General features: G+C 67.8%; 55 protein-coding genes and 2 tRNA genes. 30 read left to right on the forward strand and 27 right to left on the reverse strand.

Features of this window, described 5'->3' with window-relative positions:
* Window positions 1–78: 78 nt before the first annotated feature.
* Both rsgA and AP428_RS02665 read right to left on the reverse strand, forming a co-directional pair.
* Window positions 79–1,020, reverse strand: coding sequence for a ribosome small subunit-dependent GTPase A (gene rsgA / locus AP428_RS02660; protein WP_006476543.1), 942 nt, complete (start codon window positions 1,018–1,020; stop codon window positions 79–81).
* The gene (locus tag AP428_RS02665) at window positions 1,017–2,276 is read right to left on the reverse strand and encodes a M48 family metallopeptidase (protein WP_012328131.1); all 1,260 of its coding nucleotides are present in this window, start codon (window positions 2,274–2,276) and stop codon (window positions 1,017–1,019) included. The genes rsgA and AP428_RS02665 overlap by 4 nt, the downstream gene beginning before the upstream one ends.
* 126 nt (window positions 2,277–2,402) lie before the next feature.
* On the opposite strand from AP428_RS02665, the gene orn reads away from it, so the two are divergent.
* A complete protein-coding gene (gene orn, locus AP428_RS02670; RefSeq protein ID WP_006476541.1) occupies window positions 2,403–3,023 on the forward strand; it encodes an oligoribonuclease in 621 nt (206 codons plus the stop codon).
* 34 nt (window positions 3,024–3,057) lie between these two features.
* Here orn and mog read toward each other — a convergent pair whose 3' ends face one another.
* Both mog and yjgA read right to left on the reverse strand, forming a co-directional pair.
* Window positions 3,058–3,666, reverse strand: a complete 609-nt coding sequence (gene mog / locus AP428_RS02675; RefSeq protein WP_077177999.1) for a molybdopterin adenylyltransferase — start codon at window positions 3,664–3,666, stop codon at window positions 3,058–3,060.
* The gene (yjgA, locus tag AP428_RS02680) at window positions 3,650–4,252 is read right to left on the reverse strand and encodes a ribosome biogenesis factor YjgA (protein WP_272929891.1); all 603 of its coding nucleotides are present in this window, start codon (window positions 4,250–4,252) and stop codon (window positions 3,650–3,652) included. The genes mog and yjgA overlap by 17 nt, the downstream gene beginning before the upstream one ends.
* 127 nt (window positions 4,253–4,379) lie before the next feature.
* On the opposite strand from yjgA, the gene pmbA reads away from it, so the two are divergent.
* Window positions 4,380–5,750, forward strand: a complete 1,371-nt coding sequence (gene pmbA / locus AP428_RS02685) for a metalloprotease PmbA (protein ID WP_006476538.1) — start codon at window positions 4,380–4,382, stop codon at window positions 5,748–5,750.
* Window positions 5,751–5,835: 85 nt separating this feature from the next.
* On the opposite strand, the gene AP428_RS02690 is transcribed toward pmbA, so the two are convergent.
* Window positions 5,836–6,336, reverse strand: coding sequence for a dihydrofolate reductase (locus AP428_RS02690; RefSeq protein ID WP_054927523.1), 501 nt, complete (start codon window positions 6,334–6,336; stop codon window positions 5,836–5,838).
* Between the two features lie 295 nt (window positions 6,337–6,631).
* Window positions 6,632–6,925, reverse strand: a complete 294-nt coding sequence (locus AP428_RS02695; RefSeq protein WP_226292155.1) for a hypothetical protein — start codon at window positions 6,923–6,925, stop codon at window positions 6,632–6,634.
* Between the two features lie 531 nt (window positions 6,926–7,456).
* Between AP428_RS02695 and AP428_RS02700 the strand changes: the two genes are divergently transcribed.
* Together AP428_RS02700 and AP428_RS02705 are read left to right on the forward strand one after the other, a co-directional pair.
* Window positions 7,457–8,854: a sigma-54 dependent transcriptional regulator gene (locus AP428_RS02700; protein ID WP_011544909.1), complete on the forward strand. Its 1,398-nt coding sequence runs from the start codon at window positions 7,457–7,459 to the stop codon at window positions 8,852–8,854.
* A 42-nt stretch (window positions 8,855–8,896) separates the two neighbouring features.
* Complete coding sequence (locus tag AP428_RS02705) at window positions 8,897–9,868, forward strand: thymidylate synthase (RefSeq protein ID WP_006476535.1); 972 nt, start codon at window positions 8,897–8,899, stop codon at window positions 9,866–9,868.
* 98 nt (window positions 9,869–9,966) lie between these two features.
* Here AP428_RS02705 and AP428_RS02710 read toward each other — a convergent pair whose 3' ends face one another.
* Window positions 9,967–12,516, reverse strand: a complete 2,550-nt coding sequence (locus AP428_RS02710; protein ID WP_054927537.1) for a DUF6600 domain-containing protein — start codon at window positions 12,514–12,516, stop codon at window positions 9,967–9,969.
* 162 nt (window positions 12,517–12,678) lie between these two features.
* Window positions 12,679–13,386, reverse strand: coding sequence for a helix-turn-helix transcriptional regulator (locus AP428_RS02715; protein WP_011544910.1), 708 nt, complete (start codon window positions 13,384–13,386; stop codon window positions 12,679–12,681).
* Window positions 13,387–13,575: 189 nt separating this feature from the next.
* On the opposite strand from AP428_RS02715, the gene AP428_RS37090 reads away from it, so the two are divergent.
* Both AP428_RS37090 and AP428_RS02720 read left to right on the forward strand, forming a co-directional pair.
* Complete coding sequence (locus AP428_RS37090) at window positions 13,576–13,716, forward strand: hypothetical protein (protein ID WP_171984262.1); 141 nt, start codon at window positions 13,576–13,578, stop codon at window positions 13,714–13,716.
* A gap of 129 nt (window positions 13,717–13,845) precedes the next feature.
* Window positions 13,846–14,358, forward strand: coding sequence for an acyl-CoA thioesterase (locus tag AP428_RS02720; protein ID WP_011544912.1), 513 nt, complete (start codon window positions 13,846–13,848; stop codon window positions 14,356–14,358).
* Between the two features lie 46 nt (window positions 14,359–14,404).
* On the opposite strand, the gene fumC is transcribed toward AP428_RS02720, so the two are convergent.
* From fumC to AP428_RS02735, 3 genes are all read right to left on the reverse strand, one after another.
* Complete coding sequence (gene fumC / locus AP428_RS02725) at window positions 14,405–15,799, reverse strand: class II fumarate hydratase (RefSeq protein ID WP_011544913.1); 1,395 nt, start codon at window positions 15,797–15,799, stop codon at window positions 14,405–14,407.
* 194 nt (window positions 15,800–15,993) lie between these two features.
* Window positions 15,994–17,382 carry a multidrug efflux MATE transporter NorM gene (norM, locus tag AP428_RS02730; RefSeq protein WP_011544914.1) on the reverse strand — a complete coding sequence of 463 codons (1,389 nt, stop codon included), beginning with the start codon at window positions 17,380–17,382 and terminating at the stop codon, window positions 15,994–15,996.
* Between the two features lie 138 nt (window positions 17,383–17,520).
* A complete protein-coding gene (locus AP428_RS02735) occupies window positions 17,521–17,739 on the reverse strand; it encodes an RNA-binding S4 domain-containing protein (RefSeq protein WP_006486208.1) in 219 nt (72 codons plus the stop codon).
* A 267-nt stretch (window positions 17,740–18,006) separates the two neighbouring features.
* Here AP428_RS02735 and AP428_RS02740 point away from each other — a divergent pair, with 267 nt between their 5' ends.
* A complete protein-coding gene (locus AP428_RS02740; protein WP_011544915.1) occupies window positions 18,007–18,408 on the forward strand; it encodes a hypothetical protein in 402 nt (133 codons plus the stop codon).
* Window positions 18,409–18,539: 131 nt separating this feature from the next.
* Here the strand turns inward: AP428_RS02740 and AP428_RS02745 are convergent, their stop codons facing one another.
* The 8 genes from AP428_RS02745 to fdxA form a co-directional block, all read right to left on the reverse strand.
* Window positions 18,540–19,322, reverse strand: a complete 783-nt coding sequence (locus AP428_RS02745) for a DUF4088 family protein (protein ID WP_006476530.1) — start codon at window positions 19,320–19,322, stop codon at window positions 18,540–18,542.
* 160 nt (window positions 19,323–19,482) lie between these two features.
* The gene (locus AP428_RS02750) at window positions 19,483–19,821 is read right to left on the reverse strand and encodes an AzlD domain-containing protein (protein WP_006476529.1); all 339 of its coding nucleotides are present in this window, start codon (window positions 19,819–19,821) and stop codon (window positions 19,483–19,485) included.
* The gene (locus AP428_RS02755) at window positions 19,818–20,585 is read right to left on the reverse strand and encodes an AzlC family ABC transporter permease (RefSeq protein ID WP_011694222.1); all 768 of its coding nucleotides are present in this window, start codon (window positions 20,583–20,585) and stop codon (window positions 19,818–19,820) included. Before AP428_RS02755 ends, AP428_RS02750 begins: the two co-directional genes overlap by 4 nt.
* Before the next feature lie 127 nt (window positions 20,586–20,712).
* A complete protein-coding gene (locus AP428_RS02760; RefSeq protein WP_054927524.1) occupies window positions 20,713–21,606 on the reverse strand; it encodes an AraC family transcriptional regulator in 894 nt (297 codons plus the stop codon).
* A gap of 59 nt (window positions 21,607–21,665) precedes the next feature.
* A complete protein-coding gene (locus tag AP428_RS02765; RefSeq protein WP_054927525.1) occupies window positions 21,666–22,151 on the reverse strand; it encodes a CreA family protein in 486 nt (161 codons plus the stop codon).
* Window positions 22,152–22,278: 127 nt separating this feature from the next.
* Window positions 22,279–22,354: transfer RNA gene (locus AP428_RS02770), tRNA-Asn, on the reverse strand.
* Window positions 22,355–22,426: 72 nt separating this feature from the next.
* A tRNA-Asn gene (locus tag AP428_RS02775) sits at window positions 22,427–22,502 on the reverse strand.
* Between the two features lie 102 nt (window positions 22,503–22,604).
* A complete protein-coding gene (gene fdxA, locus AP428_RS02780) occupies window positions 22,605–22,928 on the reverse strand; it encodes a ferredoxin FdxA (RefSeq protein WP_011544919.1) in 324 nt (107 codons plus the stop codon).
* 301 nt (window positions 22,929–23,229) lie between these two features.
* Between fdxA and pncB the strand changes: the two genes are divergently transcribed.
* From pncB to rmuC, 5 genes are all read left to right on the forward strand, one after another.
* Entirely contained in the window at window positions 23,230–24,429 is a 1,200-nt protein-coding gene (gene pncB, locus AP428_RS02785) for a nicotinate phosphoribosyltransferase (protein ID WP_027805402.1), read from the forward strand.
* An 87-nt stretch (window positions 24,430–24,516) separates the two neighbouring features.
* Window positions 24,517–25,179 (forward strand): lactate utilization protein C, encoded by a 663-nt coding sequence (locus tag AP428_RS02790; protein ID WP_011544921.1) that lies wholly within the window; start codon window positions 24,517–24,519, stop codon window positions 25,177–25,179.
* 43 nt (window positions 25,180–25,222) lie between these two features.
* Window positions 25,223–26,653 (forward strand): sodium:proton antiporter, encoded by a 1,431-nt coding sequence (locus AP428_RS02795; RefSeq protein ID WP_054927526.1) that lies wholly within the window; start codon window positions 25,223–25,225, stop codon window positions 26,651–26,653.
* Window positions 26,654–26,734: 81 nt separating this feature from the next.
* Window positions 26,735–27,724: a D-glycerate dehydrogenase gene (locus AP428_RS02800; RefSeq protein ID WP_011544923.1), complete on the forward strand. Its 990-nt coding sequence runs from the start codon at window positions 26,735–26,737 to the stop codon at window positions 27,722–27,724.
* On the forward strand, window positions 27,721–29,196 hold the full coding sequence (rmuC, locus tag AP428_RS02805) for a DNA recombination protein RmuC (protein ID WP_054927527.1): 1,476 nt from the start codon (window positions 27,721–27,723) through the stop codon (window positions 29,194–29,196). The genes AP428_RS02800 and rmuC overlap by 4 nt, the downstream gene beginning before the upstream one ends.
* 91 nt (window positions 29,197–29,287) lie before the next feature.
* Here rmuC and AP428_RS02810 read toward each other — a convergent pair whose 3' ends face one another.
* The 6 genes from AP428_RS02810 to AP428_RS02835 form a co-directional block, all read right to left on the reverse strand.
* Complete coding sequence (locus AP428_RS02810; RefSeq protein WP_054927528.1) at window positions 29,288–29,755, reverse strand: GNAT family N-acetyltransferase; 468 nt, start codon at window positions 29,753–29,755, stop codon at window positions 29,288–29,290.
* Window positions 29,752–30,027, reverse strand: a complete 276-nt coding sequence (locus AP428_RS02815) for a hypothetical protein (RefSeq protein WP_006476519.1) — start codon at window positions 30,025–30,027, stop codon at window positions 29,752–29,754. The genes AP428_RS02810 and AP428_RS02815 overlap by 4 nt, the downstream gene beginning before the upstream one ends.
* A gap of 37 nt (window positions 30,028–30,064) precedes the next feature.
* Window positions 30,065–31,363 (reverse strand): gephyrin-like molybdotransferase Glp, encoded by a 1,299-nt coding sequence (glp, locus tag AP428_RS02820; protein ID WP_054927529.1) that lies wholly within the window; start codon window positions 31,361–31,363, stop codon window positions 30,065–30,067.
* A 111-nt stretch (window positions 31,364–31,474) separates the two neighbouring features.
* On the reverse strand, window positions 31,475–32,092 hold the full coding sequence (mobA, locus tag AP428_RS02825; protein ID WP_011544927.1) for a molybdenum cofactor guanylyltransferase MobA: 618 nt from the start codon (window positions 32,090–32,092) through the stop codon (window positions 31,475–31,477).
* Between the two features lie 29 nt (window positions 32,093–32,121).
* Window positions 32,122–33,234 carry a GTP 3',8-cyclase MoaA gene (gene moaA / locus AP428_RS02830; protein ID WP_027805407.1) on the reverse strand — a complete coding sequence of 371 codons (1,113 nt, stop codon included), beginning with the start codon at window positions 33,232–33,234 and terminating at the stop codon, window positions 32,122–32,124.
* A gap of 131 nt (window positions 33,235–33,365) precedes the next feature.
* Complete coding sequence (locus tag AP428_RS02835; RefSeq protein WP_054927530.1) at window positions 33,366–36,560, reverse strand: Rne/Rng family ribonuclease; 3,195 nt, start codon at window positions 36,558–36,560, stop codon at window positions 33,366–33,368.
* 720 nt (window positions 36,561–37,280) lie between these two features.
* On the opposite strand from AP428_RS02835, the gene AP428_RS02840 reads away from it, so the two are divergent.
* From AP428_RS02840 to AP428_RS02855, 4 genes are read left to right on the forward strand one after another with little or no spacing between them, the layout of a single operon-like run.
* The gene (locus AP428_RS02840; RefSeq protein WP_011544930.1) at window positions 37,281–38,285 is read left to right on the forward strand and encodes an RluA family pseudouridine synthase; all 1,005 of its coding nucleotides are present in this window, start codon (window positions 37,281–37,283) and stop codon (window positions 38,283–38,285) included.
* A 5-nt stretch (window positions 38,286–38,290) separates the two neighbouring features.
* Window positions 38,291–38,950 carry an HAD-IA family hydrolase gene (locus tag AP428_RS02845; RefSeq protein WP_006493743.1) on the forward strand — a complete coding sequence of 220 codons (660 nt, stop codon included), beginning with the start codon at window positions 38,291–38,293 and terminating at the stop codon, window positions 38,948–38,950.
* Window positions 38,947–39,348, forward strand: coding sequence for a Rieske 2Fe-2S domain-containing protein (locus tag AP428_RS02850; RefSeq protein WP_011544931.1), 402 nt, complete (start codon window positions 38,947–38,949; stop codon window positions 39,346–39,348). Before AP428_RS02845 ends, AP428_RS02850 begins: the two co-directional genes overlap by 4 nt.
* 12 nt (window positions 39,349–39,360) lie before the next feature.
* Complete coding sequence (locus AP428_RS02855) at window positions 39,361–40,353, forward strand: S49 family peptidase (protein WP_006476511.1); 993 nt, start codon at window positions 39,361–39,363, stop codon at window positions 40,351–40,353.
* A gap of 100 nt (window positions 40,354–40,453) precedes the next feature.
* Here AP428_RS02855 and AP428_RS02860 read toward each other — a convergent pair whose 3' ends face one another.
* Together AP428_RS02860 and AP428_RS02865 are read right to left on the reverse strand one after the other, a co-directional pair.
* Window positions 40,454–41,176 (reverse strand): SAM-dependent methyltransferase, encoded by a 723-nt coding sequence (locus tag AP428_RS02860; protein WP_011544932.1) that lies wholly within the window; start codon window positions 41,174–41,176, stop codon window positions 40,454–40,456.
* Window positions 41,173–41,805, reverse strand: coding sequence for a Maf-like protein (locus tag AP428_RS02865; RefSeq protein WP_012328148.1), 633 nt, complete (start codon window positions 41,803–41,805; stop codon window positions 41,173–41,175). The genes AP428_RS02860 and AP428_RS02865 overlap by 4 nt, the downstream gene beginning before the upstream one ends.
* A gap of 230 nt (window positions 41,806–42,035) precedes the next feature.
* On the opposite strand from AP428_RS02865, the gene AP428_RS02870 reads away from it, so the two are divergent.
* From AP428_RS02870 to AP428_RS02935, 14 genes are all read left to right on the forward strand, one after another.
* Window positions 42,036–42,671, forward strand: a complete 636-nt coding sequence (locus AP428_RS02870; RefSeq protein WP_054927531.1) for a DUF177 domain-containing protein — start codon at window positions 42,036–42,038, stop codon at window positions 42,669–42,671.
* 98 nt (window positions 42,672–42,769) lie between these two features.
* Window positions 42,770–42,949 (forward strand): 50S ribosomal protein L32, encoded by a 180-nt coding sequence (gene rpmF, locus AP428_RS02875; RefSeq protein ID WP_006051932.1) that lies wholly within the window; start codon window positions 42,770–42,772, stop codon window positions 42,947–42,949.
* Window positions 42,950–43,078: 129 nt separating this feature from the next.
* Complete coding sequence (plsX, locus tag AP428_RS02880; RefSeq protein WP_006476507.1) at window positions 43,079–44,185, forward strand: phosphate acyltransferase PlsX; 1,107 nt, start codon at window positions 43,079–43,081, stop codon at window positions 44,183–44,185.
* A complete protein-coding gene (locus AP428_RS02885) occupies window positions 44,186–45,175 on the forward strand; it encodes a beta-ketoacyl-ACP synthase III (protein WP_006476506.1) in 990 nt (329 codons plus the stop codon).
* A gap of 82 nt (window positions 45,176–45,257) precedes the next feature.
* Entirely contained in the window at window positions 45,258–46,190 is a 933-nt protein-coding gene (gene fabD, locus AP428_RS02890) for an ACP S-malonyltransferase (protein ID WP_054927532.1), read from the forward strand.
* A gap of 36 nt (window positions 46,191–46,226) precedes the next feature.
* Window positions 46,227–46,976, forward strand: a complete 750-nt coding sequence (gene fabG, locus AP428_RS02895) for a 3-oxoacyl-ACP reductase FabG (protein ID WP_006476504.1) — start codon at window positions 46,227–46,229, stop codon at window positions 46,974–46,976.
* A gap of 144 nt (window positions 46,977–47,120) precedes the next feature.
* A complete protein-coding gene (gene acpP, locus AP428_RS02900; RefSeq protein ID WP_004197638.1) occupies window positions 47,121–47,360 on the forward strand; it encodes an acyl carrier protein in 240 nt (79 codons plus the stop codon).
* A 164-nt stretch (window positions 47,361–47,524) separates the two neighbouring features.
* Window positions 47,525–48,757, forward strand: coding sequence for a beta-ketoacyl-ACP synthase II (gene fabF, locus AP428_RS02905; protein WP_011544937.1), 1,233 nt, complete (start codon window positions 47,525–47,527; stop codon window positions 48,755–48,757).
* Window positions 48,758–48,768: 11 nt separating this feature from the next.
* Window positions 48,769–49,233 (forward strand): hypothetical protein, encoded by a 465-nt coding sequence (locus AP428_RS02910; RefSeq protein ID WP_054927533.1) that lies wholly within the window; start codon window positions 48,769–48,771, stop codon window positions 49,231–49,233.
* A gap of 91 nt (window positions 49,234–49,324) precedes the next feature.
* The gene (gene rpoE / locus AP428_RS02915) at window positions 49,325–49,924 is read left to right on the forward strand and encodes an RNA polymerase sigma factor RpoE (protein ID WP_006490873.1); all 600 of its coding nucleotides are present in this window, start codon (window positions 49,325–49,327) and stop codon (window positions 49,922–49,924) included.
* 86 nt (window positions 49,925–50,010) lie between these two features.
* A complete protein-coding gene (locus tag AP428_RS02920; protein WP_054927534.1) occupies window positions 50,011–50,628 on the forward strand; it encodes a sigma-E factor negative regulatory protein in 618 nt (205 codons plus the stop codon).
* Between the two features lie 5 nt (window positions 50,629–50,633).
* Window positions 50,634–51,686: a MucB/RseB C-terminal domain-containing protein gene (locus AP428_RS02925; RefSeq protein WP_011544940.1), complete on the forward strand. Its 1,053-nt coding sequence runs from the start codon at window positions 50,634–50,636 to the stop codon at window positions 51,684–51,686.
* A gap of 16 nt (window positions 51,687–51,702) precedes the next feature.
* A complete protein-coding gene (locus AP428_RS02930; RefSeq protein WP_054927535.1) occupies window positions 51,703–53,193 on the forward strand; it encodes a DegQ family serine endoprotease in 1,491 nt (496 codons plus the stop codon).
* Window positions 53,194–53,200: 7 nt separating this feature from the next.
* The gene (locus AP428_RS02935) at window positions 53,201–53,437 is read left to right on the forward strand and encodes a glutaredoxin family protein (RefSeq protein ID WP_006476497.1); all 237 of its coding nucleotides are present in this window, start codon (window positions 53,201–53,203) and stop codon (window positions 53,435–53,437) included.
* The last annotated feature ends 207 nt before the right edge of the window (window positions 53,438–53,644 follow it).

The raw sequence follows: 53,644 nt of genomic DNA on the forward strand, positions 1-53,644 counted from the left end.
GGTCGGGTGCCTTGAAACGCATCGCGGCTCCTGTCGATGAAGGCCTGCCGCCGGCCGGCCGTCGCACACGTCGCGCGGTCAGCGGACGATCTGGCTCGCCTCGTGCACGAGCTGCGCGTACAGCGCGTGCCGCGACGGCGCGATGCGGCCGTCGGCGACGGCTTCGAGAATCGCGCAGCCGGGTTCGTGCAGATGATGACAATTATAGAAACGGCAGTCCGCGAGCAGCGGTCGGAATTCCGGAAACGCGCGCTCGAGGCGGCCTTCCGTCAAGTGATAGAGGCCGAATTCCTGGAAGCCCGGCGAATCGATCAGCGCACCGCCGCCTTCCAGCGGGTACAGGCGCGTGAACGTCGTCGTGTGACGGCCGCTGTTGAGCGCGGCCGAAATCTCGCGGGTTGCGGCTTCGGCATCGGGCACGAGCAGGTTCACGAGCGTGGATTTACCCATCCCGGACTGGCCGAGCAGGATCGTCGAATGGCCGGCCAGGTGCGGCATCAACTGCGCGCGTGCATCGTCCGGCGCACCTTTCACCGACAGCTCGAGCACGTCGTAGCCGAGCGCGCGGTACGGCGCGAGACGCTCGCGCGCGACCGGCAGCGCGGCCGCGACGTCGATCTTGTTCAGCACGACGAGCGGCTTCAGCTCGTTCGCTTCGGCGGCGATCAGCGCACGGCCGAGCAGATCCTCGCTGAAATAGGGCTCGGTCGCGAGCACGATCAGCAACTGGTCGAGGTTTGCCGCGAACAGCTTCGACTTGAACTGGTCGGAGCGGTACAGCAGGTTACGCCGTTCGCCGATCTCCACGATCACGCCCTGGTCGGCCGACGCGAGTTCGTATGCGACGCGGTCGCCGACCGCGATGTCGCTCTTCTTGCCGCGCGGGAAGCATTGCAGCATCGGGCCGCCGTCGTCGGGGGCGACGATGTAGTGGCGGCCGTGCGCCGCGATCACGCGGCCTTCGGCCCGTTGCGCGCCCGATGCGCGCGGGGCCGGCTTGCGGGAAGTCGGCCGGCTCATGCGTGCTGCAGCAGGCGGTCGATCCGCTGCGACGCGGGCGGATGCGAGTAGTAGAAAGCCGTGTAGACGGGGTCGGGCGTCAGCGTCGACGCGTTGTCCTCGTAGAGTTTCACGAGCGCGCTGACGAGATCCTGCGCGTCGGTCTGGCTGGCCGCGAACGCGTCGGCCTCGAATTCATGCTTGCGCGACGTGAGGCTGCTGAACGGCGTCGCGAAGAACAGGAATACCGGAATCGCGAGGAAAAACAGGATGAGCGCGGCGCCTGCGTTGCTGGTGTCGAGCGACGGCGTGACGCCGAGCCCCGTGTAGAACCACGTGCGTTGCGCGAGCCAGCCGAGCAGCGCGAGCAGCACGAGGCTCAGCACGAACGACACGAGCATCCGCTTCATCACGTGGCGACGCTTGAAGTGGCCGAGTTCATGCGCGAGTACGGCTTCGATCTCCTGGCCGGACAGGCGCGCGAGCAGCGTGTCGAAGAACACGATCCGCTTCGATGCGCCGAAGCCCGTGAAGTATGCGTTGCCGTGCGCGGAGCGGCGGCTGCCGTCCATCACGAACAGCCCCTTGGCCGCAAAGCCGCAGCGCTTCATCAGCGACTCGATGCGCGAGCGCAGCGCGTCGTCCTTCAGCGGCTCGAACTTGTTGAAAAGCGGCGCGATGAAGGTCGGGTAGATCAGCAGCACGAGCATCTGGAACGCGACCCACACGATCCAGGTCCACAGCCACCACAGGCTGCCGGCCTGGTTCATCAGCCACAGCACGACGAACAGCAGCGGCAGGCCGAGCACGGCGCCGAGCAGCGAATTCTTCAGCATGTCGGTGAAGAACAGCCGCTTCGTCATCCGGTTGAAGCCGAAACGCTGCTCGATGCCGAACTGGCGGTAATACTCGAACGGGACGTCGATCACGCCCGTGATCACGAGCACCGCGGCGACCAGCGCGACCTGCTGCCCGTAGCCGCGGCCAAGCCAGCCGGTCAGCAGCGTGTCGAGCGCGCCGACGCCGCCGAGCAGCGTGAGGCCGACCAGCACGGCCGCGCTGACGACGATCTCGAGCATCGTCAGCCGGGTGCGCTCGACCGTGTAGTCGGCCGCGCGCTGGTGGGCGGTCAGCGGGATGGTGGCGCTGAATTGCGCGGGCACGCCGTTGCGGTGCGCGGCGACGAAGCGGATCTGCCGCGACGCGAGCCACAGCTTGGTGACGACCATCGCGAGTACGGCGATCGCGAACAGCAGGGTGAACGAAAAGGGTGACATCGAAGGCGCCAAAGGGTTCTATGCGAGAATTATATGTTCTTGCGGACCGGCCTCGCTGATGCGATGCCGGCCGCCCGGGCGGCGCTGCATCGGCGAGGCCCGGTCCGCCATTTGCCAGGATGAATCATGACCGATACCGCCGCTTCCGCCAGCCAGCCCGCGCTCGTGCGCAACGAGTTGAACCTCGTCTGGCTCGACATGGAGATGACGGGCCTCGACCCGGATAACGACCGCATCATCGAGATCGCGGTCGTCGTGACCAATTCCACGCTCGACATCGCTGTCGAGGGCCCGGTGTTCGCGATCCACCAGAGCGACGAGACGCTCGCGAAGATGGACGACTGGAACAAGTCGACGCACGGCCGCTCGGGCCTGATCGACCGCGTGCGCGCATCGACCGTGACCGAGGCGGAAGCCGCCGCGCAGTTGCAGGCGTTCCTCGCGCAGTACGTGTCGCCCGGCAAGTCGCCGATGTGCGGCAACTCGATTTGCCAGGACCGCCGCTTCATGGCGCGCTGGATGCCGGAATTCGAGCGATTCTTCCACTACCGCAACCTCGACGTCAGCACGCTCAAGGAGCTGTGCCGCCGCTGGCAGCCGGCCATCTACAAGGGTTTCCAGAAGCGGGCGATGCACACGGCGCTCGCGGACATCCACGAGTCGATCGACGAGCTGAAGTACTACCGCGAGCATTTTCTGATTCCGGCCGCGTCGGTGTCGGCAGGCGAGTCCGCGCCGGCCGCCTGAGCGGGCCGGCACGCGCGCCGCGCTCGGCCAACGCTCAGCGCCGCGCGCTTTTCGGCCGGAACGCCGCGACCACCGCGGCGTCGGTCTCGATATACGGGCCGCCGATCAGGTCGATGCAGTACGGCACCGCGGCGAAGATGCCGGGCACGGTCGACTTGCCGTCGGCATCGCGCAGCCCTTCGAGCGTTTCCTGGATCGACTTCGGCTGGCCGGGCAGGTTGATGATCAGCGCCGCATGGTCGGCCGTTTCGCGGATCACCGCGACCTGCCGCGACAGGATCGCGGTCGGCACGAAGTTCAGGCTGATCTGCCGCATCTGTTCGCCGAATCCCGGCATTTCCTTCGTCGCCACGGCCAGCGTCGCCTCGGGCGTCACGTCGCGGCGCGCGGGGCCGGTGCCGCCCGTCGTCAGCACGAGGTCGCAGCCGGCGACGTCGACGAGTTCGGTCAGCGTGGCCGAGATCGTCGGCGCGTCGTCCTGGATCAGGCGCGTTTCGGCGCGCCACGGCGAAACCAGCGTGCCGGCGAGCCATTCCTGCAGCGCCGGAATGCCCTTGTCTTCGTAGACCCCCGTACTCGCGCGATCGCTGATCGACACGAGGCCGACCACGAGCTCGTCCGGATGGTTACGCTTCGTCGTCATGGTCGTCTCCGGCGTCGTCGGCCGCTTCGTCGTCGCTGTCGGACGCGCCGCCCGCGGCCTTGATCCACTGGAACAGCTCGCGGAAATAGCGCGGCGGCTTGCCTTGCTGCGCTTCCTTGCGCGCGTTGCGGATCAGCGTGCGGCCTTCCTGGATATCGGCGTCGGGGTGCTGGCGCAGGAATTCGGTCAGCGCGTCGTCGCTCGCGAGCAGTTGCTCGCGCGTGCGCTCGATCCAGTGCAGGCGGGCGGTGGCGGCCTTGTTCACGCCGCGTTGCGCGTCGAGCGCGGTGCGCAGCGCGGCCGTTTCGTCGTCGGTCAGCGAGCGCATCACGCGGCCGACGTACTGAAGCTGGCGGCGCTTGCCTTCGTGATCGGTGATCCGGCGGGCTTCGCGCACGGCGTCCCCGAGACTTTCGGGCATCGGCATGCGCTTCAGTGCGTCTTTCGGCAGGTCGACGAGCGCCTGGCCGAGCACCTGCAGCTCGTGCATTTCGCGCTTCAACTGGGATTTGCTGGGGCGATCGTAGCCGTTGTCGTCCTCTTCGGCGACAGGCTCGATCGGCTGGATTCGGGTTTTGCGTGTCATGGGCGGCATTGTATCGCGGCGCGGACACCCCAAGCTTGTCTGTGCGCGGCCCCGGACCTTGCTATGATCGCGGGATACGCAACATTTTGACCATGCGGGCGCCCGCCCGCCACCGGATACCAAGACGATGGCAGCCAATCTCGACGTACAAGCGCGCTATTTCCCGCACACGCAGGACCAGCTCAAGGAAATCGCGTCGGACATCCTTCGCCATGCGAAGGCGCTCGGCGCGACCGACGCCGCGACCGAAATCTCCGAGGGCGACGGCCTGTCGGTGTCGGTGCGCCGCGGCGAAGTCGAAACGATCGAGCACAACCGCGACAAGATGGTCGGCGTCACCGTGTTCATCGGCAAGAAGCGCGGCAACGCGAGCACGTCGGACTTCTCGCCGGCCGCGATCAAGGATACCGTCGCCGCCGCGTACAACATCGCGCGCTTCACGGCCGAGGACGAAGCGGCCGGCCTCGCCGAGGCCGAGCTGCTCGAAACCGACCCGCGCGACCTCGATCTGTACCACCCGTGGGCGCTGAGCGCCGACGAGGCCGTCGAGCTCGCCCGCCGCGCGGAAGACGCCGCGTTCGCGGTCAGCCCGCAGATTCGCAATTCGGAAGGCGCGAGCGTGTCGGCGCAGCACTCGCAGTTCGTGCTGGCGACGTCGCGCGGCTTCCTCGCCGGCTATCCGTACTCGCGCCACTACATCGCATGCGCGCCGATCGCGGGTAGCGGCCGTCACATGCAGCGCGACGACTGGTATTCGTCGAAGCGCAGCGCGATCGATCTCGCCGCGCCCGAAGCGGTGGGCCGTTACGCGGCCGAACGCGCGCTTGCGCGGATGGGCGCGCGCCGTCTCGACACGCGCAAGGTGCCCGTGCTGTTCGAGGCGCCGCTCGCGGCCGGCCTGCTCGGCGCATTCGTGCAGGCGGTGAGCGGCGGCGCGCTGTATCGCAAGACGTCGTTCCTCGTCGACAGCCTCGGCAAGCCGGTGTTCGCGCCGCACATCCAGGTCGTCGAGGATCCGCACGTGCCGCGCGCGATGGGCAGCGCGCCGTTCGACGAGGAAGGCGTGCGCACGCGGGCGCGCAGCGTCGTGAAGGACGGTGTCGTCGAAGGCTATTTCCTGTCGACCTATTCGGCACGCAAGCTCGGCACGCAAACCACCGGCAACGCGGGCGGCTCGCACAACCTCGCGCTGCGCAGCTCGAACACGCAGGCGGGCGACGATTTCGACGCGATGCTGAAGAAGCTCGGCACGGGTCTGCTGCTGACCGAGCTGATGGGGCAGGGCGTGAACTACGTGACGGGCGACTATTCGCGCGGCGCGGCGGGCTTCTGGGTGGAGAACGGCGTGATCCAGTATCCGGTCGAGGAAATCACCGTTGCCAGCACGCTGCAGGAGATGTTCCGCCATATCGTCGCGATCGGTGCGGATTCGCTCGTGCGCGGCACGAAGGAAACCGGCTCGGTGCTGATCGAGCAGATGACGATCGCAGGGCAGTAAGCCGCACGCGGCGCAGGCCGCCAGGAAACGACAAAGCCCGACCGGCGCGAGCCGGTCGGGCTTTTTTCATCGTGCGAAGAAGTCGTCAGTCGCGCTTGCGCGTGTAGACGACGAACGCATAGCCGAACGTGTTGGGCGCGGCAGCCTGATGCGCGTCGCGCGAGACTTCCTGCCAGTGCGCGGTATCGGGCGCCGGGAACGATGCGTCGCCGTCGAAGTCGGCGTCGATCTCGGTGACGATCAGCTTGTCGGCGAGCATGAGACCTTCCGCATAGAGTTGCGCACCGCCGATCAGGAATGCCTCGGGCACCCCGTCGCGTGCGGCGAGCGCCAGCGCATCGGTGAGCGACGTGACCGTGTCGCAGCCTTCGAAACGGCGCGTGGCGTCGCGCGTGACGACGATGTTGCGGCGGCCCGGCAGCGGACGGCCGATCGACTCGTGGGTCTTGCGGCCCATCACGATCGGCGCGCCCATCGTCGTGCGCTTGAAGAACGCGAGATCCTCCGGAAGTTTCCAGGGCAACTGGTTGTCGCGGCCGATGATGCCGTTGCGGGCACGCGCGACGATCAGGGTCAACGTCGTCATGAAGGTCGGGGAAGAGGGAAACGGAATGGGGCCGATTTTACCGGAACGGTGGCGCGCACCGGATTTCCCGCATCCACATGGGCGTCGGCGCTTCTAGTGCGATGCGCCGTGCGTCGCGACGCGTGATGTCTCGCGTCGCGACGACCGTCCGAATAAAAAGAGTGCCCGCCGGGGGACGGAGCACAAAAACGTTTTATGTCGCGAGATCGGCGATACCGGTTCCGCTCGATGGCATCCCGTTCGACCGGATCGTCAGTTCAATATGTCATCCTGATTGAATTGAGGCGGCGAATATTCAGGGATGCGTATTGCCTCGCGCGTTGCCTTCCAGAGCATGCCGGATGTCGCCCGATTGCGGCGCCGGTAGCGGCATCGGCAACAGGGGCGGCGGCGGGAGTTCGTCCCACAGCGTCACGGAGGCCTGGGCGGCCGGCAACGGTTGCGGCGCCGACACGGCCACGATACCGAACCCGTTGGCTTGCACGACGCGCGGCGTGCTTCCGGCGAGCAGCACGGTGCGATCCGGCTGCATGCCTTCATCCGCGCATGCCGGTGCAGGCGGGCCGGCGGCCGAGAGCGCGAGCGTCATCGGCACGAAAGAAAGTAAAAGATGTTTTCGCATGGCGACTGTCTCCGGTCGTTTCCGTATTCAGCGAAATACATGCCACCGTACCGGGACCATTGCCGTCATTGCGATTCGCGCTCGAGTGTTGCGAATGGTGGCCGAAAACGCCTGAAAATGTTTCAGGCCTGAAACGATGGGGCTCGGGAATACTGCTGATTCAATCGACACGCTTCAAGGATGAAAATCGGCGCGTGTGTTGATGACGGAGTCCTTCTGCGCATGCGCTATGTGCAGATGATTGACCTGCGTCGACCTCTCGAGCGATTGGGCCGCATCGCCGTCGGTACTGAAACGGGTTTGTCGTATTCGGTGCCTATAACCAAGTTGTCTTGTCAAAAATTATTGGACGCGAGATAAGCGCCATCATGCGAGGCCTTGTCGTTGCCGCGCATCGGCATGGCGAATCGAGCCACCTCTGGCTGACCCGATTCGATCCTTTTGCACGTGACCTACGTGTGCGGCAATCGTTAGACGGTTGATGAACGGGGTGAGGATATGGGAGCCGATCAGCGGCACGTGATCTACTATTCGCGCGAACCGAACGACGCGTTGCGCGGCCATTTCGACGAATGCGGCTGGCGCGTCGATCTCGCCGAGACCGTGCGCGATGTGCGGCGCGTCGTGCAGCACGGCGTGGCAACCGCCGGCCTGCTCGATTTCTCGCCGGGCTTCAAGCCGTCGGACCTGCGCGAACTCGAATCCTGCCTGAGCATCCAGCACATCGGCTGGATCGCGGCGACGCGGCGCGGCCAGTTGCAGGACGCGACGCTGCGCCATCTCATTCGCGACTATTGCTTCGACTACGTGACGATGCCGTACGAAACGGCGCGGATCGTCGAGACCGTCGGTCATGCGCACGGCATGGTCGCCCTGACCGATCCCGTTGCGCCGCCCGTCGGCGCCGGGCGCAGCGAAGGCGAGATGGTCGGCACCTGCGATGCGATGCTCGGGCTGTTCCGGACGATCCGCCGTGTCGCGGCGACCGACGCGCCGGTGTTCATCTCCGGCGAGTCGGGCACGGGCAAGGAGTTGACGGCGGTCGCGATTCACGAGCGTTCGTCGCGCGCGCAGGCGCCGTTCATCGCGATCAATTGCGGGGCGATACCGTCGACGCTGCTGCAGGCCGAACTGTTCGGCTATGAACGCGGCGCGTTCACCGGCGCGAACCAGCGCAAGATCGGCCGCGTCGAGGCCGCCAACGGCGGCACGCTGTTTCTCGACGAGATCGGCGATTTGCCGCTCGAAAGCCAGGCGAGCCTGTTGCGCTTCCTGCAGGAAGGCAAGATCGAGCGGCTCGGCGCGCACGTGTCGGTGCCGGTCGACGTACGCGTGATTTGCGCGACGCACGTGGACATGGAAGCGGCGCTGCGCGAAGGGCGCTTCCGCGAGGATCTGTTTCACCGGCTGTGCGTGCTGAAGATCGAGGAGCCGCCGTTGCGCGCGCGCGGCAAGGACATCGAGGTGCTCGCGCGTCACATGCTCGAGCGCTTCAAGGGCGATGCGCATCGCCGCCTGCGCGGTTTTTCGCCTGACGCGGTCGCGTCGCTGTACGGCTATTCGTGGCCGGGCAACGTGCGCGAGCTGATCAACCGCGTGCGCCGCGCGATCGTGATGTCGGAAGGCCGGATGATCACCGCGGCCGATCTCGAACTGAACGACTATGCGATGCTCGCGCCGGTATCGCTGCTGGAGGCTCGCGAGGCGGCCGAGCGGCAGGCGATCGAGCAGGCGCTGCTGCGCCATCGCGGCCGTTTTGCCGATGCCGCGCGTGAGCTCGGCGTGTCGCGCGTCACGCTCTACCGGCTGATGTGCGCGCACGGCATGCGCGACCGCGGCGACACGCTGGGAGGGTTTTCGGCGCCATTGCCGGAGCTTCCGCGTCACGCTTGCTAAAATTGGCGGGTACGGCCGCCCCTCGCGGCCGAAGGAACCCGCATGAAACAGTATCTCGATCTCGTTCGTACCATTCTCGATACCGGCACCTGGCAGGAGAACCGCACGGGAATCCGCACCATCAGCATGCCGGGCGCGATGCTGCGCTTCGACCTGCAGCAAGGCTTCCCGGCCGTGACGACCAAGAAGCTCGCGTTCAAGTCCGCGATCGGCGAGCTGGTCGGTTTCCTGCGCGCGTCGCGCAGCGCGGCCGATTTCCGCGCGCTCGGCTGCAAGGTGTGGGATGCGAACGCGAACGAGAACGCGCAGTGGCTCGCGAACCCGTATCGCCAGGGCGTCGACGATCTGGGCGACGTCTACGGCGTGCAATGGCGCCAGTGGCCGGGCTACAAGGTGCTCGATGCGAACGCCGACGCGCAGATCGCCGATGCGACGCGCCGCGGCTTCCGGATCGTCACGCGTTTCGACGAAGACGGCGCGCCGAAGGTGCTGCTGTACAAGGCGATCGACCAGCTGCGCCAGTGTCTGGACACGATCATGGAGAACCCGTCCGATCGCCGCATCCTGTTTCACGCGTGGAATCCGGCCGTGCTCGACCAGATCGCGCTGCCCGCGTGCCATCTGCTTTACCAGTTCCTGCCGAACGCGACGAAGCGCGAGATCTCGCTGTGCCTGTACATCCGCAGCAACGACGTCGGCCTCGGCACGCCGTTCAACCTGACGGAAGGGGCCGCGCTGCTGTCGCTCGTCGGTCGGCTGACGGGCTATACGCCGCGCTGGTTCACGTATTTCATCGGCGACGCGCACATCTACGAGAACCAGCTCGACATGCTGCAGCAGCAGCTCACGCGCGAGCCGTACGAAAGCCCGCGGCTCGAGATTGCCGAGCGCGTGCCCGAGTACGCGAAGACGGGCGTCTATGCGCCGGAATGGCTGGAGCAGGTCGAGCCGTCCGATTTCTCGCTCGTCGGCTATCGGCACCATGAGCCGTTGACTGCGCCGATGGCGGTCTGATCGCGCGGCCGGGGCCGCGCGGCTGCATCGCTCCGCATCCTGCAAAAAGCTCGACCGGTATTCGCCGGTCGAGCCTTTTTGTTTCAGGTTTGCTGCACTTACTGGCGATGCCGTTCCTCGTGGCCGCCCTGCGGCGGCGGATTGCCCGGATGCGGCGCTTCGACGTGCGGCGCCGGCTGCGGCCGTGGTTCCATCCGGGGGGCCGGCATCGACGGGCGCGGCTCCATGCGGGGCGCGGGCTGCGGCTGCGGTCGCGGCTCCATACGCGGCGCCTGCGGCTGCGGCCGCGGCACGTCGTGGACGACAGGTGCCGGCGGACGGTACTCGTTCACGCGCGGCGGCGCGACTTCGCGATGCGGCGCGGGTTGAGCGAAGTCCGGACGCGGTTGCGGCGCGGGGGCGGCCCGTTCCGGTTGCGGCTGCGCATGGCGCGCCGGCGTCGGGAAATCGGGGCGCGGACGCGGTTGCGGAATCTGCGCGGTATGGTCGGGTTGCGGCAGCGTGCGCCGCGCTTCGTTGCGGCCGCCGGGCTGTACGCCCTGCGGTGCCGGCACGCCGTCCGGATGCGGCACCGCGGCGCTGCGCACGGGCGGCAGCGCATTCTGTCCTGCCGCGTGCAGCGCGGTGGGAGGAGCCGCGCGCTGACGCTCCATCGGCGTGTGAGGCTGCATCCACGCAGGCGACGGCGTGTTGGCTGCGTGCGCATTACCGGTCCCCGGCGGGGCGTTGTTCGCTTCCGGCGGATGTGGAACGCCATTGCCAGGCGCGAACGCCTGATGCGGCATCGGGTTGCCGGGCGCCCGCGGCGTGCCGCCGTTGTCGAAACGCGGTGCGTTGGGCGTTTCGCCGTTCGCCGGCCGTGCGGCATTCGGCATGCCGGGCACCGGTGCGCCCGGCCGTCCGGCCTGCACGCCGGCCGGCTGGCCCTCGCGCGGTGCGCCGGCCGGCTGGACGACGGGGCCGTGCGGATTCACGAGCTGCACGTTGTGCATCGCCCAGGCGCCGCCGCCCGGCTTGCCCGGCACGCGGACCGGGCGAGCCGTATAGTCGGCCGGCACGTTCGTCTTCACGACGGGCGCGCCGGCACCCGGCACGCGCCCGCCTTGCTGCGCGAGGTGGGCGGCGGCCTGATCGCGATACGCAGGCGGCACGGCCGGATTGCGCGTCGCGACGTACGGGTGTTGCGCGAGCGCCGCTGGCGGACGGTAGCTGGCATTGCGCAGCCCGCCGGTGAAGCTCTGGCGCACCGGCGCGATGCCGGGTGTGCCCGGCGTGACGTGCGCGTTGCGCCATTGCTGCGGATCGACGTGCTGCGAGAAGTGCGCGACCGGCTGGCCGTGCACGAACGCGGCGGCCGGCACGGCCGTGATCGCGTGCGGCGCGCGGAAGTTCACGTACGTCTTGTTGATGTTGGTGATATTGGTGATGTTCGTCACGTTCACGGTTTTGTTCACGTTGACGTTGTTCACCACGATGTTGCGGTTGACGCGGTCGTAGTAGTGCGGGCTCCAGCCGCCCCAGCCGGGATGCCATGGCTCGCCCGGGCCGAGCGCGAACCATGCGCAGCCGGCCGCGGCGACGCCGCCGACCGTCAGCGCCACATTCCAGTCGGAACCGCCGCCGCCCCCGCCGCCCACGAACGCGACGAGCGCCGGCGCATAGACGGGCGGCTGGCTCACTGCCATCGGGCCGGGTACCCATGCCCAGCTGTCGTCCACGTACGCCCAGCGGCCGTAGTGATACGGCGCGAAGCCCCACGGTGCGTCGTCGACCCAGGTCCAGCCCCACGGCGCCTGCCAGATCCAGTGGCCGTCGTGGTACGGCGCCCAGTCGGCCGGCGTGTCGTTCGGCACCCATACCGCGCCGTAATTCGGGGTTTCGCGCCACGTGCCGTTCGCGTCGAGATCCTGGTAGCCGGGAATGTCGCGGGACACGTAGCGGGCCGACACCGAGCGCGCTTCGGCCGCGTCGCGGCTGGCGGCCCACTGGTCGAGCGCGTCGGGGCCCGGTGCGGGCGATTGCTGCGCGACCTGCAGGTCGGTGCCGGTGAAGACGACCTGCTGGCCGGGCGCCAGCGGATACTGGCCGTTGCTGCCGTAGACGGTCGCGCTGCCGCTGCGCACCGTTACCGTCGTGCTCGCGCCGTTCGGCGCGACATCGACGCGATAGTCGCCGGGGCCGGTGATGCCGAGCGCGAGGTTCGGCGTGTCGATTTCGTATGATCCGCCGGCCGGCAGATCGCGCACGTGCGTCGACACGGTGCCGAGCCCCACCTTCAATTGCGTCGTCGTGTCGTCGAGGTTCAGCACCGACAGGCTCGTCGATTCGCCGAGCCGCACCGCCGTCGAGCCGATGTGCAGTTCCGAGCGCGCGCCGGCATCGTTCCACAGCTGGTCGCCGGTCGTCAGCGGGCGGTTCACCGCCGCATACGACCACCCATCGGTGCCGGCCGGTTCGGTCGTCACGGCGCCCGACAGGTAATTGAGCCGCGCGACGCGCCCGGGCGGATCGCCGCCCGGTTGCCGTGCCGCGGCCATATTCGGCGGTGCATCGGCCGATTGCGCGAAGGCGGGCGGCAGCGCCGCCAGCGCGACGAACGCGAGCAGCGTATAGCGGGCGGTGCGCTTGAGCGTGAACAGGGGGGCCATGGTGAACGTCATCGTTGTGATCGCGGCGCGTCGATTCGTGCCGTCCAGTTCACGATATCCGCTTGGCCTGTTTCAAGGCACGGTGTTTTGTAAATCGAATGGCACGCGATGTAACAAAACCTGTCCATCGCGCGCCGTTGTCGTGCAGCTGCAATGCCGGCGTCAAGCGGACGTAAGCCACGCGTCGAAAACCTGCTGCCCGGGCACCGTGACGCGCAGCACGCGCGGGCGGGCAGCGCGTTCGATCCAGCCGTGGGCACAGAAGCTGTCGAGCAGCGCCGCGCCGAGGGCGCCGCCGAGATGCGAGCGCCGTTCGCTCCAGTCGAGACAGCCGCACGCGAAGCGGCGTCGGCGCGCGCGCTGCTGCGCGACGTCGATGCCCCATTGCGCGAGCGCCTGCGTGCCGAGCTCGGTGGTGTCGATCGCGTCGCCGTTGGCGAGCAGCCAGCCACGCGCGGTGAGGCCGTCGAAGATGCGTACCGCGAGTTCGCCGGCCATGTGGTCGTAGCAGGTACGTGCGTAGCGCAGTTCGGCCGGGACCGCGCGCGACGGCGGCGGAACCGGGCGATGCGGCGCGGCCGCGCGGGCGACGTTCGCCAGCGCTTCGAGCGAGGCCGCGATGTCGGCCGACGCAATGCGGTAGTAGCGATGCCGGCCGCGTACGTCCAAGGCCAGCAGGCCGCCCTCGGTCAGGCGCGCGAGGTGCGCGCTGGCCGCGGACGGCGACAGCCCCGCGATCATCGTCAGCTCGCCGGCCGGCCGTGCGCTGCCGTCCATCAGCACCCACAGCATCGCGGCGCGGCCCGGATCGGCGATCAGCGCGCCGATGCGGCTCAGGCCCGGAAAATGGTGGTCGTCTTGGTCAGTCATCGTCGTGTCTCGTCGAGCGGGATGAGAGGCAGTGTAGTTCGTGTGCGCATTCGATGTTTCGCTTCCGGATGAAATGTCGGATGCAGCGGTTTTGACGCCGTGGCCGGCCGGATCGCGGCCCATCGCGGGCCACGCGTAGAATGGCCGGACGCGGCGGCAACGGGCCGCCGCATGTGACGCGATGCAACGATGAAGACGATTTTCTGCATGTTGGCGGCCGCGCTCGTCTGCGCGGCCTGTGCGCAGGGTGGCGCGAGTGCGGCCGGCGAGCGCGGCGGCAGTATCGAGATGTACGGGACGATCGACCAGGGCATCACGGTGCGCCGCTGACGGGCGCCGTTCGCGCGCGAGCCGGCATGGCCGCCGCAGCCCCGCCACGCGGGGCTTGCCGCGCCGCGTTGCCGCAGTGCAACGTATAATGGCCCGATCACAGCGCCCCTGCCGCCTGGAGCCACAACAATGCCCCAACCGTCCCCCGTGCCGGCCGCCCTCGACCGTACCGAAACCGTATTCCGCTTCCTTGCCGAGCCTTCGTCCGTGAACTTCGGCGGCAAGGTGCATGGCGGCGCGCTGATGAAGTGGATCGACGAGGTCGCGTATGCGTGCGCGGCCGTCTGGTCGAGCCGCTATTGCGTGACGGTCAGCGTCGGCAACATCCGTTTCCAGCGTCCGATCCTGGTCGGCAATCTGGTCGAGCTGAAGGCGCGCGTCGTCGCGACGGGCCGGACCAGCATGCACATCCATGTGTCGGTGCACGCCGGCGATCCGAAGGGCGGTGTGCTGCGCCAGACGACCGACTGCCTCGTCGTGTTCGTCGCGGTCGACGAGAACGGCAACCCGGTGCCGGTGCCGCCGTTCGTGCCCGAAACCGACGAGCAGAAGGTGCTCGCGAAATATGCGGCCGACGTGCGGGCCGCGCTCGACAAGATCGTCGAGATGAAGCCGGAAGAGGTCGCGAAGGGCGCGGTCTGAGCGCGACGGGCGCCGCGCTCGACGCGCCGCGCCCGCCGTCCTGCCTTTATCGCGTCCCGATCATCTGCTCGGGGCGCACCCATGCATCGAATTCCGCCTCGGTCAGGTAGCCGAGCGCGAGCGCGGCCGCCTTCAGCGTCGTGCCTTCCTTGTGCGCCTTCTTCGCGATCTGCGCGGACTTGTCGTAGCCGATGTGCGGATTGAGCGCCGTCACGAGCATCAGCGATTCGTTCAGCAACAGGTCGATGCGCGAGCGGTTCGGCTCGATGCCCACCGCGCAGTGATCGTTGAAGCTCTGCGCGCCGTCGGCGAGCAGCCGCACCGACTGCAGCACGTTGTGCGCGATCATCGGCCGGAACACGTTCAGCTCGAAGTTGCCGCTCGCGCCGCCGACGTTGACCGCGACGTCATTGCCGAACACCTGGCAGCACAGCATCGTCACGGCTTCCGACTGCGTCGGATTCACCTTGCCCGGCATGATCGAGCTGCCCGGCTCGTTTTCCGGAATCGACAGCTCGCCGAGCCCGCAGCGCGGCCCGCTCGCGAGCCAGCGCACGTCGTTCGCGATCTTCATCAGGCTGGCCGCGACCGTTTTCAGCGCGCCGTGCGCGAACACCAGCGCGTCGGCGGCCGCCATCACCTCGAACTTGCTCGGCGCCGTCACGAACGGCAGCTTCGCGAGCCGGCCGATCTCGTCGGCCACGCGCACTGCGAACTCCGGATGCGCGTTCAGCCCCGTGCCGACCGCGGTGCCGCCGAGCGCGAGCTCGTACAGGTGCGGCAGCGCCGATTCGACGTGACGGATGCCCTGGTCGAGCTGCGCGACGTAGCCGGAGAACTCCTGGCCGAGCGTGAGCGGCGTGGCGTCCTGCAGGTGGGTGCGGCCGATCTTGACGATGTCGGCAAACGCCTTCGACTTCGCGTCGAGCGTCGCGCGCAGCGTGCGCAGCGCCGGCAGCAGGTGGTTGACGATCGCATACGCGGCCGCGATGTGCATCGCGGTCGGGAACACGTCGTTCGACGACTGGCCGCGGTTCACGTCGTCGTTCGGATGAACCTTGCGCGCTTCGCCGCGCTCGCCGCCCAGCAGCTCGCTCGCGCGGTTCGCGATCACCTCGTTGAGGTTCATGTTGGTCTGCGTGCCGGAGCCCGTCTGCCACACCGCCAGCGGGAATTCGCGCGGATGCTTGCCGGCGATGATCTCGTCGGCGGCTTCGATGATCGCGTGTGCCTTGTCGTCGGCGAGCACGCCGAGCGACTGGTTCACGGCCGCCGCGGCGCGCTTGACGATCGCGAGCGCGTGGATCAGCTCGGGCGACTGCTTCTCCGTCGAGATCCGGAAATTCTGCAGCGAGCGCTCGGTCTGCGCGCCCCAGAGCCGGTCGGCCGGCACGGCGATCTCGCCGAACGTGTCGCGTTCCATCCGAACTGCTTCATTCATGATGCACTCCTCCGGGAAAGGGGAAAGGCCGCGCGTCGTCGCGCGGCGTCAGGCGTAATCAGACGTATCGTGAGGCAGTCGCGCCGCTTGCGCGGCGTCTCGAGGGGTTCAACCGACAAGCATAGCGCCGGTCGCGATTTTGCGTCGTGTCGCTCCTGGGGGCGGCGCAAGCTCGTGACGAGCGCGACCAGCCCCTAGCGGGCCGTCGCGATCAGCGAAGTGGTCTTGCGGTGAAAGCGCCAGGCCATCAGCGCGGCGACGCTCGCGAGCCCGGCCGCGAGTCCCCACCACAGGCCGCGCGCGCCGAGGCCCGCGTGGAACGCGAACCAGTAGCCGGTCGGGAAGCCGATGCCCCAGTAGCCAAAGGTCGCGGCGAGCATCGGGATGCGCGTGTCCTTCAGGCCGCGCAGCGCACCCGACGCGACGGTCTGCATGCCGTCGACGATCTGGAACACCGCGGCGATGCCGAGCAGCGACGCGGCGAGTGACACCGTGGCCGCGTTGGCCGGATCGTCGAGATGCAGGTACAGGCCGACGATCGTGTGCGGCGCGACGATCATCACGAGGCCCGACAGCGACATGAAGCCGACGCCGAGCGCCAGCGCGACGAAGCCCGCGTGCCGCGCGGCGACGGGCGAGCCCGCGCCGATCCAGTAGCCGACGCGCACGTTGGCTGCCTGGCCGATCGCAAGCGGCACCATGAACGATACCGACGCGACGTTCAGCGCGATCTGGTGCGCGGCGAGCGACGTCGCGCCCAGCACGCCGACCGTGAGACCGGTGGCGAGGAACAGCGTCGATTCGACCCCGTACGTGATCGCCACCGGCCAGCCTATGCCGATCAGCTCGCCCATCACGGGCAGCTTCGGGCGCGCGGCGGTCACGAAATGGCGGAAGCGCTGCCGGCCGTGCAGCAGCCAGATGAGGGCGAGCGCGGTGAGCCAGATCGTGATCGTCGTCGCGACGGCCGAGCCGAGAAAGCCCAAGCGCGGCAGCCCGAATGCGCCGTGGATCAGCCCGTAGTTCAGCACGCCGTTCACGCCGACGCCGCCGATCGACACCCACAGGAGCCGACGCGCGGCGCCGATCGCGGGCAGGAACGCGCGCATCAGCCCGACGCCGATCAGGCTGCCGAGCGCCGCGTAGCGCAGGATGCCCGTGTATTCGCCGACGTGATGCGCGAGCAGCGGCGGCTCGTGGAACATCAGCAAGATCGGTTCGGCCAGCGACAGCGCGACGATTGCCGGAATCGCGAGCAGCACGGACAGCGCGAAGCCCGTCCAGTAGATGTGCGGCACGCGGTCCTCGGCCTGCGCGCCGCGCGCGTGCGCGACGCTCACGCTGACCGACGACAGCACGCCTTGCAGGATCGTCACGATCACGAAGAAGAAGTTCGCGCCGAGCCCGCCTGCCGCGAGCGAATCGGGGCCGAGCGAACCGAGCAGCACCGTGTCGGTGACGCTCATCGCCATCTGGGAGAGTTGCGCGATCGCGAGCGGTGCGGCGAGGCGCGCGGTATCGGCGGCATGACTGGACAGGGACGGCGGCGCGGCGGCCGTCCGCGTAAGACCGGAATGCGACATGGAATGGGCGCTCGCGCGGGTGCGGGCCCGCGCTATATGTATTTATTTTGAGAGACGGCTAGCTTACGGCTTTATTCGTACCGTGTCGAACGCGTGCGCCGATGGCCATGTCGCGGGCAGGGGGAACCCCGGCGGGCGCTACGCCTCGCGTACCGCGATGCGCGTGTCGCCGAGCAGCACGACCTGGCCCGCGCGGATCTTGCAGGTCTTGCGCAGCTCGACCGCGCCGTCCACTTTCACGGCGCCGGACGCGACGATCAGCTTCGCGGTGCCGCCGCTGTCCGCGAGGCCGGTGATCTTGAGAAGGTTGTGCAGCTCGACGTATTCGCCGGTCAGCGTGAAATCCAGATTGGGCATGACGAGGAAGGTGCGCGATGCGCGGGAGGAAACGCTCCGCATCATACGGCACCAGGGGCCGGCACGCGAGCGTGGGCGGCTGGCGCACGTTGTAAAGGACTGTGAGCGATTCGTCAGCAAATGAAACGGTGGGTAACAGTCTGAGAGATTCGCGAACCGGCCGCGCGGGCCGCGGGTCTTCTGTCGTACCTGCTGCGTGTTGCGGCGGGGAACGCGACGGACCGCATCGCTGCGGACCGGACGCACAACTTCTTGAGGAGAATTGCCATGTCCAAGATTCGTACGATGCTGATCGGTGCCGCGCTGACGGCCTTCGCTACTTCGGCCGCATTCGCCCAGACGGGCACGACGGCGCAAGGCGCGGCCGGTGCCGGCGTGCAGGCGCAGACGCCGGCCGCTGGTGCCGGTGCAGGCGTGCAGGGTGGTGCCGGCGCGAACGCGTCGGGCAATGCGGCGGGCGGTGCGACCGATGCGGTCGGCGCGGCAGCCGATGGCGCGAAGGATACGACGTCGTCGGCCGTCCATTCGACCAAGAAGCATACGAAGCATGCGGCGAAGTCGGCCAAGAGCCATGCGGGTTCGGCCAAGGCGAAGGCCGACGACGCGACCGAAGGCGGCGCATCGGTCGGCGCGCAGGGCGGTGCATCGGCCCAGGGCGCCACGCAGTAAGCGGTGCCCGGCGCTTGTCGCGACGCCTGTTTTCGGACGGCGCGTCGCGACGGGCGATCATCCGGCGGCCCGGTTCGCTTCGCGCGAACCGGGCCATTTTCATCAGGTGATGCGTTCAGCGGGACGCGTGCTTACGGCCGGCGTTGTCCTTGCCCTTGTCCCTGCCCCTGCGGCGGCCGCACGGCAGCAGGGGTGAACACGCTGCGCAGCCATGCGGCGAGCCGCGCGAAGACGTCGTACGGTTCCTCGACGAAGATCTCCGGCTTCAGCAGCCGCAGGTATTCCATGATCTGCTGCGCTTCCTGCTTCTGGAACGAGCCGTGCGCGAGCCCGAGCCGCAGCAGTCCGCGCAGTTCGCCGAGCTTGTCGCGGGCAATGCTGCCGACGCTCATCTCGCACGCGAGCTTGGCCTCGTAGATCCGCTGTCGCAGCGATTCCGCGAGCCGCCACGCAGGCGTCTGCATCAGTTCCTCGAGCGTCTGGATGTCCTGCGCGGCGCCCTTGATCTGCGACGCGAGCGGGTCGATCAGCGACGCATCGCCCTGCGCTTCGGCGACGATCGCCTTCGCCCAGTCGCGGCACGCCTTCGCGAGTTCGTCGGGCGTCCATTCGGAGCGCGACGCGAAGCCGAAGCCGAATTCGCCGGCCTGCCGCATCAGGATCGCGACGACGTCCGGAAATTCCTTGTCGAGCGTGCGCTTGGCCCACGCGTACTGGCCGCCCTGCAGCATCCGCTGCACGGCGTGCTCGGTGAGCGGCACCATGTTGTCGAGCAGCTTGGCGCGCAGGAAATCCTCGAACGACGGCGTCGCGAATTGCGGGTCGAGTTTCAGCGACACGCGGACGAACGCGTCGTAGTCCTTGCGCAGGGACTCGAGCGTGTCGTCCTTGAGGGAAAGGGTGATCTGGCCCATGAATCGTCTCGAGGGGGGCCCGCGCAAGCCGGCGTCGGCACGGCGCACCGGGGCGGGCGCAGCGTCGACTGACCGGTGCGCGCCGGGGCCGGTGGCGGGTCTTCCTCTCCTATATCGGCGCACCGGGCGGAAACTTGAGCGCGCGCGATGGAGCGTGCGCTCAGGTAGCCGGCCAGTGCGGGAGGACGACCCCTTGCCACAGGAAGAACACCACGAGCCCGGCCGCGATCGTCACGAGCGGGCGGCGGGTCGCGGCTGACACGAGCACGGCCGCGAGTGCGCCGACGAGCTGCGGATTGCGCCAGGTCAGCTCGGCCGTGCCGCCGTGCGGCGAGACGGTCATCGGCACGATGATCGCGGTCAGCACGGTGACCGGCACGAAGGCGAGCGCGGTTCGCACGAGCGGCGGGAACGTCAGCCGCTCGCCGAACAGGAACAGCGTCGAGCGGATCGCATACGTGATGACGGCCATCCCGAGGATCAACAGCGCGTAGCTCACGATGCGGCCTCCGAACGAGCGTTGGCGCGCGTGCGATCGTGCCGCAGCGTGAGCACGACGCCGATCGCGACGCCGGCGGCGACCGCGCCGAGCAGCCCGAGCTTGTACGGCCAGCTCTGCCAGAAGTACGCGAGCGTGCCGGCCGTGGCGGCCGCCGCGAAATAGCGCAGCGTGCCGAGCTGCGGGACGACGATCGCGATGAAGGTCGCCGCCATCGCGAAATCGAGGCCGAGCGACTGCAGGCCCGGGAACGCCGCGCCGAAGCCGATGCCCGCGAGCGTCCAGACCTGCCAGTTCAGGTACATCGCGAGCCCGGAGCCGAAAAAGTAGTGGGGGCCGATCGTACCGGGCGGGTAGTGCCGGTAGTGGCCGTAGGCGACCGCGAACACCTCGTCGGTCATCAACGCGCCGAGCGTCGCGCGCCAGCGCAGCGGCAGGTGGGCGACATAGGGCGCGAGCGTCGCGCTGTACAGCAGGTGACGCAGGTTCACGATCAGCGTCGTGGCGAGCACGACGACGAAACTGGCGCTGCCGGCGATCAGGCCGAGCGCGATGAATTGCGCGGAGCCCGCGAACACGGCGAGCGACATCAGTGCGCCGTGCCACGCGGCGAGCGGACCGCCGCCGACGAGCGTGCCGAATATCACGCCGAACGGCGCGGCGCCGATCATCATCGGGATCGTGTCGCGCGCGCCGTCGAGCCATTCGTTGAGCGGGCGGCGCGGGGGTGATGCGGGTGTCTTGTTCAAGAAGCGCTCCTCCATGAGCGGGAGGATAGCGGGCCGGCGGCGAGCCGGCTTGTATGTTCTTGCGCCCGCCGGAGCGGGGCCGGTGCTCACGTGCCGGCCGGCACGGGGCGCGGCGCGGCCGGCGATGGCGGGATGCCGCGCGTCAGCTTGCCTGCCAGCGCCCGGGCGGCACGCCGAACATCCGTTTGAAATGCCGCGTGAAGTGGCTCTGGTCGACGAAGCCGCTGGCCGCGGCGACATCGGCGACGGGCACGCCCGCACGCAGCGGCGCCAGCGCACGCTGCAGCCGCAGCTGGTTGCGCCACGCATGCGGCGGCATGCCGGTCGTGCGTGTGAACAGGCGCGCCGCGTGAAATGGCGACAGGCCGACCGTCTGCGCGACGTCGTCGAGCGTCACCGTGGACGTCAGGTCGGCGGCGAGCCGCTCGCGCATCACGTCGACGCGAGGCTCGTCGGCCGCGAGCCGCGCCGGTTGCGGCCGCACGTCGGCGTGGCGCACGATCAGCGTCGACAGCGCGTCGAGCATCGCGATTTCGGCGGCGAGCGGATCGTAGATGTGCGGCGCGCCGGTGGCCGAATCGCCGGCCGCATCGGCCTGCGACGACAGCGCGCGCTCGCTGCCGGCTTCCAGCATCCGGTGCGCGAGCGTGAGCCGGGCCGCGAGATCGGCGTCGCGGATCACGTCGGGGGCAAACCAGGGCGCATCCTGCGGGCGGCCCGCGATCGTACTCGCGAGTTCGTGGATGAATTCGACCGGCATGTAGCTGACGCGATAGCACCAGCCTTCGTCGGCGGCACGCGAGCCCGTATGCACTTCACCGGGATTGATCACGGGCACGGTGCCCGTTTCGGCGACGTAGCCGGTGCCGCGATAGGTGAAGCGTTCCGCGCCTTCGAGAATCACGGGGATCGTGTACGCGTCGTGCCAGTGGGGCGCGAACGCGTGATCGCGATAGGTGGCCGTGAGCAGATCCGCGTCCGGCACGAGCGGCGTACGCCAGTAGCGTGCGGAATCGGGAAGGCGGGTGGAGGACATGATCGGGCGCGAGCGGTCGAACCGACAGTGTATCGCTCGCGCGCCCGGCGGGTGCGGCCTTACTTGACCGGAATCGTCGTGCCGGCCGGCATCGGTACGGCGGTGACGGCGTTCTTCGGGCTGCCGCTGACGATACGGTCGCTATAGGTCAGATAGACGATCGTGTTGCGTTTCTTGTCGACCACGCGCACGACGTGCAGCGTCTTGAAGATGAACGACATGCGTTCGCTGAATACGTCGGCCTGCTGCTTGACCGGTTCCTTGAAGCTGATCGGGCCGACCTGCCGGCACGCGATCGACGCTTCGCTGGGGTCCTCGGCCACGCCGAGCGTGCCCTTGATCCCGCCGGTGCGGGCGCGCGACACGTAGCAGGTTACGCCGGTCACGACCGGATCGTCATAGGCTTCGACGACCACGCGATCGGAGCCCGTGACGCGGAAATGGGTGTTGACGCTGCCGACTTCCTCCGCGTGTGCGAACGGTGCCGCGGCGAAGGCGGAGAGCAGGAGGGCGAGGGGTGCGGAGCGCAGGAAACGATGCTTCATCGACGGAACCGGATGCGAATGCGGGACAGAGACTCTAGCATGCGCATGACCGGGCCACGAAAAGCAGAAAGACGGAACGGTGGCCGGAAAAACAAAAGGCCCGTCGCATGACGGGCCTTTCGCTATTTGGCTCCCCGACCTGGGCTCGAACCAGGGACCTACGGATTAACAGTCCGGCGCTCTACCGACTGAGCTATCGGGGAATAAATCGGTACATCTGCGTGCTGTGTTTTCCAACAAAAAACCCGTCCACTTTCAACGGGCTTTTGCGTTTTTGGCTCCCCGACCTGGGCTCGAACCAGGGACCTACGGATTAACAGTCCGGCGCTCTACCGACTGAGCTATCGGGGAACAAACAAGCAACAGCAGAGAAACGAGATTGTATGGAGTGTTCGCTAACCTGTCAACACTTTGGGGCCGCGGCGCATAAAATTTTTTGCGGCCGCCGCGCGATCAGCGCTCGAGCAGGTGCAGCTTGTCCTGCACGTCCTTCCACTCGTCCGCGTCGGCCGGCGCCGGCTTGGTCTTCGTGATCGACGGCCAATTCTTCGCCAGCTCGGCATTCAGCTCGGTGAACTGCTGCTGGTCGCCCGGAACGTCTTCTTCGGCATAGATCGCATTGGTCGGGCATTCGGCGACGCACACGGCGCAGTCGATGCACTCGTCCGGATCGATGGCGAGAAAGTTGGGACCTTCACGGAAGCAATCCACCGGGCACACATCCACGCAATCCGTGTATTTGCACTTGATGCAGCCTTCGGTCACAACGTGAGTCATTAAAACGCTCCTGCTTGGCGGTATATATGGGGTGGCGTTTGCGCCAAAAGCGGCATTGTAACTGAAGCGCAAAACCCGCATGACGAGGTCGGCTATCCGGCTTATATCGTTTCGTGATTAGTTTATGGGGGGGCGCAAGACGGATACCCGCATACCGGCACCGGCACGATACGGCAGGGCGGGGGGCAGGGCAGCGGGGCGGTTTCACGATGGTCCGGCCCGCATTCGGGTAACATGACCGACAGACCGGGCGGCGCGCGGTGCGCCGGGGCCCGGTCACGATATTGGCGCTGCCGTCATCATGATCATCACTTCGCTGCTCGACACGGATCTCTACAAGTTCACGATGATGCAGGTCGTCCTGCATCACTTCCCGGCTGCAAACGTCGAATACCGCTTCCGGTGCCGCACGCCCGGCGTCGATCTCGTGCCGTACATCGACGAGATTCGCGACGAGGTGCGCGGCCTGTGCTCGCTGCGCTTTGCCGACGTCGAACTCGACTACCTGCGGCGGATGCGCTTCATCAAGAGCGACTTCGTCGACTTCCTCGCGCTGTTCCACCTGAACGAGAAGTACATCTCGATCACGCCGTCGCCGAAGGGCAACGGCGAAATCGACATCGTGATCGAGGGACCGTGGCTGCATACGATCCTGTTCGAGATCCCGGTGCTCGCGATCGTCAACGAAGTCTATTTCCGCAACACGCAGCGCGAGCCCGACTATCGCGAAGGGCGCGAGCGGCTGCGCGAGAAGATCAAGCTGCTCGGCGCGAAGCCCGAATTCGCCGACTGCAAGATCGCCGACTACGGCACGCGCCGGCGCTTCTCGAAGGTCTGGCACGAGGAAGTCGCGCTCACGCTGCGTGACGGGCTCGGCCCGCAGTTCGCGGGCACGAGCAACGTGCTGTACGCGATGAAGCACGACATCACGCCGCTCGGCACGATGGCGCACGAATACCTGCAGGCGTGCCAGGCGCTCGGCCCGCGGCTGCGCGACTCGCAGATCTACGGCTTCGAGATGTGGGCGAAGGAATATCGCGGCGACCTCGGGATCGCGCTGTCGGACGTCTACGGCATGGACGCGTTCCTGAACGACTTCGACATGTACTTCTGCAAGCTGTTCGACGGTGCGCGCCACGACTCGGGCGATCCGTTCGAGTGGGGCGAGCGGATGCTGCGCCATTACGAGGCGAACCGGTGCGACCCGCGCACCAAGGTGCTCGTGTTCTCGGACGCGCTCGACATCCCGAAGGTCATGCAGCTGTACGAACGGTTCCGCGGCCGCTGCAAGCTCGCGTTCGGCGTCGGCACCAACCTCACCAACGATCTCGGCTACGTGCCGCTGCAGATCGTGATCAAGATGGTTCGCTGCAACGGCCAGCCGGTCGCGAAGCTGTCCGATTCGCCGGGCAAGAGCATGTGCGACGACAAGGCGTATCTCGCGTACCTGCGGCAGGTATTCGGCATCGCGCAGCCGGTCGAGGAAGACGCGTCGAAGTAGGCGTCGGCCGTTCGGCCGAAGGTGTGTCGCGGCAGGGGTGGCCGGTATAATCCGACGTATTGCACGCCAACGTCACGAGGACCGTTCATGGACACTTCCGCTGCCCGTCGCCAGATCCTCGCGCGCATCCGCGCGGCGCAGGGGCGCGCGGCCGAACCCGATGCAGCGGAGCGCGACGGCGTCGCCGACTATCTCGCCCGTCATCCGGAGGGCCCGCGCCCGCCGGCGCCGGCCGACCTCGTCGCGGCTTTCGTCGACGAAGCGGGGCGCCTGTCGACCACGGTCGACGAAGTCGCGACGCTGGCCGATGTGCCCGCCGCCGCCGCCCGCTATCTTGCCGCTCATGGTCTGCCGACGCAGGCCGTCGCATGGCGCACGCTGGCCGATCTCGACTGGGCCGGCGCAGGCCTGTCGGTCGAGTGCCGCAAGCCGCGCGACGGTGATCTCGTCGGCCTCACCGGCTGCTTCTGCGCGACCGCCGAAACGGGGTCGCTGGTGTTGCTGTCCGGCCCCGACACTTACGCATCGGCCGGCCTGCTGCCGGAAACCCACATCGCGATCGTGCCGGCGTCACGCATCGTCGCCGGTCATGAAGACGCGTTCGCGCTGATTCGCGCGGAGCGCGGCGAGTTGCCGCGCGCGGTCAATTTCGTGTCGGGCCCGTCGCGCACGGGCGACATCGAGCAAACGATCATTCTGGGCGCGCACGGCCCGTACCGCGTGCACGCGATCGTCGTACGGGGCGCCTGACGCGCCCGCTGCATTCACCCCTACTCGAACAAGGAAGTTCCGCATGAAACGACATGCCGCCTGGGCGGGCATGGCGTCGGGAATCGCGCTTGGCGCCGCTCCCGCGCTCGCATCGGCCGCCACGCTCGACGGTGCCACGCTGTCCGCGCTCTGGGGCATCCCGTTCGCGGGAATCCTGCTGTCCATCGCGCTGTTCCCGCTCGTCGCCCCCGTGTTCTGGCATCACCACTTCGGCAAGATCGCGGCCGGCTGGGCGATCGTGTTCCTGGCGCCGTTCGCGGTCGCATTCGGCGTCGGCACCGCGTTCGGCACGCTCGTGCATGCGCTGCTCGAGGAATACATTCCGTTCATCGTGCTGCTCACCGCGCTCTACACGGTCGCGGGCGGCATCTGCGTGAACGGCAACCTGCATGGTTCGCCGAAGCTGAATACCGCGATCCTCGCGCTCGGCACGCTGCTGGCGAGCGTGATGGGCACGACCGGCGCCGCGATGCTGCTGATCCGGCCGCTGCTGCGCGCCAACGACAACCGCAAGCATGTCGTGCACGTCGTGATCTTCTTCATCTTCCTCGTCGCGAATGCGGGCGGCTCGCTGTCGCCGCTCGGCGATCCGCCGCTGTTCCTCGGCTTCCTGAACGGCGTGAGCTTCTTCTGGACGACCACGCACCTCGCGCTGCCGATGCTGTTCATCTGCGTGGTGCTGCTGACGCTGTTCTTCGTGCTCGATACGTACTTCTACCGGAAGGGCGGCGAGGAGCGGCCGGCCGCGCTCGATCCGACGCCCGACGGCGCGGCGCTGTCGATCGACGGCAAGATCAACTTCGTGCTGCTGGCGGCCGTGATCGCGCTCGTGCTGATGAGTGGCGTGTGGAAGCCGGGCATCTCGTTCGACGTGTGGGGGACGCACGTCGCGCTGCAGAATCTCGTGCGCGACGTCGCGCTCGTGGTGGTGACGCTCGCGTCGCTCGCGCTGACGCCGCGTTCCGCGCGCGAGGGCAACGCATTCAACTGGGCGCCGATCGAGGAGGTCGCGAAGCTGTTCGCGGGCATCTTCGTGACGATTGCGCCGGTAATCGTGATCCTGCGCGCGGGCGCGGACGGCGCGTTCGCGCAGATCGTCCATCTCGTCACGGGGCCCGACGGCAGGCCGATCGACGCGATGTACTTCTGGGCGACGGGCATCCTGTCGTCGTTCCTCGACAACGCGCCGACCTATCTCGTGTTCTTCAACCTCGCGGGCGGCGACGCGCAGACGCTGATGACGACCGGCGCGTCGACACTCGCCGCGATTTCCGCCGGCGCGGTGTTCATGGGCGCGAACAGCTATATCGGCAACGCGCCGAATTTCATGGTGAAGGCGATCGCCGAATCGCGCGGCGTGAAGATGCCGAGTTTCTTCGCGTACCTCGGCTGGGCGCTCGTCGTGCTGATACCGGTATTCCTGCTTACGTCGTGGCTTTTCTTCACGGCGTAAGCTGACGTTTTTCAACCCCGAGCGGGCGGCTCCGGCGGCGCATGGCGCGCCGCGATCCGTCCGCGGCATGCGGAGATGGCGATGCAGAAGATCCTGGTCGCGCGTCCGATCTTTCCGGACGTGATCGAACGGCTCAAGCAGTATTTCGACGTCGACTGGAACGACGGCGACGCGCTCGCGCCCGACGCGCTCGCCGCGCGTCTGGCCGACAAGGACGGCGCGCTGACGGCCGGCGATCCGGTCGGCGCGGCCACGCTCGCGGCGGCGCCACGCCTGCGGGTCGTGGCGAACATGGCGGTCGGCTACAACAACTTTGACATGGCTGCGTTCAACGCGGCGAACGTGCTCGGCACCAACACGCCCGACGTGCTGAACGAGTCGACCGCCGATTTCGGCTGGGCGCTGATGATGGCCGCCGCGCGCCGGATCGCCGAATCGGAACACTGGCTGCGCGCCGGTCACTGGCAGAAGTGGGCGTACGACGGCTTTCTCGGCACCGATATCCACGGCTCGACGCTCGGCGTGATCGGGATGGGCCGCATCGGCCAGGCGCTCGCGCGCCGCGCGCGCGGCTTCGGGATGCAGGTGATCTATCACAACCGGTCGCGGGTCGCGCCGGAGATCGAGGCCGAGCTGAATGCCGAATACGTGTCGAAGGATGCGCTGCTCGCGCGCGCCGATCATGTCGTGCTCGTGCTGCCGTACACCCAGGAGAACCATCACACGATCGGCGCGGCCGAGCTCGCGAAGATGAAACCCACGGCGACGCTGACCAATATCGCGCGCGGCGGGATCGTCGACGATGCGGCGCTGGCCGTCGCGCTGCGCGACGGGACGATCGCCGCGGCCGGCCTCGACGTGTACGAGGGCGAGCCGAGCGTGCATCCGGCGCTGCTCGAGGTGCCGAACGTCGTGCTGACGCCGCATATCGCGAGCGCGACCGAAAAGACCCGCCGCGCGATGGCGAATCTCGCTGCCGACAACCTGATCGCCGCGCTCGGCGAGGGGCCGCGTGCGGGGCAGCCGCCGAATCCGATCAACCCTGACGTGATCGGGAAGCCGCGCGCATGACGATGACGTTGTTGCTGGCGGCGGTCGTCGTGCTGGCCGTCGCGCTCGCGGTGGCGATCGTCGCGCTCGTGCGCGGCGGCCGCCACGACGATGCGGCCGTGCTCGGCGATCAGATCGAGGACGCCGCGCATGCTCAGGCGCGCGCGGTCGAGCGGCTCGAACGCGAATTGCGCGGCGAGATCGTCGAAAACGCACGCGGCTCGCGTACCGAGCTTGCCGGCAGCTTCGTCCAGTTGCAGCAGACGCTCGCCGCGCAACTGACGAGCGTGGCGACCGTGCAGAACAACCAGATCGAGGGGTTCGCGCAGCAGCTCGGCAAGCTCGTCGCCGGCAACGCGCAGCAGTTCGACGCGATGCGCGAGAGCCTGCAGCGCCAGGCCCAGCAGGCGCGCGAGGAGCAGACGGGTGCGCTGCGGCTGTTCGGCGACACGTTGCACCGGCAGCTCACGCAACTGACCGAGGCAAACGATCGCCGGATCGGAGAGGTGCGTGCGACGCTCGAACAGCGGTTGAAGGAAATCGAGACGAACAACGCAGCGAAGCTCGAGGAGATGCGTCGCACCGTCGACGAGAAGCTGCATGCGACGCTCGAGCAGCGGCTCGGCGAATCGTTCAAGCTCGTGTCGGACCGGCTCGAGCAGGTGCATCGCGGGCTCGGCGAGATGCAGACGCTCGCGGCCGGTGTCGGCGACCTGAAGAAGGTGCTGACCAACGTGAAGACGCGCGGCACCTGGGGCGAGGTGCAGCTCGAAGCGCTGCTCGAACAGATGCTGACGGCCGACCAGTACGCGAAGAACGTCGCGACGGTGCCGAAGAGCACCGAGCGCGTCGAATTCGCGATCCGGCTGCCGGGCCGCGATGCCGGCACGCGCGACGCGCCGCCGGTGTGGCTGCCGATCGACGCGAAATTCCCGCGCGAAGACTACGAGCGGCTGATCGACGCGCAGGAGCGCGCCGATGCGGTGGCCGTCGAGGAGGCGGCGCGTGCGCTCGAGGCGCGGGTGCGGATGGAAGCGCGCACGATCGCCGAGAAGTACGTCGCGCCGCCGCATACGACCGATTTCGCGCTGCTGTTCCTGCCGACCGAGGGGCTCTATGCGGAGATCCTGCGCCGCCCGGGGCTGACCGACCTGCTCCAGCGCGACTATCGCGTGACGGTCGCCGGGCCGACCACGCTCACCGCGCTGCTGAACAGCCTGCAGATGGGGTTCCGCACGCTCGCGATCGAGCAGCGCTCGAGCGAGGTGTGGCAGGTGCTCGGCGCGGTCAAGACGGAGTTCGGCAAGTTCGGCGACGTGCTCGCGCGCACGAAGGCGCAGCTCGAAACGGTCACGCGTTCGATCGAGTCCGCCGAGCAGCGCACGCGGGTGATGAGTCGCAAGCTCAAGCAGGTCGAGGCGCTGCCGGGCGACACGGCGGCCGGGCTGCTCGGCGCGGACGGGGCCGAAGGCGCCGATGCGGACGACGCGTGATGCGCGTTGCCGGCCGCTGCCGGACGGAAAAAAACGGGCGCCGCGGCGCCCGTTTTCTTGTGCGGCGATCGCCGGCGCGGCCGGCTCGCCCTCAATGCGCGTCGCCCGTCACGCGCACGATGCGCCACTCCGGCAGCACGGTCGCGCCCATCTTCTCGTAGAAATCGATTGCCGGCTGGTTCCAGTCGAGGACCGACCATTCGAAGCGCGCGCAACGGCGCTCGACGGCGAGTGCCGCGAGATGACGCAGCATCGCGGTGCCGAGGCCCGTGCCGCGCTGCGACGGCTGCACGTACAGATCCTCGAGATAGAGCCCGCGGCGGCCGAGGAAGGTCGAATAGTTGTGGAAGAACAGCGCGTACGCGACGATCGCGCCGTCGCGCTCGGCCACCAGCGCTTCGGCAGCCGGGTGCTCGCCGAACAGCGCGTCGGCGAGATCGGCTTCGGTCGCGACGAACAGATGCGTGAGCTTCTCGAACTCGGCCAGCTCGCGCATCAGCGCGAGGATCGCGCCGACGTCGCGCGGGTCGGCCGCGCGGATCAGCGGCGTGCCGCTCACGCTTCCTCCGGCGGATCGGACAGCACGATCTCGATGCCGCCGAAGCGCGATGCGACCCAGTTGTACGCATGGCACGCGATCCACAGCAGCACGAAACCGAGGATCGCGTTCAGCAGCAGTGCGCTCAGGATCGTGCTCAACTCGACCATCCCGTAGCGGATATACGCGACCAGAATGCCGAGCAGCACGATCGGCACGCTGAACGTCAGGTAGACGAGGATCAGCGCCTTTGCGGTCTGCCCCGCGGCGATCGACGAGATTTGTTTCTTCATGTGCGGATTGCCCCCGTAGAGATATACCGATTGGAATTCAGATCAGGCCGTCGAGCGGCAGGATGTCGACCGGGGCGCCCGCGTCGACTGCCGCGGTATCGTGGCCCAGGACGATGAAACAGTTGGCGGCGGCAAGGCCGCTCAACGACGCGGAGCTTTGCGATCCGGCCGGCGCGACGTGCCATTGGCCGTCGGCGGCGCGCGTCGCGATGCCGCGCAGGTAGTCGGTGCGGCCGGGACGCTTCTTCAACGGCTGCGTACTGAGCGCCGTATACATGGCGGGCGGCGGCGTTTGCGTGCCGGCCAGCTTGAGCAGCGCAGGACGCACGATCGCAACGAACGTCACGGCGGACGCGACAGGATTGCCGGGCAGCCCGAAGAACAGCGCGTGGCCGGCGCCGTCGGCCGCGCGGGCGAGCGTGCCGCACGCGAGCGGCCGGCCGGGCCGCAGCGCGAGACTCGCGAACGTCACGTCGCCGAGCCGCGCCATCACGTCGCGCGTGAAGTCGGCTTCGCCGACCGACACGCCGCCCGACGTGATGACCGCATCGGCTTGCGCGGCGATGGCGGCGCGCAATGCGGCTTCGAGCGCGGTCGGGTCGTCGCGGACGATGCCGAGGTCGAGCGTGTCGACGTGCAGCCGTTCGAGCATCGCGATCAGCATGCCGCGATTGCTGTCGTACAGCGCGCCGCGGCCGAGCGGTTCGCCGGGCTCGCGCAACTCGTCGCCGGTCGAGAACACGGCGACGCGCACGCGGCGGCGCACCGTGACGTCGGCGATGCCGAACGACGCGAGCAGGCCGAGATCGGACGGCCGCAGGATGCGGCCCGCGGCGAGCGCACAGGCGCCGCGCGCGAGATCCTCGCCGGCCCGGCGGCAGTTCGCGCCGTGCGCGACGTCGTGCGCGGCGAAGCGGATCGTGTCGCCGTCGACGCGCACGCGTTCCTGCGGAATCACCGTGTCGCATCCGGCCGGCATCGGCGCGCCCGTCATGATGCGCACGCATGCACCGGCCGCCACGGCGCCGTCGAACGGATGGCCGGCGAACGCGGTGCCGGCGACCGGCATCGCGACCTCGCCCTGCGCCGATGCGAATGCCGCGGCGGCGCCGTCGAACGCATAGCCGTCCATGGCCGAGTTGTCGTACGCGGGAATGTCGAACGGCGCGCTCACGTCGGCCGCGAGCACGCGGTCGAGCGCCTCGCGCAGCGTCACCGTGTCACACGCGTCGACCGGCACCGCGAAGCGGCACGCGAGCGCCTGCGCGTCGGCGAGCGACAGCGGGGCATCGGGGTCGGGTGCGGTTCGGGAGGCGGGCGAGGAGTGCGTGATCATCAGTCGGACTGCGCCGCAAGGCGTATCGGGTTCGTGGCCGGTGGCGCGAGGAGGGTGCCGGGGCGCGGGTTTCGCGTGTGGCGGGCGCCGGGCGGGAACGGCACAGGGCCGTCAGCGACGGGCCAGCGCGGCGAGTTCCTGCCAGGAGTTGGCATTGTAAAACGCACGCTCGTCGCGAAACTCGACTTCGACCGTCTTGTGGCGTGCGTACCACGCACGCACCTTGCGGTCGCCGGCCGCGAGCCGGGCGGCCAGGTCGTCGGCCAGCGACGTGCGCAGCAGCGCGAACGTCGGCTGCGGCGAGCGCACCTGCTGCGCGTCGACGGTGACGGCCATCGCGATGTCCGCCTGCTGCGCGTCGAGCGCCGCCCGCAGCCGTGCGACGAGGTCGACGGGCAGATAGGGCGTATCGCACGGCGAGCACGCGACCAGCGGTGCGCGCGCCGCGCGCATGCCGGCGAGCAGGCCCGCGAGCGGGCCGGGGAAGTCGGGCGTTTCATCCGCGATGATGCGCGCGTCGAACGGGGCACTGAGCTCGGCATAGCGATCGGCATGGCGATTCGCGCTGATCAGCGTCTCGTCGACCTGCGGCGTCAGCCGGCGCAGCACGTGCAGCGCGAGCGGCGTACCGTCGAGCAGTTGCAGGCCCTTGTCGACACCATCCATGCGGGTGGCGCGCCCGCCTGCGAGCAGCAGGCCGGCAATTGACGGGAAGGCGGGGGCGGGCATCGTGCGCAGGGTGGACAGAGCGGCGTGCGTCAGCCGCCGATATACGACATTTCGACGCGCTTGCCGGCGCCGTCGGGCGCGGTATCGGCCGATGCGCTGCCGCGCAGCTGCGAATAGCGGTCGGTGCGCGCCTGCCAGATGCGGGCGATCGCGGTCGCGATCTCGGCATCGCTCGCGCCGCCGCGCACGAGTGCGCGCAGGTCGTGGCCGGTCGACGCGAACAGGCACAGGTACAGCTTGCCTTCGGTCGACAGCCGCGCGCGCGTGCAGTCGCCGCAGAAGGCCTGCGTGACGCTCGAGATCACGCCGATCTCGCCGCTGCCGTCCGCATAGCCCCAGCGCTGCGCGGTTTCGGCCGCCGTGTGCGGCTCGAGCGGCACGAGCGGGAAATGTTCGGCGATGCGCGCGACGACGTCCGCCGACGGCAGTACCTCGGTCATGTTCCAGCCGTTCGACGTGCCGACGTCCATGTATTCGATGAAACGCAGGATCACGCCGGTGCCGCGGAAGCGCTCGGCCATCGGCAGGATCTCGCTGTCGTTGGTGCCGCGCTTCACGACCATGTTGACCTTGACCGGCGCGAGGCCCGCGGCCTGTGCGGCGAAGATGCCGTCGAGCACGTCGGCGCTCGCGAACTCGGCATCGTTCATGCGCTTGAACAGCGCGTCGTCGAGCGCATCGAGGCTGACCGTGACGCGCGTGAGCCCGGCGTCCTTCAGCGCGCGCGCCTTGCGTGCGAGCAGCGAGCCGTTGGTCGTCAGCGTCAGGTCGAGCGGGCGGCCGGCATGCGTCGTCAGGCGCGCGAGGCGCTCGATCAGGAATTCGAGGTTCTTGCGCAGCAGCGGCTCACCGCCCGTGATGCGGATTTTCTCGACGCCGTGCGCGACGAAGAGCCGCGCCACGCGCTCGATTTCCTCGTGCGTGAGCAGCGCGCTGTGCGGCAGGAACGGGTAGTCCTTGTCGAACACCGCGCGTGGCATGCAATACACGCAACGGAAGTTGCAGCGGTCCGTCACCGAAATGCGCAGGTCGCGCAGCGGCCTGGCGAACGTGTCGGCCAGTGTGCCGTCGGGGGCATGCGCGACGCCGGAGACGTCCGGCATCCCGCTGACGTCGGCGAGAGGAATGATGCGTCGGGACATGTTGGAAGAAGTGCGAACCAGACCGCTATTTTAGCCGCAACCGGCCGGCGGGGCCGGTGGGCGGAAACCCGCAGCGCGGACGTGAAAAAGCCCGCCGGAGGCGGGCTTTTCCTGGTCGTGCGATGCGCCGTTCAGTGGTGCGTCGTTTCGACCTGCTGCATCGGGGCCGTATCGGCCGGCGGCAGCACCTTGCGTTCGCGCGGCACGCGCGCCGGGCGCGGGAGCCGCGACGCGGCTTCCTGCGCGGCCGCGAACTTGTCGGCGTCCGTGTTCACCCAGACGAGACCGGCCTGCTCCAGCACGACATCCAGGCTCGCCGAAGCGGGCGCGGCTGCCGGTTGGGCGGGGGCGGGGGCGGGAGCCGGCGTCGGTACCGGTGCCGGTGCAGCGACGGCCTCGGCCGGTGCGGCGACGACTTCGACCGGGGCGGCTTCGATCGGTGCCGGTTCGACTGCCACCGGAGCGGTTTCGATCGCCACGGCGGCCGGAGCGGCTTGCTCGACCGGCGCAGCTTGCGGCGCCTCGACAGCGGCCGGCGCGGTTGCCGGCACTTCGAACGCGTCGGTCGGCGACACCGCGACCGGAGCCGGGCCCGCTTCCGCGATCACCGGTGCGACCGGTGCCGGTTCTGCTGCCTGGACGGCGACGGCGGGCTCGACCGGGGCGGCCGGAGCCGCTTCGACGCGTGCCGGTGCCGGCTGCGCTTCGACAGCGGCCGGTGCGGCATGCTGCTCGACGACGGCTTCGACGGCGACCGCGCTGGCCACGGCCGCGACGACTGCCGGTGCGGCCGTATGGGCCGGTTCGGCTGCGACCGGTGCGGCCGGCGTCACGGCTTGCGCCGCGACTTCACCTTCGGCTTCGACACCTTGCTCTGCCTGGTCGACTGCGCCGTCTTCCTCGCGCTCGCGACGACCGCCGCGGCGGCCGCGACGGCGACGGCGACGTTCTTCGCCGTCACGTGCGCCGGCTTCCGCATCGGCTGCCAGTTCCGCGCCGGGCAGGGCTTCTGCAGCAGCCTTGTCGGTTTCCGGTTCCGGATGGTTTTCACCGCGGGTGACGGTCTCGAGCGTGGCCGCATGCTGGGTCGGCTTGCGACGTTCGCCGCGCTCGCGACGCTCGCCGCGTTCCTGGCGCTCACCCCGGCCGGCTGCGTCGCCGCCTTCCGGCTGTTCGGCACGCTCGCGCGGCTCGCGATTTTCGCGCGGTTCGCGCGGCTCACGGCCTTCACGCGGCTCGCGACCTTCGCGCGGACCACGGCCCTCGCGACCCTCACGGTTCTCGCGACCTTCGCGGTTTTCGCGGTTTTCGCGGCCCTCGCGACCTTCACGCAGCTCACGGCCCTCGCGCGGCTCACGGCCTTCACGCGGTTCGCGCACTTCCTTGCCTTCGCGTTCCTGGCGTTGCGGCTGACCACGGCCTGCGGCTGCCTGGTCGCGGCCGCCTTGCGCCTGCTGGGCGCCGCCGCGACGGTTGCGATTGCGATCGCCGCCGCGCTGCTCGGTCTTTTCGGTGCGTTCGCGAGCCGGACGGGCTGCCTGCTCCTTCGCCGGTGCCGGAGCAACCGGTGCGGGCGCCGGTGCCGGCGACACGCCGAACAGGCCCTTCAGCCAGCCGATGAAACCGCCGCTTGCCGCTGCGACGGGCGCAGGGGCGGGGGCGGCAACGGGCTCGACCGGACGCTGCGGCGCCGCGCTCGGTGCCGGACGCTCGGGCGTGATGCCCTTGACCGCGGCTTCCTGCTTCGGCTTCACTTCGGCGGCACGCTTGCTGTAGCCGGTTTCCGACTCGAGCTCGCGAGCCGCTTCCTCGGCCATCTTCCAGGACGCGCGCGGATCGTCGAGGCGCGCGTCGTCGTGACGCAGGCGCTCGAGCTTGTAGTGCGGCGTATCGAGGTGCTTGTTCGGGATCAGCACGATGCCGACCTTGAAGCGCGACTCGATCTTGTTGATTTCCTGACGCTTTTCGTTCAGCAGGAAGGCGGTCACCTCGACCGGCACCTGGCAGTGGATCGCCGCGGTGTTTTCCTTCATCGCTTCTTCCTGAATGATCCGCAGGACCTGCAGCGCGGACGATTCGGTATCGCGGATGTGGCCGGTGCCGTTGCAGCGCGGGCACGTCACGTGGCTGCCTTCCGACAGCGCCGGACGCAGGCGCTGGCGCGACAGCTCCATCAGGCCGAAGCGGGAGATCTTGCCCATCTGCACGCGCGCACGATCGTGCTTGAGCGCGTCCTTCAGGCGCTGCTCGACTTCACGCTGGCTCTTCGCCGATTCCATGTCGATGAAATCGATCACGATCAGGCCGCCGAGGTCGCGCAGGCGCAACTGGCGGGCGACTTCGTCCGCCGCTTCGAGGTTCGTGCGGGTGGCCGTTTCCTCGATGTCCGCGCCCTTGGTCGCGCGTGCCGAGTTCACGTCGATCGCGACGAGCGCTTCGGTGTGGTCGATCACGATCGCGCCGCCGGACGGCAGCGGGACCGTACGCGAGTACGCGGTTTCGATCTGGTGCTCGATCTGGAAGCGGGAGAACAGCGGCACGTCGTCGTGGTAGCGCTTCACCTTCGCGACGTTGTCCGGCATCACGATGTCCATGAATGCGCGGGCCTGATCGTGGATTTCGTTCGTGTCGATCAGGATTTCGCCGATATCCGGCTGGAAATAGTCCCGGATCGCGCGGATCACGAGGCTCGATTCCAGATAGATCAGCATCGGCTGGCCGGAATTGCCGCTTTGCGAGGCAGCCTCGATCGCGCGCCACAGTTGCAGCAGGTAGTTCAGGTCCCACTGCAATTCCTCGGCGCTGCGGCCGATGCCCGCGGTACGGGCGATCATGCTCATGCCGTCCGGAATCTGCAGTTGCGCCATCGTTTCGCGCAGTTCCTGGCGCTCGTCGCCTTCGATCCGGCGCGACACGCCGCCGCCGCGCGGATTGTTCGGCATCAGCACGAGGTAGCGGCCGGCGAGCGAGATGAAGGTGGTGAGGGCGGCGCCCTTGTTGCCACGCTCTTCCTTCTCGACCTGGACGATCAGCTCCTGGCCTTCGCGCAGGGCATCCTGGATGCGCGCGGAGCGCATGTCGATGCCTTCCTTGAAGTACTGGCGGGCGACTTCCTTGAACGGCAGGAAGCCGTGGCGGTCTTCGCCGTAGTTGACGAAGCACGCTTCGAGCGACGGCTCGATACGGGTGATGACACCTTTGTAGATATTGCCTTTGCGCTGTTCGCGCCCGGCGGTTTCGATGTCGATGTCGATGAGCTTTTGCCCATCGACGATGGCGACGCGCAGCTCCTCCTGCTGCGTCGCATTGAACAGCATGCGTTTCATGAACGACTCCAGGCGGCTCCGCTGCCGGCGCCTCGCGGTTGTCAGGCGCGAGGGCGGGAACGACGACAGGCCGCACCTTGTTGTGTTGTCACGAGCACGCTGGAGCGGGAATGCTGGCGGGGAGAATTGCCTGAAGAGGCGCTTGGGCCCGAAAGACGGGGCCGGCGGCCATAGGGCACCTGCGAATACGGCTTCAAAGCACGGCGTTCACACACCGCACGCTGCAAAAGCGCGCTAAGCCTGTCCGGGCATTGCCACGGGCGCGCGCAATGCGTCGCGCGCGCCGACGGGCGGCAGATGCTGCGGCTTGGGCCGCAGCGGGGAGTATCGAATCTAGCCCGACTTTCCCGCTTGGGGTGTACTTCCCTGGTTTGACGTCGCCAAGCCCCGCACGCTTCGCGGGGCCAAATCGGGCGCAACGCCGTAATTTTCGCAACCGGCAGCCTGCGGACGCACTTCGCGCCGTCGGGCTGCCGATCAAATTCTTTTCAACCAACTTTCCGTTACCGCGGCGCCTTGCCGACCGAATCCGCCTGTGGGCGCGATCCTTGCCGACGGGCGGCGCCGTGCGTGCAACTTGCTGCTTCTCTTTGATTAGGGGTGAGCAGCGGACCCCCGGCGCAAGTAAAATAGCAGTTTGCGCTTGCGCCTTGCCCGATTCAGCCGGGGCCGGCCGAACAGGCCACCCACAACGTCAGGCTGGGCAAAATTATATTCAGTATGAATGAGTTAGGCAAAATATCCCAGAATTCGGTCGCAAGCGGCCAGGTATCGATGATCGAGATCGACGAAAACTCGGCCGGTCAGCGCATCGACAATTTCCTGTTGCGCGTCTGTAAAGGCGTGCCGAAAAGCCATATTTACCGGATCCTGCGCAGCGGCGAAGTGCGGGTCAACAAGGGTCGGATCGACGCGCAGTACCGCCTCGAACTGGGCGACCTCGTTCGCGTGCCGCCGGTGCGCGTGGCGGCGGCCGACCTCGCGCGTGCCGACACGCCGGTCGTGCCGCCCGCGAATTTCGACGTGCTGTACGAGGACGATGCGATGCTCGTCATCGACAAGCCGGCCGGGGTCGCGGTCCACGGCGGCAGCGGCGTCGCGTTCGGCGTGATCGAGCAGATGCGGCAGGCGCGCCCGCGCGCGAAATTCCTCGAACTGGTGCACCGGCTCGACCGCGAGACGTCCGGGATCCTGATGCTCGCGAAGAAGCGCACGGCGCTCGTGGGCCTGCACGAGCAGATCCGCGAGAACCGGATGGACAAGCGCTACTTCGCGTGCGCGCACGGCGAATGGCAGCCCGACTGGGGCCGTCGCCGTGCGGTGAAGGCGCCGCTGTTCAAGTATTCGACCCCGGAAGGGGAGCGCCGCGTGCGCGTGCAGGACGACGGGCTGGCGTCGCATACGGTGTTCAATCTCGTCGACCGCTGGCCAGACTACGTGCTCGTCGAAGCGGAACTCAAAACGGGTCGGACCCATCAGATCCGGGTGCACCTCGCGCATCTCGGCCTGCCGATCGCCGGCGACGCCAAGTACGGCGATTTCGCACTGAACAAGGCGCTGGCGCGCGCGAATGCGCAGCCGTCGCTCAAACGGATGTTCCTGCACGCGCACCGCCTCAAGCTCGCGCATCCGCTGACCGGCGAGGCGCTGCAGTTCGATGCGCCGCTGCCGGCCGAATGCCGGCGTTTCCTCGATCAACTCAGCGCATTGCGCGATACCGCCTGAACCGCATGGCTCGACAGCAATTTGACCTGATCGTCTTCGACTGGGACGGCACGCTGATGGATTCGACTGCGCACATCGCGCACAGCATCCAGGCGGCATGCCGCGATCTCGGCCTGCCCACGCCGTCCGACGAGGCGTCCCGTTACGTGATCGGCCTCGGCCTGCGCGATGCGCTGCAGATCACGGCGCCGACCCTCGATCCGTCCGACTACGCGCGGCTGGCCGAGCGCTACCGCTATCACTATCTGCTCGACGACCAGCGCATCGAGCTGTTCGCCGGTGTGCGCGAGCTGCTCGCCGAGCTGCGCGACACGGGCTACCTGCTCGCCGTCGCGACCGGCAAGGGGCGGGTCGGGCTAAACCGCGTGCTCGACCAGTCGAAGCTGACGAGCTGGTTCGACGCGACGCGCTGCGCGGACGAGACGTTCTCGAAGCCGCATCCGGCGATGCTGCACGAGTTGTCGCGGGAATTGGGGCAGGACCTGTCGCGCACCGTGATGATCGGCGACACCACGCACGACCTGCAAATGGCCGCCAGCGCCGGCGCAGCCGGCGTCGGCGTCGCGTACGGCGCGCATACGGCCGATGCGCTGGCGGCGCTCACGCCGCGCTTCGTCGCGCCGGACGTCGGCGCGCTGGCCGCATGGCTGCGGGAGCACGCATGAGCGCGGCGCCGGACGCCGTGCGCGTGTGCGCATCGGCCGCACTGACCGATGGCGGTGCCGGCGTGCGGGTCGACGCGACACTGCGCGGCGAGCAGGCCGTCGTGTTCTTCGTGCGCTACGACGGCCGCGCCTACGGCTACCTGAACCGCTGCGCGCATGTGCCGATGGAGCTCGACTGGGCCGAAGGGCAGTTCTTCGAGTCGTCGGGCCTTTATCTGATGTGCGCGACGCACGGTGCGATCTACGCGCCGGATACCGGCAAGTGCGTCGGCGGCCCGTGCCGCGGCGGCCGCCTGCGGCCGGTCGAGGTCGACGAGCGCGACACGCCCGACGGCCGTGCGGTATTCTGGGTACCCGATGCCGATCTGCATCCCGCCACTCCCGCCACGACCGACTGACGACATCACTGCATGGCCGACCAACCGAATTCCCCGGATTCCTCTTCCCGTCCCGACAGCCGTGAACCGAGCTGGGAGCGCGCGGCGCTCGAGCGGATCGCGCTCGCGGCCGTCAAGGAGCAGCGTGCCGCACGGCGCTGGAAGATCTTCTTCCGCTTCGCGTTTCTCGGCGTGTTCGTGCTGCTCGCGTTCGCGCTGATCGATTTCTCCAGCGATTCGAAGTTCTCGTCGAGCGGGCGGCATACGGCGCTCGTGACGATCGACGGCGAGATTGCGGCGGGCGTCAACGCGAACGCCGACGACATCAACACGGCGCTCGACGCCGCGTTCGACGACGACGGCACGGTCGGCGTGGTGCTGCGGATCAACAGCCCGGGCGGCAGCCCGGTGCAGGCCGGCATGGTCTACGACGAGATCCGGCGGTTGCGCGGCAAGTATCCGGACAAGCCGCTGTACGTCGTCGTGACCGACATGTGTGCGTCGGGCGGCTATTACATCGCGTCCGCGGCCGACAAGATCTTCGTCGACAAGGCGAGCATCGTCGGGTCGATCGGCGTGCTGATGGACGGATTCGGCTTCACCGGGCTGATGGGCAAGCTCGGGGTCGAGCGGCGCCTGCATACGTCGGGCGAAAACAAGGGCTTCTACGATCCGTTCTCGCCGGAAACGCCGAAGATGGACGCGCACGCGCAGGCGCTGCTCGACCAGGTGCATGCGCAGTTCATCAAGGCCGTGAAGGATGGCCGCGGCAAGCGGCTGCACGAGACGCCCGACATGTTCTCGGGCCTGTTCTGGACCGGCGAGAAGAGCGTCGAGCTCGGGCTCGCCGACGGCTACGGCACGACCGACACGGTCGCGCGCGACGTGCTGAAGGCGCCGGATCTGGTCGACTATACGGTGAAGGAAAGCCTGACGAATCGCGTCGCGCGCAAGTTCGGCGCGGCCGTCGGGGGCGCCGCGATGAAGGCGCTGACGGCCGGCGGCGCGTCGGTCAGCCTGCGTTGACGGCTGACCGCTGACGGCCGGCGACCGGCGACCGGCGACCGGCGACAATCGGCGGGCCGCGATGGCCCGCCTTTCAATTAACTGATCGCCGTTCTTGGCATCAGTTCGCGAGCAGCAGGAAGATCGCGGGGCGCTTGTGCAGATTCGGTGCAGGCGCCTTTTTCCAGTCCGCCACAGTGCGACTCGCGATCGTCTCGGTCGCGAGGGTTAGATCGGCCGCGACGCAGATTTGCGTCGACGGCGCGCAGGTCGCGACCAGCGTGTCGAGCATTGCGTGATTCCGGTACGGCGTTTCGATGAAGATCTGCGTCTGGCGCGCCTTGCGCGACAGTTGCTCGAGTTCGCGCAGGCGTTTCGCGCGCGCGGCCGCATCGACCGGCAGATAGCCGTTGAACGCGAAGCTCTGGCCGTTCAGGCCCGACGCCATCAGCGCGAGCAGGATCGAACTCGGCCCGACGAGCGGCACGACCTTCACGCCACGCTCGTGCGCGCGGCGTACCAGCAGCGCGCCGGGATCGGCGACGGCCGGGCAGCCGGCCTCCGACACGAGGCCGGCGTCCGCGCCGGCCAGTACCGGCGCGAGCAGCCGGTCGATGGCGCCGGCCGGCGTATTCACGTTCAGTTCGCTGATCTCGATTTCCTGGATCGGGCGCGTCGTACCGATCTTCTTCAGAAACGCGCGCGTCGTTTTCGCGTTCTCGCCGATGTAGTAGCCGAGCGTGCCGGCGCGCGCCTGCACGGCGGCGGGCAGCACGGCGGCGAGCATCGATTCGTCGCCTTCGCCGAGCGTGTTCGGGACGAGATAAAGCGTGCCGGCGGTCATGCGCGGTCTCCACGGGTGGTTGCAAACAGCGGGTAGTCGGCGGCGCGCAGCATCCGGGTGAGGGCGATCAGCGGCAGGCCGACGAGCGCGGTCGGGTCGTCCGAGTCGATTGCATCGAGCAGGGCGATGCCAAGCCCTTCGGACTTCGCGCTGCCGGCCACGTCGTACGGCGTTTCCGCGCGCAGGTAGGCGTCGAGTTCGGCCTCGGGCAGCGAGCGGAAGCGCACGTGCGTGACGATGTCCTCGACCTGCGCGTCGTCCGTCCGGCTGTCGTACAGGCAGAGCGCGCTGTGGAATTCGACTTCGCGGCCCTGCATCGACACGAGTTGCGCGAGCGCGCGCTCGTGCGTGCCGGGCTTGCCGATCTGGTGGCCGTCGAAGGTCGCGACCTGGTCCGACCCGATCACGAGCACGCCGTCCGGCGCGTCGATCGTCGCGGCCACGGCGCGCGCCTTCGCGCCGGCGAGGCGCAGTGCGGTCGCGGCCGGCGTTTCGCCGGCCAGCGGGGTTTCGTCGAGGTCGGGCGACACGACGTCGAACGGTACGCCGAGGCGCTCGAGGAGTGCGCGGCGGTAACGGGAACTGGAGGCAAGAATCAGCCGCGGCGGGCGGCAAACGGTATCCGGCATGGTCGGTTGGATCGGTGAGTCGTCAGGTGGGGCGCGGCGTTGCGCGGACGCAAGCTTAAGTGATTGACCGCAAAAGGTAAAACAGGTATGCTTTCCCGCTTTTCGTCGGCAGGCATCCGTTGTGGTGGCGCCTGCCGGGTCTTCGGAAGTAAAGTACGTCATCCTCGATGAGCCGTACGCGAGCGGTGCCAAGCCGGATCCCGCAAGTCAGCCTGTAGGCAGGAGCGCACATGAACACTTCTTCTGGCAAACCTGCGGCGGCGCTCGATCCGCACGCGGTCGACCTGTTCGAGTTCGCCCGCAGCGGGCGGCAGGCAGCTGGCGCGGTACACCTCTCGCAACTGCCGCGCATGTTAAACGAAGTGCCGACGGACGCGCCAGATCGCGACACGGTCTTCACGTGGCAGGCGGAAGGGTTCACGCAGAAGGAGTTGCAGGACGACGGCGCCGACGGGCAGCAGCCGTATCTGCGCCTCGCGGTGCATGGCCATGCGTGGCTCACGTGCCAGCGCTGCATGACGCCGTACGACCAGACGTTCGACGTGGACATGACGTACCGCGTCGTCGCGACCGAAGAAGAAGCTGAAGAATTTCCGCTCGACGACGATGAAGCCGATGTGATCGTGGGCTCACGCCAGTTCGATCTCGTCGACTTGATCGAAGAGGAATTGCTGCTTTCGTTGCCGCTCGTGCCCAAGCACGAGGTTTGCCCGGCAGTTCACGAAAGCCTCGTGTCGGGTGCGAGCGGTCCCGCGGAAGAGGCGGACGAAGAGTCCGACGAAGCCGGGGACGAAGGCAAACGGCCGAATCCGTTCGCAGCGCTGCAAGCGTTGAAGAAGGACGGTGACGGCACCAAGAAACACTAAGCAGTTGTGGCGCGGGAAGGCGTAAGGGCTTTGGGCCAGGGTAGTTAAGCGCCGGATCGGGCTGTGTTAGAATCCGGAAAATTATTTAGGAGTTAGTCATGGCAGTCCAGCAAAACAAGAAGTCGCCGTCGAAGCGCGGCATGCATCGTTCGCACGATTTCCTGACGGCAGCGCCGCTGGCAGTCGAGCCGAGCACGGGTGAAGTGCACCTGCGTCACCACGTCAGCCCGAACGGCTACTATCGCGGCAAGAAAGTCGTCAAGACGAAGAACGACTAAGCGTCAAGTCACGCGTTGCGCGCTACGCTCGCCGTTCGCGTGACAACTGGTTCGCTTGACACTTTCCTGGCTCAACAAAAAGGCGGCATTCAACTGCCGCTTTTTTGTGCCTGAAATTCGTCGCATTCCATGACCGTAAAGCTCACAATCGATTGCATGGGAGGCGACCACGGCCCGTCCGTGACCGTTCCCGCGGCAGTCAAGTTCGTCCGCGCGCATCCCGATGCGCACCTGATGCTCGTCGGCATCGAAAGCGCGATTCGCGCTCAGCTGAAGAAGCTGAAAGCCCTCGACGATCCCGCGTTGACCATCGTGCCCGCCACCGAAGTCGTGGCGATGGACGACCCTGTCGAAGTGGCGCTGCGCAAGAAGAAGGATTCTTCGATGCGCGTCGCGCTCAACCACGTCAAGGAAGGCGCGGCGCAGGCCTGCATCTCCGCCGGCAATACCGGCGCGCTGATGGCGGTTTCCCGTTACGTACTCAAGACGCTGCCCGGCATCGAGCGGCCCGCGATCGCGTTCGCGCTGCCGAACCCGACCGGCTACACGATGATGCTGGACCTCGGCGCGAACGTCGACTGCGAGCCGCAGCACCTGCTGCAGTTCGCGGAGATGGGGCACGCGCTCGTGGCCGCGCTCGAAGGCAAGGAGCGCCCGACGATCGGCCTGCTGAACATCGGCGAAGAGGTCATCAAGGGCAACGAGACGATCAAGCGCGCAGGCGAGCTGCTGCGCGCCAGCACGCTCAATTTCCGCGGCAACGTGGAAGGCAACGACATCTACAAGGGCACCGTCGATGTCATCGTGTGCGACGGCTTCGTCGGCAACGTCGCGCTGAAGACGTCGGAAGGGCTCGCGCAGATGCTGTCGGACATCATTCGCGAGGAGTTCGGCCGTTCGCTGATGTCGAAGCTGATGGCACTGCTCGCGCTGCCCGTGCTGATGCGTTTCAAGAAGCGCGTCGACCACCGCCAGTACAACGGCGCGGCGCTGCTGGGGCTGAAGAGCCTCGTGATCAAGAGCCACGGTTCGGCCGACGCCTACGCGTTTGAGTGGGCGATCAAACGCGGGTATGATGCCGTCAAAAACGGGGTGCTGGAGCGCCTCGCGCGCGCGATGGCGGATAATTCAGTGTCGCTCGGCGACGGCGAACACGACGCGGGCGGCGCGGGCCAGGCAAGCCCGGCCGCAGGCCATCACGCCGAACCTTCCGCTGCGCAATCCTCTAAAGCATAAATGGCCCAATCGACTCTCTATTCCCGCGTGCTCGGCACGGGCAGCTACCTGCCGCCCGACCGCGTCACGAACCAGCAGCTGACCGATCGTCTTGCGAAGGAAGGCATCGAGACGAGCGATGAATGGATCGTGGCGCGCACGGGCATCCATGCGCGCCATTTCGCCGCACCGGACGTCACGACGAGCGATCTCGCGCTCGAGGCGTCGCGTCGTGCGATCGAAGCGGCCGGTGTCGATCCGCAGTCGATCGACCTGATCATCGTCGCGACTTCGACCCCCGATTTCGTGTTCCCGAGCACCGCGTGCCTGCTGCAGAACAAGCTCGGCATCAAGAACGGCGGCGCGGCATTCGACGTGCAGGCCGTGTGTTCGGGCTTCGCATACGCGATGGCGACGGCCGACAGCTTCATCCGCAGCGGCCAGCACCGCACCGCGCTGATCGTCGGTGCGGAGACGTTCTCGCGCATTCTCGACTTCAAGGACCGCACGACCTGCGTGCTGTTCGGCGACGGCGCGGGCGCGGTGATCCTGTCCGCGTCGGAAGAGCCGGGCGTGCTCGGCAGCGCGCTGCACGCGGACGGCAGCTACTCGAACATCCTGTGCACGCCGGGCAACGTCAATCGCGGCGTGATCGACGGCAGCGCGTTCCTGCACATGGACGGGCAGGCCGTATTCAAGCTCGCGGTCAACGTGCTCGAAAAGGTCGCGATCGAGGCGCTCGCGAAGGCGAATCTCGCGCCCGAGCAAATCGACTGGCTGATTCCGCACCAGGCCAACATCCGCATCATGACCAGCACCTGCCGCAAGCTCGGCCTGCCGCAGGAGCGCATGGTCGTGACGGTCGACCAGCACGGCAACACGTCGGCCGCGTCGATCCCGCTGGCGCTCGACGCCGCGGTGCGCGACGGCCGCATCCAGCGTGGCCAGCACGTGCTGATCGAAGGCGTCGGCGGCGGCTTCACCTGGGGCGCGTCGGTCTTCCGCTTCTGATCCGCGGCGCGCATTGCCGCGCGCGGGTCCCATCGGCGCGCCGTTCGTGTGCGCCGTCCGAATCGATTCAATTGGGGACGATATGAAATTTGCATTCGTTTTTCCGGGGCAGGGCTCGCAGGCGATCGGGATGCTCGACGCATTCGCCGATCTGGCCGTCGTGCGCGAGACGCTCCAGGAAGCATCCGATGCACTCAATCAGGATCTCGGCAAGCTGATCGCCGAAGGCCCGGCCGAAGAGCTGAACCTGACCACCAACACGCAGCCCGTGATGCTGACCGCGGCGTACGCGTGCTATCGCGCGTGGCAGCAGGCAGGCGGCCCGGCGCCGTCGATCGTCGCCGGCCACAGCCTCGGTGAATACACGGCGCTCGTCGCGGCCGGCGCGCTCGCGTTCAAGGACGCGGTGCCGCTCGTGCGCTTCCGCGCGCAGGCCATGCAGACGGCCGTGCCGGTGGGCCAGGGCGGCATGGCCGCGATCCTGGGCCTCGACGACGACACGGTACGCGCGGTATGCGCCGAAGCCGCGGATGCGGGCGTCGTCGAAGCGGTGAACTTCAATGCGCCCGCGCAGGTGGTGATCGCAGGCAGCAAGGCTGCGGTCGAAAAGGCATGCGAAATCGCGAAGGCGAAGGGCGCGAAGCGCGCGCTGCCGCTGCCGGTGTCGGCGCCGTTCCATTCGTCGCTGCTCAAGCCGGCGTCGGACCAGTTGCGCGACTATCTCGCGAACGTCGACGTGAAGGCGCCGCAGATTCCGGTCGTCAACAACATCGACGTCGCCGTGGTCAGCGATCCGGCCGCGATCAAGGATGCGCTGGTGCGCCAGGCTGCAGGCCCGGTACGCTGGGTCGAGTGCGTGCGGCACATCGCCGGCACGGGCGTCACGCACGTGATCGAATGCGGTCCGGGCAAGGTGCTCGCCGGCCTGACGAAGCGCATCGACGGCAACCTGGTCGGCGCCTCGGTGTTCGATCCGGCTTCGCTCGACGAAGCGCTCAAGCTCGCGACCGCCTGACGCGGCGCCTTTTCCCAAGCAACGGATATTCGATTCATGGACAAGACTCTCGATAAACAGGTTGCGATCGTGACCGGCGCGTCGCGCGGCATCGGCCGTTCGATCGCCCTCGAACTCGCGCGCCTGGGCGCGACGGTGATCGGTACGGCGACGAGCGAATCGGGCGCCGCCGCGATCACCGCGGCGTTCGCGGAAGCGGGCGTCACGGGCCGCGGCGCGGTGCTGAACGTCAACGACGCGGCCGCCGCCGAGGCGCTGATCGATGCGACCGTGAAGGAATTCGGCGCGCTGAACGTGCTCGTCAACAACGCGGGCATCACGCAGGACCAGCTCGCGATGCGGATGAAGGATGAGGACTGGGACGCGGTGATCGACACCAACCTGAAGTCGGTGTTCCGTCTGTCGCGCGCGGTGCTGCGCCCGATGATGAAGGCGCGCGGCGGCCGTATCATCAACATCACGTCGGTGGTCGGCTCGGCCGGCAATCCGGGTCAGGTCAACTACGCGGCCGCAAAGGCCGGCGTCGCGGGCATGACGCGTGCGCTCGCGCGTGAAATCGGCAGCCGCGGCATCACGGTGAACTGCGTGGCGCCGGGCTTCATCGACACCGACATGACGAAGACGCTGCCGGAAGAACAGCAGGCCGCGCTCAAGACCCAGATTCCGCTCGGCCGCCTCGGCAGCCCGGAGGACATCGCCCATGCCGTCGCGTTCCTCGCATCGCCGCAGGCCGGTTACATCACCGGCACGACGCTGCACGTGAACGGCGGCATGTACATGTCGTAACGGTTTTCGTTTACCATCCGCGCCGTATCCCGTTTTTCAGGCGGACCGGCGCTTGATCGACCATCAAGCCAACGCGCGTTTTGGCGTCAGCAAACCTGATAAAATGCGCGCACTTGTAAATCTGAACTTTCCCTCGGAGGGGTAATGGACAACATCGAACAACGTGTCAAGAAGATCGTCGCTGAGCAACTGGGCGTCGCGGAAGCCGAGATCAAGAACGAAGCTTCGTTCGTGAACGACCTGGGCGCGGACTCGCTCGACACGGTCGAACTGGTGATGGCTCTGGAAGACGAGTTCGGCATGGAAATCCCGGACGAAGAAGCAGAGAAGATCACGACCGTTCAGCAAGCGATCGACTACGCTCGCGCAAACGTCAAGGCGTAAGCGCCTTTCGCGCTTGTCCGCCACGTCGCCGCGATCTTCGCGATTGACGCGCCATCCTGCCGGCTTCGCGCCGGACGGACTAACAGCCACAGGGCTCGCAGGGCTGGTTCCTGTGGCCACTGTGGCTTTTGTTTTTGTCATCCAATAATGGAAAAGAGGTTACCGTGAGCCGCCGTCGTGTTGTCGTTACAGGCCTGGGGCTGATTTCGCCTGTTGGCAATAGTGTTGCCGACGGCTGGGCCAATCTCGTCGCCGGCAAGTCCGGTATCGCTACCGTCACGAAGTTCGATGCATCGAACCTCGCCTGCCATTTCGCGGGCGAAGTGAAGGGTTTCAGCGCCGAGGAGTACATCCCGGCGAAGGAAGCCCGGAACATGGATACGTTCATCCATTACGGCATCGCCGCCGGCGTCCAGGCCATGCGGGACAGCGGGCTGGAAGTGACCGAAGCCAATGCGGAACGCATCGGCGTGCTGGTCGGTTCCGGCATCGGCGGCCTGCCGATGATCGAGGATACGCACCAGACCTACGTCGATCGCGGTGCGCGCCGGATCTCGCCGTTCTTCGTGCCGGGTTCGATCATCAACATGATCTCGGGTCACCTGAGCATCATGTTCGGCCTGAAGGGCCCCAACCTCGCGGCCGTCACGGCCTGCACGACCGGCCTGCACAGCATCGGCCTCGCCGCGCGGCTGATCCAGGCCGGCGACGCCGACGTGATGGTCGCGGGCGGTGCCGAATCGACGGTGTCGCCGCTCGGCATCGGCGGTTTCGCCGCCGCGCGCGCGCTGTCGACCCGCAACGACGATCCGGCTACCGCGTCGCGTCCGTGGGACAAGGACCGCGACGGCTTCGTGCTGGGCGAGGGTTCCGGCGTGATGGTGCTCGAGGAGTACGAGGCGGCGAAGGCGCGCGGCGCGAAGATCTACGCGGAAGTCGTGGGCTTCGGCATGACGGGCGACGCGTACCACATGACCGCGCCGAACATGGACGGCCCGCGCCGCTGCATGGTCGCGGCGCTGCGCGACGCCGGCCTGAATGCCGACGAGGTGCAGTACTTGAACGCGCATGGCACGTCGACGCCGCTGGGCGACAAGAACGAGTCCGACGCGGTGAAGGCGGCCTTCGGCGAGCACGCGTACAAGATGGTGGTCAACTCGACGAAGTCGATGACGGGCCACCTGCTGGGTGGCGCGGGCGGCCTCGAATCGGTGTTCACGGTGCTGGCGCTGCACAACAACGTGTCGCCGCCGACCATCAACATCTTCAACCAGGACCCCGAGTGCGATCTCGATTACTGCGCGAACACCGCGCGTGACATGAAGATCGACGTAGCCGTGAAGAACAACTTCGGCTTCGGCGGCACCAACGGCACGCTGGTGTTCAAGCGCGTCTGACGTCGAATCGCTTGACGAGTCCATTCGATGCTCCGGCCGGGCGTCCGCAGCGCTTTGCGTTGCGGGCCTCGGCCGTGTCGTATCTCGTGCTGGCCGCGTTCGTCGCGTCGGCTGCCGCCTCGGCGTACCTGTTCTGGGCGCCGCGCGCGGGCGCTGCCGCCGGCGCAGGCGTGTCGGCCGCGACGGCGGCACTGCTGGCCGTATGGGCGGCGCGCGCTTGCGCCCGCCGGCTACCGGCCGAGTTGCGGATCGATGCCTTCGGGGAGATTGCGGCGTTTGGCCGCACCGGGCGGTTGCTGGCCCGTGGCCGCGTGACGGGCCATGCGCACTGGAGCAGCCTGCTGCTGGTGCTGTCGGTCGGGCAGGGCGCCCGGCGGGCCCGGCCGCTGCTGATTCCGGCCGACGCGCTCGACGCCGCGTCGTTCAGCGCGCTGTCGGTACTGGCGAGAACGGCCGGAGCGGTGGGGCGGGCATGACGGCGGTGCGGTTACCGACCGTAACCAGCGGCCGGCGCCGGAACGCTACAATAACGCTCCGCGTTGCATCCCTAGTTAACGGATTTGTCAGGTGAGTGAAAAAGAAATCGATCAGGCTCTGGTCGAGCGCGTACAGAAGGGCGACAAGGCGGCGTTCGAACTCCTGGTCTCCAAATACCACCGCAAGATCATTCGGCTGATCTCGCGCCTCGTGCGGGATCCCGCCGAGGTCGAGGATGTGGCCCAGGACGCGTTCATCAAGGCGTATCGTGCGCTGCCGCAATTCCGCGGCGAATCGGCGTTCTATACGTGGTTGTACCGAATTGCCGTCAACACGGCGAAGAACTACCTTGCGACGCAAGGCCGCCGGGCGCCGACCTCGACCGAGGCCGATGCGGAGGAAGCGGAAACTTTCTCCGACGCAGACCAACTAAGGGATATCAACACGCCTGAGTCGATGTTGATGAGCAAGCAGATTGCCGAGACGGTCAACGCTGCAATGGCTCTGCTGCCCGAAGAACTGCGCCAGGCAATCACGCTGCGCGAGATCGAGGGCCTGAGCTACGAAGAGATCGCGGAAATGATGGGCTGTCCGATCGGGACGGTCCGGTCGCGGATCTTCCGCGCGCGCGAAGCAATCGCTGCCAAATTGCGTCCGCTGCTCGATACGCCCGAAGGCAAGCGCTGGTAAGCGCGACGGGCGGAACGACGCGGGTCGGGGTCTAGTTACGGATAGAGTCGTGAAGTCACGACGGGGTGTGCAAGATGGGGAGCATCATGGGGTCGGTCAATACGCAATCGCAAGCGTGCTCGCGCGGCGAGCGCCTTTCCGCGCTGGTCGACGGCGAAATGTTCGATGGCCCGGATCACGGGCAGTTTCTGGCTGAGCTCGACCGCGCGGATCGCGCCGTGTGGGCCCATTACCACCTGATCGGCGATGCGCTGCGCTCGGACGAGCTCGCGCTGGCGCCCGCGCTGAGCGTCGCGTTCACCGCGCGCATGTCGGCGGCGCTCGAAAGCGAGCCGCACCTGTTGGCACCGGCGGCCGCGCCGGTCGCGCGCAAGCTGCTGTCGCTGCGCCGCCGTGTCGTGCCGGCATTCGCGGTGGCCGCCGCGGCCGCCACGCTGACGTGGATCGTCGTTCCGCAGATGCAGACGGCCGGTGCGCCGGGCGCCGTCCAGGTCGCATCGGCAGGCGCGCCGCAGAACGGCAATCCGCAGCGCGTGACGGTTGCGCAGGCATCGGCCCAGCCGGGTCTGCAGGACGTCAACATCATTCGCGACGCCAGCCTCGACCAATACCTTGAAGCGCACCAGCAATTCGCCCAGCAGCCCGTCGTCACGGGTTCGATGCCGCTGATCCGCGCTGCCGTGACCACCACGCCAGGCCAATAAACCCGATGCGGACATTGCAGTTGAATCACGCCATCTCCGGATGGAAGCGGCTGCCGGCCCTCCTGCTTTGCGCAGCCGCCCTGTTGTCCGTTCAATCCCTTCCCGCCAGCGCCCAGCAACCGGACGATCCCGTCGCGACCCGCAAGGGTGCCGCCGACTGGCTCGACCGCGTCCAGCAGGCGGCGCAACAGCAGAGCTACGAAGGTACGTTCGTCTACCAGCGCGGCGGGTATGTGCAGTCGTCACGCATCGCGCACGTCTCGTCCCGCGACGGCGAGTTCGAGCGGATCGAGACGCTCGACGGCAAGCCGCGCAAGCTGCTGCGGCACAACGACGAGCTGTACACGTTCGTGCCCGAGCGCAAGCTGTGCGTGGTCGAGCGCCGCCAGACGCGCGACTCGTTCCCCGCGCTGCTCGGCGCGAGCGGCGAGCACGTGATGTCCGTCTACGATGCGAAGTCGCTCGGCAAGGACCGCGTGGCCGGGATCGACGCGCAGGTCGTCGAGCTCGTGCCGAAGGATGCCTACCGTTTCACGTACAAGCTGTGGGCCGACGCGCGCACCGGGCTGCTGCTGCGTTCGCAGACGCTCGACGCGAACGATCACGTGCTCGAACAGATCGCGTTCTCGCAATTGCAAACCGGCGGCGCGAGCGGCGACAAGGCCGCGATTGCAGCCGGCATGCGCAACCTGAGCGGCTGGACGGTCGTGCGCCCGCCGGTCGCGGCGGTCGACATGGAAGCGCAGGGCTGGCAGCTCGCGCCGAGCGTCGCCGGCTTCCAGAAGATTCGTGAAGTGCGCCGGCCGATGGCCGCGCGCGATGCGGGCGATCCGCCGATCCCGGTCGATCAGGCCGTCTTCACCGACGGCCTCGCGACGATCTCGGTCTTCATCGAGCCGGCCGAAAAGAATACGCGCAAGGAAGGCGCGGGCAGCACCGGTGCGACGCACGTTCTCGTGAAGCGCCGCGGCGACTACTGGATCACCGTGCTCGGCGAAGTGCCGCCGGCGACGTTGCAGCAGTTCGCGTCTGCCATAGAATACAAGGCTTCCAAGTAACGCTACGGCTTCCGACATGACGAAACTCACGCTGCGCAAAGTGCTCGCGGCGGCGGCGCTGTGTGCCTGCCTGCCGCTCGTCCCGCAAACCGCGGTCGCTGTCACGCCTCCGGCTGCCAGCCTTCCCGATTTCGCCGACCTCGTCGAAAAGGTCGGCCCGGCCGTCGTGAACATCCGGACCACCGCCAACGTGCCGACGAGCGGCCCGCGCGGGATGCTCCCGCCCGGCTTCGACAACGGCGACATGTCGGAATTCTTCCGGCGCTTCTTCGGCATTCCGCTGCCGCAGGCGCCCGGCAACGGCGGCGGCAACGGCAGCAGCCCGAAGAACGCGCCGGACACCGGGCCCGACACCGAGCAGAATCGCGGCGTCGGCTCGGGCTTCATCGTGTCGGCCGACGGTTACGTGATGACCAATGCGCACGTCGTCGACGATGCCGACACCATCTACGTGACGCTGACCGACAAGCGCGAATTCAAGGCGAAGCTGATCGGCGTCGACGACCGCACGGACGTCGCGGTCGTCAAGATCCAGGCATCGAACCTGCCGGTCGTCGCGATCGGCGATTCGAACAAGGTGCGCGTCGGCGAGTGGGTCGTCGCGATCGGGTCGCCGTTCGGCCTCGACAACACGGTCACGGCCGGCATCGTCAGCTCGAAGAGCCGCAATACGGGCGACTACCTGCCGTTCATCCAGACCGACGTCGCCGTGAACCCCGGCAACTCGGGCGGCCCGCTGATCAACATGCAGGGCGAGGTGATCGGCATCAACTCGCAGATCTACAGCCGCACCGGCGGCTTCATGGGCATTTCGTTCGCGATTCCGATCGACGAGGCGATGCGCGTGGCCGACCAGCTGAAGGCGACGGGCAAGGTCACGCGCGGCCGGATCGCGGTGGCGATCGGCGAAGTGACGAAGGACGTGGCCGACTCGATCGGGCTGCCGAAGGCCGAAGGCGCGCTCGTCAGCAGCGTCGAGCCGGGCGGCCCGGCCGACAAGGCCGGTATCCAGCCGGGCGACATTATCCTGAAGTTCAATGGCCGTCCGGTCGACGCGGCGTCGGACCTGCCGCGCATGGTCGGCGACACGAAGCCTGGCACGAAGGCGACGGTCAACGTGTGGCGCAAGGGTCAGGCGCGCGATCTGCCGATCACGATCGCCGAGACGCCGGCCGAATCGACGGCAAAGGCCGAGCAGCGCAAGAACGCGCCGCAGAAGCCGCGCCAGACCAATTCGCTCGGCCTGACGGTCAGCGACCTGACCGCGGAGCAGTTGAAGACGCTGAAGCTGAAGAACGGGGTGCAGATCGACGGCGTCGACGGCCCGGCCGCCCGTGCGGGCCTGCAGCGCGGCGACATCGTGCTGCGCGTCGGCGACACCGACATCACGAGCGCGAAGCAGTTCGCCGACGTGACCGCGCAGCTCGATCCGCAGAAGGCGGTCGCGGTGCTCGTGCGGCGTGGCGACAACACGCAGTTCGTGCCCGTGCGGCCGCGCCAGAAGTAACGCGCCGATGTTCACGCTCTACGGCCGCGGCTGGTGCCACCTGTGCGACGACATGCGCGACGCACTGGCGCCGGTGGCGGCCGAATTCGGCGTCGCGGTCGACTATATCGACATCGACACCGATGCGGCGCTCGTCGCGCGTTACGACGAGGACGTACCCGTGCTGCTGCTGGACGGCGCGGAAGTGTGCCGCCACCGGTTCGACGATGCGCGGGTGCGCGACGCGCTGGCGGCCCGGCGCTGAACCTGGCCCGCCGTCGGCCGACGCCGCTTCGCACGGGGCTCGATCCGGCGGGCGCCCCGCCGGGCTCCTGCGGGGCGGGCGTCCGAAATCCCGCCCGGCGTAAGCCTTTTCGGCTAAAATAAGCCGTTTTTTTCACCGACTTACACAAGGCGTGCTCCGCAGTCGTCGAGCGCGCCTTTTTCGCTTGATCGGCACTGAATGGATCAT

The organism is Burkholderia sp. E168m22 (genome assembly GCF_001319805.1).
Classification (GTDB): Bacteria; Pseudomonadota; Gammaproteobacteria; order Burkholderiales; family Burkholderiaceae; genus Burkholderia; species Burkholderia orbicola.

Coding starts and splice junctions, on each gene's coding strand:
- pmbA (WP_006476538.1), top strand. CDS start 4,380: ATGGCAGCCAATCTCGACGTACAAGCGCGCTATTTCCCGCACACGCAG.
- AP428_RS02920 (WP_054927534.1), top strand. CDS start 50,011: ATGGGGTCGGTCAATACGCAATCGCAAGCGTGCTCGCGCGGCGAGCGC.
- AP428_RS02755 (WP_011694222.1), bottom strand. CDS start 20,585: ATGGAGGAGCGCTTCTTGAACAAGACACCCGCATCACCCCCGCGCCGC.
- AP428_RS02840 (WP_011544930.1), top strand. CDS start 37,281: ATGAATGAGTTAGGCAAAATATCCCAGAATTCGGTCGCAAGCGGCCAG.
- AP428_RS02665 (WP_012328131.1), bottom strand. CDS start 2,276: ATGTCACCCTTTTCGTTCACCCTGCTGTTCGCGATCGCCGTACTCGCG.
- glp (WP_054927529.1), bottom strand. CDS start 31,363: ATGATCACGCACTCCTCGCCCGCCTCCCGAACCGCACCCGACCCCGAT.
- rpmF (WP_006051932.1), top strand. CDS start 42,770: ATGGCAGTCCAGCAAAACAAGAAGTCGCCGTCGAAGCGCGGCATGCAT.
- moaA (WP_027805407.1), bottom strand. CDS start 33,234: ATGTCCCGACGCATCATTCCTCTCGCCGACGTCAGCGGGATGCCGGAC.
- fabG (WP_006476504.1), top strand. CDS start 46,227: ATGGACAAGACTCTCGATAAACAGGTTGCGATCGTGACCGGCGCGTCG.
- AP428_RS02705 (WP_006476535.1), top strand. CDS start 8,897: ATGAAACAGTATCTCGATCTCGTTCGTACCATTCTCGATACCGGCACC.
- AP428_RS02710 (WP_054927537.1), bottom strand. CDS start 12,516: ATGGCCCCCCTGTTCACGCTCAAGCGCACCGCCCGCTATACGCTGCTC.
- AP428_RS02740 (WP_011544915.1), top strand. CDS start 18,007: ATGTCCAAGATTCGTACGATGCTGATCGGTGCCGCGCTGACGGCCTTC.
- norM (WP_011544914.1), bottom strand. CDS start 17,382: ATGTCGCATTCCGGTCTTACGCGGACGGCCGCCGCGCCGCCGTCCCTG.
- fdxA (WP_011544919.1), bottom strand. CDS start 22,928: ATGACTCACGTTGTGACCGAAGGCTGCATCAAGTGCAAATACACGGAT.
- AP428_RS02885 (WP_006476506.1), top strand. CDS start 44,186: ATGGCCCAATCGACTCTCTATTCCCGCGTGCTCGGCACGGGCAGCTAC.
- AP428_RS02790 (WP_011544921.1), top strand. CDS start 24,517: ATGGACACTTCCGCTGCCCGTCGCCAGATCCTCGCGCGCATCCGCGCG.
- AP428_RS02690 (WP_054927523.1), bottom strand. CDS start 6,336: ATGACGACGTTGACCCTGATCGTCGCGCGTGCCCGCAACGGCATCATC.
- AP428_RS02860 (WP_011544932.1), bottom strand. CDS start 41,176: ATGACCGCCGGCACGCTTTATCTCGTCCCGAACACGCTCGGCGAAGGC.
- AP428_RS02935 (WP_006476497.1), top strand. CDS start 53,201: ATGTTCACGCTCTACGGCCGCGGCTGGTGCCACCTGTGCGACGACATG.
- plsX (WP_006476507.1), top strand. CDS start 43,079: ATGACCGTAAAGCTCACAATCGATTGCATGGGAGGCGACCACGGCCCG.
- fumC (WP_011544913.1), bottom strand. CDS start 15,799: ATGAATGAAGCAGTTCGGATGGAACGCGACACGTTCGGCGAGATCGCC.
- yjgA (WP_272929891.1), bottom strand. CDS start 4,252: ATGACACGCAAAACCCGAATCCAGCCGATCGAGCCTGTCGCCGAAGAG.
- AP428_RS02925 (WP_011544940.1), top strand. CDS start 50,634: ATGCGGACATTGCAGTTGAATCACGCCATCTCCGGATGGAAGCGGCTG.
- AP428_RS02845 (WP_006493743.1), top strand. CDS start 38,291: ATGGCTCGACAGCAATTTGACCTGATCGTCTTCGACTGGGACGGCACG.
- AP428_RS02870 (WP_054927531.1), top strand. CDS start 42,036: ATGAACACTTCTTCTGGCAAACCTGCGGCGGCGCTCGATCCGCACGCG.
- rsgA (WP_006476543.1), bottom strand. CDS start 1,020: ATGAGCCGGCCGACTTCCCGCAAGCCGGCCCCGCGCGCATCGGGCGCG.
- AP428_RS37090 (WP_171984262.1), top strand. CDS start 13,576: ATGAAGACGATTTTCTGCATGTTGGCGGCCGCGCTCGTCTGCGCGGCC.
- acpP (WP_004197638.1), top strand. CDS start 47,121: ATGGACAACATCGAACAACGTGTCAAGAAGATCGTCGCTGAGCAACTG.
- AP428_RS02930 (WP_054927535.1), top strand. CDS start 51,703: ATGACGAAACTCACGCTGCGCAAAGTGCTCGCGGCGGCGGCGCTGTGT.
- AP428_RS02865 (WP_012328148.1), bottom strand. CDS start 41,805: ATGCCGGATACCGTTTGCCGCCCGCCGCGGCTGATTCTTGCCTCCAGT.
- AP428_RS02765 (WP_054927525.1), bottom strand. CDS start 22,151: ATGAAGCATCGTTTCCTGCGCTCCGCACCCCTCGCCCTCCTGCTCTCC.
- AP428_RS02835 (WP_054927530.1), bottom strand. CDS start 36,560: ATGAAACGCATGCTGTTCAATGCGACGCAGCAGGAGGAGCTGCGCGTC.
- pncB (WP_027805402.1), top strand. CDS start 23,230: ATGATCATCACTTCGCTGCTCGACACGGATCTCTACAAGTTCACGATG.
- rmuC (WP_054927527.1), top strand. CDS start 27,721: ATGACGATGACGTTGTTGCTGGCGGCGGTCGTCGTGCTGGCCGTCGCG.
- AP428_RS02735 (WP_006486208.1), bottom strand. CDS start 17,739: ATGCCCAATCTGGATTTCACGCTGACCGGCGAATACGTCGAGCTGCAC.
- AP428_RS02720 (WP_011544912.1), top strand. CDS start 13,846: ATGCCCCAACCGTCCCCCGTGCCGGCCGCCCTCGACCGTACCGAAACC.
- mobA (WP_011544927.1), bottom strand. CDS start 32,092: ATGCCCGCCCCCGCCTTCCCGTCAATTGCCGGCCTGCTGCTCGCAGGC.
- AP428_RS02855 (WP_006476511.1), top strand. CDS start 39,361: ATGGCCGACCAACCGAATTCCCCGGATTCCTCTTCCCGTCCCGACAGC.
- AP428_RS02850 (WP_011544931.1), top strand. CDS start 38,947: ATGAGCGCGGCGCCGGACGCCGTGCGCGTGTGCGCATCGGCCGCACTG.
- AP428_RS02715 (WP_011544910.1), bottom strand. CDS start 13,386: ATGACTGACCAAGACGACCACCATTTTCCGGGCCTGAGCCGCATCGGC.
- AP428_RS02745 (WP_006476530.1), bottom strand. CDS start 19,322: ATGGGCCAGATCACCCTTTCCCTCAAGGACGACACGCTCGAGTCCCTG.
- fabD (WP_054927532.1), top strand. CDS start 45,258: ATGAAATTTGCATTCGTTTTTCCGGGGCAGGGCTCGCAGGCGATCGGG.
- AP428_RS02760 (WP_054927524.1), bottom strand. CDS start 21,606: ATGTCCTCCACCCGCCTTCCCGATTCCGCACGCTACTGGCGTACGCCG.
- AP428_RS02795 (WP_054927526.1), top strand. CDS start 25,223: ATGAAACGACATGCCGCCTGGGCGGGCATGGCGTCGGGAATCGCGCTT.
- AP428_RS02695 (WP_226292155.1), bottom strand. CDS start 6,925: ATGACGCTCGCGCTCTCGGCCGCCGGCCCGCCTGCACCGGCATGCGCG.
- AP428_RS02700 (WP_011544909.1), top strand. CDS start 7,457: ATGGGAGCCGATCAGCGGCACGTGATCTACTATTCGCGCGAACCGAAC.
- mog (WP_077177999.1), bottom strand. CDS start 3,666: ATGACGACGAAGCGTAACCATCCGGACGAGCTCGTGGTCGGCCTCGTG.
- orn (WP_006476541.1), top strand. CDS start 2,403: ATGACCGATACCGCCGCTTCCGCCAGCCAGCCCGCGCTCGTGCGCAAC.
- AP428_RS02815 (WP_006476519.1), bottom strand. CDS start 30,027: ATGAAGAAACAAATCTCGTCGATCGCCGCGGGGCAGACCGCAAAGGCG.
- AP428_RS02800 (WP_011544923.1), top strand. CDS start 26,735: ATGCAGAAGATCCTGGTCGCGCGTCCGATCTTTCCGGACGTGATCGAA.